We start from the raw sequence: 56,715 nt of genomic DNA, 5'->3' as shown, positions 1-56,715 counted from the left end.
AAGGTCGACGGCGCGCTTGTTGCCGAGGCCGATATCGGCGCGATGATCGTTCGTAAGGATCAGGCATGAGCACTATCGCCGAAAGCGCCCGCATTCATCCGATGGCTGTCGTTGAAGACGGCGCGACCATCGGTGAGGGCGTCAAGATCGGTCCCTTCTGCCATGTCGGCTCGCACGTCATCCTGCATGCGAACGTCGAGCTTTTGTCGCATGCGGTCGTGACCGGCCGCACCGTGATCGGCAAGGGCACGCGCATCTTTCCGATGGCGGTCGTCGGCGGCGATCCGCAGAGCGTGCATCATGGCGGCGAGGAGACGACGCTGACGGTGGGCGCCAACTGCACGATCCGCGAAGGCGTGACGATGAACACCGGCACGGCCGATTTTGGTGGCCAGACAATCGTCGGCGACAATAACCTCTTCCTTGCCAATTCGCATGTCGCGCACGACTGCCGGGTCGGCAATCATGTGATCATGTCGAACAACGTCATGCTCGCCGGCCATGTCGTCATCGAGGATCGCGTCATCCTGGGCGGCGGTTCGGCCGTTCACCAGTTCACCCGCGTAGGCCGTCAGGCCTTCGTCGGCGGGCTCTCGGCAGTGAGTTACGACGTCATTCCCTATGGCATGCTGAACGGCAATCCCGGGCTGCTGAGCGGCCTCAACGTCGTCGGCATGACGCGCGCCGGCGTCGACCGCGCCGTCATTCACAGGGTACGTCGCGCCTACAAGTCGATCTTCGAAGGAACGGGCTCCGTTCGTGAAAACGCCGCCGCCATCCGCGAAGAATATGCCGATTGCGAGCCGGTGGTCCACATCCTCGACTTCATTGCCGCCGACAGCGACCGTGCCTTGTCCTCGCCGACCCGGGGGCAGAAGGGTTAGTCCGTGGCTTTATCAGGCGACACCGCTGCGGGCCGGCTGGCGATCATCGCCGGCGGCGGCCTTCTGCCTTCCTATGTCGCCGAAGCCGCGCGCGCGGCGGGCGAAAATCCCGTCATCGTCGCGCTGAAGGATGAAAGCGACCGGCGTTGGGAAGCGTATGACCATGCCGTCATCGGCATCGGCGATTTTGCAGCTCTCGAGGGCCTCTTGAACCGCTACGGCATCGGCCGTGTGGTCATGTCCGGCAGCGTGCGGCGCCGGCCGGAATGGCGCGAGGTGCGCCCGACGCTGCGCACTCTGATGAAGATGCCGGCCGTGATCCGCACCTTGTTGTCAGGCGGCGACGATAAGGTGCTGCAGATGGTGATCCGGCTGATCGAGGGAAACGGCAGGCGTGTCGTCGGTGCCCATGAGATCGCCCCCGACCTTCTTGCCGCCGTCGGCCCGCTCGGCACGGCGATACCGGGCGAAGAAGACCGGCGCGATATCAACCGTGCAGCGGAAGCCGCCGAAATGCTCGGCCGGCTCGATGTCGGCCAAGGCGCCGTCGCCATCGGCGGGCGTATCGTCGCGCTGGAGGGTCTTGAGGGCACGGACGAGATGTTGGAGCGCGTCGCCGGTCTCAGAGCCGCCGGGCGCATCTCGCCGCGCCGCCGCGGCGCGCTTGTCAAGCTCTGCAAGCCGCAACAGGACATCCGTGCCGACCTGCCGGCGATCGGCGTTTCCACGGTCTTGAACGCGAAGCAAGCCGGCCTTGCCGGCGTGGCCGTCGAGGCCGGCCGCGCGCTGGTGCTCGATCGCGCCGCCGTCATCAAGGCCGCCGATGAGGCCGGGCTTTTCGTCTGCGGCATCGATCGCGGCCTGCCGGCATGGGGGCTCGAATGAACGGGGCGCCACTGAAGATCGCCGTCATTGCCGGCGAGGTGTCGGGCGACCTGCTCGGCGCCGATCTGGTTGCGGCTCTGAAGCGGATCCATGCCGGACCGATCGAACTCGTCGGCGTTGGCGGCGAGGGGCTTCAGGCCCAAGGTTTGAAATCGCTGTTCGATTTTTCCGAGCTGTCGATCATGGGCATCACCCAGGTGCTGAGCCGGCTGCCAAGGCTCTATACGCTGATCCGGAAGACAACGGCTGCCGTCGTCGCCGCAAGGCCGGACATACTTCTCATTATCGATAGCCCAGACTTCACCCACCGAGTCGCTAAGCGTGTCCGGACCGCACTGCCTGATCTGCCTGTCGTCAATTATGTCTGTCCGAGCGTCTGGGCCTGGAAGGAATATCGCGCCACGCGCATGCTGCCCTATGTCGATCATGTGCTCGCCGTCCTGCCCTTCGAGCCGGCGACGATGCGTGCGCTCGGCGGGCCTGAGACCACCTATGTCGGCCATCGCCTGATCGCTGATCCGGCGCTGCTCGAAGCGCGGCGGCTGCGCGCCGGGAGGGCATCCGTCGGGGAAGCGGGCAAGACCATCCTGATGCTTCCGGGGTCAAGATCCTCCGAAATCGCCAAACTCCTGCCGTTCTTCGAGGATGCGGCCAATGAACTCGTCGCCCGCAACGGCCCGATGCGATTCCTGCTGCCGACCGTGCCGCACAACGAAGCGCTGGTGAAGGGTCTGGTTGCCGGTTGGGCTACACCGCCGGAGGTGGCGGTCGGGCCGGCGCAGAAATGGAAGGCCTTTGCCGAAGCGGATGCGGCGATGGCAGCCTCCGGCACGGTGATCCTCGAACTCGCCCTTGCCGGCGTGCCGACGGTGTCCGTCTACAAGACGGATTGGATCATCCGCCTGCTCGCTCCGCGCATCAAGGTGTGGACGGGCGCATTGCCCAATATCATCGCCGATTATGCCGTCGTGCCGGAATATCTGAACGAGATCGTCCGCGGCGCCAGCCTGGCGCGCTGGATGGAGCGGCTGTCGGCCGACACGTTCCAACTGAAGGCGATGAACGAGGGTTATGATCTCGTCTGGCAACGCATGCAGACCGAAAAGCCGCCCGGCGAGCACGCTGCCGAGATCCTTCTCGACGTCTTGAAAAAGAAAAAACCCGGTCGTTTCTGACCGGGTTTTCTTTTGGGTTCCTTTGAAGCGATCAGCGCTTTGAAACCGGGATGTAATCGCGCTTCGGTTCGCCGACATAGAGCTGGCGCGGACGGCCGATGCGCTGTTCCGGATCCTCGATCATCTCGTTCCACTGCGCAATCCAGCCGACGGTGCGGGCGAGCGCGAAGAGCACGGTGAACATGGTCGTGGGGAAGCCCAGCGCCTTCAGCGTGATTCCGGAATAGAAGTCGATGTTCGGATAGAGCTTCTTCTCGATGAAATATTCGTCGGTGAGCGCGATGCGCTCCAACTCCATGGCCACTTCGAGCAATGGATCGTCCTTGATGCCGAGTTCGCCGAGCACTTCATGCGTCGTTTTCTGCATGATCTTGGCGCGCGGATCATAGTTCTTGTAGACACGGTGACCGAAGCCCATCAGGCGGAACGGATCGTTCTTGTCCTTGGCGCGAGCGACATATTCCGGAATGTGGTCGACCGTGCCGATTTCCGTCAGCATGTTGAGGGCTGCTTCGTTGGCGCCGCCGTGGGCGGGGCCCCAGAGGCAGGCGATGCCGGCGGCGATGCAGGCGAACGGGTTGGCGCCCGACGAACCGGCGAGACGGACGGTCGAGGTCGAGGCGTTTTGCTCGTGATCGGCATGCAGGATGAAGATGCGGTCCATGGCGCGGGCAAGCACCGGATTGACCACATATTCCTCGCAAGGCACGGCAAAGCACATGCGCAGGAAGTTCGAGGCATAGTCGAGGTCGTTCTTCGGATAAACGAAGGGCTGGCCGATATGGTACTTGTAGGCCATGGCGGCAAGCGTCGGCATCTTGGCGATCATGCGCAGGCTGGCGACCATGCGCTGGTGCGGATCGGTGATGTCGGTGGAGTCGTGATAGAAGGCCGACAGCGCGCCGACGCAGCCGCACATGACGGCCATCGGATGCGCATCGCGGCGGAAGCCGGTGAAGAAGCGGCTCATCTGCTCGTGCACCATGGTGTGGTGCGTGACGCGATAATCGAAATCCTTCTTCTGCACGGTGGTCGGCAGTTCGCCGTAAAGCAGCAGGTAGCAGACCTCGAGGAAGTCGCCATGCTCGGCGAGCTGCTCGATCGGATAGCCGCGGTGCAACAGGACACCTTCGTCGCCGTCGATGTAAGTGATTTTCGATTCACAGGATGCCGTCGAGGTGAAACCCGGATCGTAGGTGAAGGAAGCCGTATTCTTGTAGAGGGCACCGATATCGATGACGCTCGGGCCGATCGTGCCGCTTTTGACAGCAAGGTCGACAGACTTGTCACCGATTTTTATTGTAGCGCTTTGATCCGTCATGCTGATCCTCCGAAATGGCGGTGGCGCCATAAAAGCGCCATAGGGGTTAAGCGTCCTCACCGATAGCTATATGATCGCGAAGCTAATGCCAAGTTACCGTGACGGCATTTTGTGCATTGCGGTATCACCTTTTAGGCACTGCAGCGATGAGCCGCACGCATATCGGAAGCCGATGATTCAACTCGTCTTTTGGCGCTTGCGATTTTCCCTCGTATTTCAATCGATTATGCTTGCCGGATTTGATCGGAGGTTGCATTCTGGCCGCCTTCGCAGCTGGGCTTGGGCGGCACATGCAGGAGTTGACCACAGTCGAATTGCGGCCGGAAGCAGGCGAAGGCCTCGCCGACTCCGCCGGTTTTTCTCCACCTGTCATGGTGACGCGCCCGACAAGAACGCAGTCGACGAGCCCCTTGCGGCACCGGCTGCCGGCAGCAGCCTCGCAATCGCTGCGTATCGGCATGCGGATGCTGAGCGAAGAGGCGGACCACGGCCGTCTGCTGCTTGTCTCGCCTGTCTTCCTCGGTGCCGGGTCAGCCTTCTGGTTTCTCGCGGCATCGGACTTTCCGCTCGTTGCATCGCTGCTCTGCCTGTTGCTGCTGATCGTCGCCGTTCTCATCGCCAGCCGCAGCCGGGCGGCATTGCGGGCAACGCTGCTGGCGCTTGCACTTGTGGCCTGCGGCATGGCCTCCGCGCAGCTCGAGAGCTGGCGGGCTTCGACCGTGATCCTCGATTCCGCCGTCACGACGACGGTGACCGGCCGTGTGGAACGGCGCGAAGGCGACGGTCGCGGCCGGTGGCGCTACATTCTTGCCGTCACCGGTACGGAGGCGCCGGAAGTGAAGCGGTCGCCCGAACGCATAACTGCGATCACCCGCGGCGCAGACGCGCCCATCGAGATCGGTGATATCATAACCGGCAGGGCGCGGCTGACGCCGCCGGCAGGTCCAGCACTTCCTGAGCTCAACGACTTCTCCTTCGGTGCCTATTTCGATGGAATCGGCGCGAACGGCTTCTTCTACGGCGCGCCGTCGAAGGTCGACTGGCAGGCAGGTCCGCAGGCGGCAAGATCGACGTGGGAAGCTCTGCTCGAAGGGCTCTACCGGCTGCGCAGCGGCATTGGCGACCGCATAAGGTCGATCTTGCCTGGCGACACCGGCGCTTTCGCCGCTGCTCTGGTGACGGACGAGCGGCGCGCCATCTCGAATGAGACGACGGAAGCGCTGCGCCAGTCCGGCCTGGCTCATATCGTCGCCATCTCCGGCCTCAACATGGCGCTGTCGGCCGGTATCTTCTTCGTTGGGTTCCGGATGTTGCTCAGCCTCTTTCCCGGCGTCGCTGAGGCCTATCCGACGAAGAAGATCGCTGCCGCCGGCGCGCTCATCGCCGTGACCGCCTATTTCCTGATCTCGGGCTTTGGGGTCTCTGCCGAACGCGCCTTCATCATGATGGCCATCATGTTGATTGCCGTCTTCTTCGACCGGCCGTCGATCAGCCTGCGCAATGTCGCGCTCTCCGCGCTCGTCATCATCGCCATTTCGCCGTCCGAGGTCTTGGGTCCGAGCTTCCAGATGTCCTTTGCCGCGACATTGGCGCTGGTCTCGGGCTATCAGCTGTGGAAGGACCGGCGCGTCCGCGAAAACGCCTTCCTCAAGCTGCCGATCATCAGGCCGGTCGTTACGGTTGCGGGTTTCTTCGGCGGCGTCTTCCTGACGTCGCTGATCGGCGGCTTTTCAACCGCGCTGTTTTCGATCGAGCATTTTCATCGCCTGACCGCCTATGGCCTGCCGGCAAACCTCGCGACGATGCCGATCATCTCCTTTATCGTCATGCCGGCCGGGCTGCTGGCGATGCTGCTCATGCCTTTCGGTCTGGATGTTTGGGCCTGGAAGGTCGTCGGATTCGGCCTCGATCTGGTGATCGCGGTCGCAAAGACGGTATCCGGCTGGGGCGGCAATATCGACGTTGGCCGTTTGCCCGGCTGGTATTTCGCGGTCGCCGTGGCAGGCTTTCTTCTGCTGACGCTGCTCCGGACGCGACTGCGCCATTCCGGCACATCGATCATCGCAGTCTCGACGCTCATCCTGTTCCTTCTACCGGTTCCCCGGCCGCCGGATCTGGTGATTTCGGAGGATGGCAATCTCGTCGCGGTCGTCGAGGCGGCAGCAATGGCGTCCAACCGTGAACGACCGCCGGATTTCATCTTCGACCAATGGCAGAGAGCGCTGGTCCTGCCGACGCATGATCCGCCGAAGATGCTGGATGGTCCTGCTATCCCGCCGGAGGGAGAAGACCGCCGCGTCAGGCTTTCCCGCGATCAGCAGACCGAAGCGAGGACCGCGATGCGTGCAGCCGCAGCGGCCGGTGAAGCAAACCGCTTTTCCTGCGTCAAAAAGGCCTGGTGCACATCAAGGCTTGGCAATGGCCAGGTCGTGGCCGTCATCGACAATGCCGCCTATCTCGGCCCCGCATGCGACGCCGCCGATATCGTCGTGACGTCGGTCCGCCTGCGCTTCAACAGCTGCCGCTCAGGTGCGACGCTCTTCACCGGTGAAACGCTGCGCAGGACCGGTTCCGTCGAGTTGCGCTTCACGAACGCCGGCCTGGAGGTGGCAACCGCATTCGATGCATTGTCGCGGCCATGGATGCGCCATCGCGCCTATGACTGGCGCAGCAATAGTTTTACCGAGCCCGGTCTAGCCAAGGTCAGTGATAGCGGCGAATAAGACCGACGAGCTTGCCCTGAACCTTGACACGGTCCGGCCCGAAAATCCGGGTCTCGTAAGCCGGGTTGGCGGCTTCGAGCGCAATCGAGGCGCCCTTGCGGCGGAAGCGTTTGAGTGTCGCTTCCTCGTCGTCGACGAGAGCAACGACGATGTCGCCAGGACTTGCGGTGCTGCCGTTGCGGATGATCACGGTGTCGCCGTCAAAGATGCCGGCGTCGATCATCGAATCGCCCTTGACCTCCAGCGCATAATGTTCACCGGAACCGAGCATGTCGGCCGGAACGACGATGTCGTGGGTGTTGTTCTGGATCGCCGAGATCGGAACACCGGCGGCGATGCGGCCCATGACCGGCACGGAGACCGAGTTGCCGTTGTCGGCGACGGGTTTTGCAGGGGCAGGAGCGGCGACCGGCTGTGGCTTGCCGAGGCTGCCCTCGATGACGCTCGGCGAAAAGCCACGCCGCGGCTGGATGCTGGGGCTGTAGGCCTCCGGAAGCTTGATGACCTCGATCGCGCGGGCCCGGTTCGGTAGGCGGCGAATGAAGCCACGTTCCTCGAGCGCTGTAATCAAGCGATGAATCCCGGACTTCGAAGCGAGGTCCAGGGCATCCTTCATTTCGTCGAAAGATGGCGGAACGCCGGATTCCTTCATGCGCTCATGAATGAAAAGGAGAAGCTCCTGTTGTTTGCGCGTGAGCATCGACGTTGTGACCTCGTGATTGAAACAAATCCAGAACAGACACTATATGTTCCATATGTGTTCCGCAAGTAGCTAAATTTCCGTAAAACTTGGCACCAACTCGTCGAGATTCTTATTTTCATTCGCCGGATTGGACACATGTCTTGCATTGAGGGTGGCGCTGTCGCACATCTCTTGCCGATTTGAGGAGGGATATGATGAACACGCATTCCACCAAACCGTACCCGCTGGATCATGTCGTGCTGCCGGTCGTCGACATCGATCTGGCGCGCGAAAGGCTCGGCAAGCTCGGCTTCACCGTTGCCGCCGATGCGCGCCATCCCTTCGGAACGGAGAATGCCTGCGTCTTCTTTGCCGACAAGACCTATCTGGAGCCGCTCGGGATCGCGAGCGTCGAGGAGAGCGAGGCATCGGCGCGACGAGGCAATGTCTTCACCGCTCGCAACCGGGCTTTCCGCTTCCGTTGCGGCGCGGAGGGGCTTTCGGCGGTGGCCTTCGGCAGCAAGGATGCCGGCATCGATCATCAGGATTTCGTCGGCAACGGGTCGAGCGCCGGGGAGATGCTGCAGTTCAACCGGCCGATGACGATGCCGGACGGCTCCGAGACGATTGCCGGCTTCAAGCTGGCTTTTGCCGGCGACCTGCGCGCGCCTGATCTCTTGCTCTTCACCGTCGAGCGTATCAATCCGCTGCCGGCCGACCGCGCCGCGCTGGAGACGCATGCCAATGGCGTGACCGGCATAACGGAGATCGCGCTTTGCGCGCCGGAACCGGCCGCATTCGCTGCCTTCGTCGGCCTTGCAGCGGCGCAATCGGCAGTCGAGAAAACCGGTTTCGGCGTCAATGTCGCGGCGTCAAATGCGAAAATCGGTCTGATGACGCCGGAAGGGCTGGAGGCCTATTTCGACATCGCCGGCTCATCCGCAGATCGCGGCCTGCGCGGCCGGGCAATCCTCTTTGCTGTTGCCGATCTTGCCGTGACAGAAGCGCATTTGGCTGCTAACGGGGTGACATACACGCGCAAGAACAATCGCATTCTGGTGAAGCCCGCGCCCGGGCAGGGCACGCTCTTCGCCTTCGAGGAAACACGATGAGCACTGATACGAATTCCGACGTCAGGGTCGGCGAAGGCCAAGGCCAGGTCACCTTTTCCAATACCGGCCGCCTGTCGCTAATTGCCGGTCCCTGCCAGATGGAGAGCCGCGACCACGCCTTCATGGTCGCCGGCACGCTGAAGGAGCTTTGCGGAAGGCTCGGCATCGGCCTCGTCTACAAGAGTTCCTTCGACAAGGCGAACCGGACCTCGCTCTCGGCCGAACGCGGTATCGGGATCGAAAAGGGCATGGAGGTCTTTGCCGACCTCAAGAAGGAATTCGGCTTTCCCGTCCTGACCGACGTTCATACCGCCGAACAATGCGCCGAGGTGGCAAAGATCGTCGACGTCCTGCAGATCCCGGCCTTCCTTTGCCGCCAGACCGACCTTCTTATTGCCGCGGCCAAGACCGGCCGCGTCGTCAACGTCAAGAAGGGCCAGTTCCTCGCTCCCTGGGATATGAAGAACGTTCTGAAGAAGCTCAATGCCAGTGGCAATCCGAACGTGCTGCTGTGCGAGCGCGGCGCCTCTTTCGGTTACAACACGCTGGTTTCCGACATGCGTTCGCTGCCGATCATGGCGGCGATGGGCGCCCCCGTTATCTTCGATGCGACCCATTCCGTGGCGCAGCCGGGCGGGCAGGGCGAATCCTCCGGCGGTCAGCGGGAATTCGTGGAAACGCTGGCGCGCGCAGCGGTGGCTACCGGTATCGCCGGCGTGTTCGTCGAAACCCACCAGGACCCCGACAATGCACCTTCCGACGGCCCCAACATGGTCTATCTCAAGGACATGCCGCGGCTGCTTGAAAAGCTACTCGCCTTCGATGCGGTCGCCAAGGCTTGACGTTCAACAGCCTGACATGATCGTGCTATAGGCGAGATCCGAACACGGTCCGAAGGCTGGAAATTGCAGCATTGTAATTTGCACGCCTTCGACTAAGACAGGTTTCGAACCGACTTATCACCCACCGAGCAGGAAGAACCCATGACTGCAATCACCGATATCATCGCCCGCGAGATTCTCGATAGCCGTGGCAACCCCACCGTCGAAGTCGATGTCTATCTCGAAGATGGCAGCATGGGCCGCGCGGCCGTTCCCTCGGGTGCCTCGACGGGCGCGCATGAGGCGGTCGAACTGCGCGACGGCGGCAAGCGCTACTTGGGCAAGGGCGTCGAAAAGGCGGTCGAAGCCGCCAACACCGAGATCTTCGACGCGATCGGCGGCATCGACGCCGAAAACCAGATCCAGATCGACAACATCATGATCGAGCTGGACGGCACGCCGAACAAGTCGCGCCTCGGCGCCAACGCCATCCTCGGCGTGTCGCTCGCCGTCGCCAAGGCTGCCGCCCAGGCGTCCGGCCTGCCGCTCTACCGCTACGTCGGCGGTGCTTCCGCCAGCCTGCTGCCGGTGCCGATGATGAACATCATCAACGGCGGCGCCCACGCGGACAACCCGATCGATTTCCAGGAGTTCATGATCCTGCCGGTCGGCGCCGATTCGATCGCCGAAGCCGTGCGCATGGGTTCGGAAGTCTTCCATACGCTGCGCAAGGAACTTGCTAGCCAGGGCCACAACACCAATGTCGGCGACGAAGGCGGTTTCGCACCGGGTCTGAAGAGCGCGCCGGAAGCCCTCGACTTCATCATGAAGTCGATCGAGAAAGCCGGCTACAAGCCGGGCGACGACATGTGCCTCGGCCTAGACTGCGCCTCGACCGAATTCTTCAAGGATGGCAAATACGTTCTCGAGGGTGAAGGCCGCACGCTGGAATCGGGCGCCATGGCCGAATATCTGGCCGAGCTCGCCGGCAAGTATCCGATCATCTCGATCGAGGACGGCATGGCCGAAGACGATTGGGACGGCTGGAAGACGCTGACCGACCTGGCTGGCAAAAAGACCCAGCTCGTCGGCGACGATCTCTTCGTCACCAACTCCGCCCGTCTTCGCGACGGCATCCGCATGGGTGTTGCCAACTCGATCCTCGTCAAGGTCAACCAGATCGGCACGCTGACGGAGACGCTCGATGCCGTCAACACGGCGCACAAGGCGGCCTATACCGCCGTCATGTCGCACCGCTCCGGCGAAACCGAAGATCCGACCATCGCCGATCTCGCGGTCGCCACCAACTGCGGTCAGATCAAGACCGGCTCGCTGTCGCGCTCCGACCGTCTTGCCAAGTACAACCAGCTGATCCGCATCGAAGAGGGCCTCGGCCCGCAGGCCCAGTATGCCGGCCGCTCGATCATTCGCGGCTGATCGGATCTGATTTCCAATGGCTTGACCCGCGCCTTCCCGTGAACTGACCCCCGAAGGTTGGATGTCCAACTTTCGGGGGTCAGTTCACCGGCGCGGGTTTTTTATTGCCCGATTTTTTGAGTCAACGAACGGTTAATCTCTGCGCGCTAGATTGAACGAATTGGTAATGCGTTCAAGAGCATGCGTGTATGTGGACAAAGCATCATAAGAAGAGAAAGATCGGTCGCTTCGTCATTCCGGCCATGACGGTCGCCTTCCTTTCCTATTTCGGTTATCATTGCATCCATGGCGATTACGGCCTGCGCGCGACGGAGACGTTCGAGCATCAGCGTGTTGCGCGTGAAAAAGAGCTTGCAGTCTTGAAGGCGAAGCGCGAACATCTGGAAAATCAGGTCGCGCTGCTGAGTGACGGTTCGCTCGACAAGGATATGCTGGACGAAAAAGCGCGTTATCAGCTCAACATGTCGCGTGCGGACGAGATCGTCGTCTTCAACCATTATTCCAATTAACCGAAAACAGGTTAATTGGAATTTTCATACTTTTTCCAGTAGCTTAGCACCGAATACGAGCCATGCAATTATGGCATTGCTGTGGTCATGTTTCTTCCCTATGGTACGCGCCACCAAGAAACGACAAACCCATAGGGAGGGTTGAATGGCGCCGCGAAAGACCGCGACCGTTTCCAGCCGCAAAACTGCAGCAAAACCGGCAGCCAAAGCATCGAATGGCGGCCCGGTAGCCGACTTCGATCGCAATGAAGAGCTGAAGGCCTATCGCGAGATGCTGCTGATCCGCCGCTTCGAGGAGAAGGCCGGTCAGCTTTACGGCATGGGCTTCATCGGCGGCTTTTGTCACCTCTACATCGGTCAGGAAGCTGTCGTCGTCGGCATGCAGATGGCGCAGAAGGAAGGCGACCAGGTCATCACCGCCTATCGCGACCACGGCCATATGCTGGCAACCGGCATGGAAGCGCGCGGCGTCATGGCGGAACTGACCGGGCGTCGCAGCGGCTATTCCCACGGCAAGGGCGGCTCGATGCACATGTTCTCGAAAGAGAAGCATTTCTACGGCGGTCACGGCATCGTCGGCGCCCAGGTCTCGCTCGGAACGGGTCTTGCCTTCGCAAACCGCTACCGCGGCAACGACAATGTTTCCATTGCCTATTTCGGCGACGGCGCTGCCAACCAGGGCCAGGTCTACGAGAGCTTCAACATGGCGGCTCTGTGGAAGCTGCCGATCGTCTATATCGTCGAGAACAACCGTTACGCCATGGGCACCTCGACCGCCCGCGCCACCGCGCAGTCGAACTATTCGCTTCGCGGATCCGGCTTCGGCATCCCCGGCATTCAGGTCGACGGCATGGACGTCCGCGCCGTCAAGGCGGCCGCCGACGAAGCGCTCGAACATTGCCGTTCCGGCAAGGGCCCGATCATTCTCGAAATGCTGACCTATCGTTATCGCGGTCACTCCATGTCCGACCCGGCGAAGTATCGCTCCAAGGACGAGGTGCAGAAGATGCGCTCCGAGCATGACCCGATCGAACAGGTGAAGGCACGCCTCGTCGAAAAGGGCTGGGCTTCCGAAGACGATCTGAAGGCGATCGACAAGGATGTCCGCGACATCGTCGCCGACAGCGCCGACTTCGCCCAGGCCGATCCGGAGCCGGATGTATCCGAGCTCTATACCGACATTCTGCTCTAATCGGGGAGGGAACCCATGCCTATCGATATCCTCATGCCCGCCCTCTCTCCGACCATGGAAGAAGGCACACTGTCCAAATGGCTGAAGCAGGAAGGTGACAAGGTCACCTCAGGCGACGTGATCGCCGAAATCGAAACCGACAAGGCGACGATGGAAGTCGAAGCCGTCGACGAAGGCGTCATCGGCAAGCTTCTGGTTCCTGCCGGAACCGAAGGCGTCAAGGTGAACGCCAAGATCGCCGTTCTCCTGCAGGACGGTGAATCCGCATCCGACATGTCTGCGTCCGCTCCGGCAGCAGCGCCGGCTGCTGCACCGCAGGCCGCGCAAGAGGAAAAGCCGGCTGCCGCAACTCCGGCATCCGCACCCGTTCCGGCCGAGCCGAAAGCCCAGGTGCAGAACGATCCGGAAATCCCGGCCGGCACCGAAATGGTGTCGACGACCGTGCGCGAAGCGCTGCGCGACGCCATGGCCGAGGAAATGCGCGCCGACGAAAGCGTCTTCGTCATGGGCGAGGAAGTCGCCGAATACCAGGGCGCTTACAAGGTCACGCAGGGGCTGCTGCAGGAATTTGGACCCCGCCGCGTCGTCGATACGCCGATCACCGAGCATGGCTTTGCCGGCGTCGGCGTCGGTGCAGCCATGGCCGGCCTTCGGCCGATCGTCGAGTTCATGACCTTCAACTTCGCCATGCAGGCGATCGACCAGATCATCAACTCCGCCGCCAAGACGCTTTATATGTCCGGCGGCCAGATGGGCGCTCCGATCGTCTTCCGCGGTCCGAATGGTGCAGCCGCTCGCGTCGGCGCCCAGCACAGCCAGGATTATGCTGCCTGGTATAGCGCCATCCCCGGCCTGAAGGTCGTCATGCCCTATACGGCATCCGACGCCAAGGGCCTGCTGAAGGCTGCGATCCGCGATCCGAACCCGGTCATCTTCCTCGAAAACGAAATTCTCTACGGTCAGCACTTCGACGTGCCGAAGCTCGACAATTTCGTGCTGCCGATCGGCAAGGCCCGCGTCCATCGTCCGGGCAAGGACGTCACGGTCGTCTCCTTCGGCATCGGCATGAGCTATGCCACCAAGGCTGTCGCCGAACTCGAGAAGATCGGCATCGACGTCGAGCTGATCGACCTTCGCACCATCCGCCCGATGGACCTGCCGACTGTCATCGAATCGGTGAAGAAGACCGGCCGTCTGGTCACCGTCGAGGAGGGTTATCCCCAGTCCTCCGTCGGCACCGAAATCGCCACCCGCGTCATGCAGCAGGCCTTCGACTATCTCGATGCGCCGATCCTGACGATCGCAGGCAAGGACGTTCCGATGCCTTACGCCGCCAATCTCGAAAAACTCGCCCTTCCGAACGTCGTCGAAGTGGTCGATGCGGTGAAGGCTGTTTGCTACAAATAAGGGGAGGGTGTTTCGATGCCGATCAATATCACGATGCCCGCCCTCTCTCCGACCATGGAGGAAGGCAATCTTTCCAAATGGCTGGTCAAGGAAGGCGACAAGGTCAAGTCTGGCGATGTGATCGCCGAGATCGAGACCGACAAGGCGACGATGGAAGTCGAAGCCGTCGATGAAGGCACGGTCGCCAAGCTCGTCGTTGCCGCCGGCACCGAAGGCGTCAAGGTCAATGCGCTGATCGCGGTTCTCGCCGCCGATGGCGAGGATGTCTCCGCTGCCGCAAGCAGTGCGGGTTCCGCCGCTCCGGCACCGAAAACTGACGGTGCAGCCGCACCGAAAGCCGAGGCTGCACCGGCTCCGGCCCAGTCTGCTCCGGCTGCGGCACCTGTAACCACCGCCGCACCCGCCTCGGTTTCGTCCGATGGCAACCGCACCTTCTCTTCGCCGCTCGCTCGCAGGCTGGCCAAGGAAGCCGGTATCGACCTTTCGGCAGTCGCGGGCTCCGGCCCGCATGGCCGCGTCGTCAAGAGCGACATCGAAGCCGCCGTCGCCGGCGGTGGCGCCAAGGCTGCTGCTGCGCCCGTATCCGCGCCCGCCGCGCCGGCTCCGGCCGCCGCTGCACCGAAAGGCGCGTCCGAAGAAGGCGTGCTCAAGCTCTTCGAACCAGGCTCCTACGAGCTCGTGCCGCATGACGGCATGCGCAAGACGATCGCCAGGCGCCTGGTCGAATCCAAGCAGACGATCCCGCATTTCTACGTCAGCCTCGATTGCGAGCTCGATGCGTTGCTGGCGCTACGCGCCCAGCTGAACGATGCGGCTCCGCGCAAGGACAACGCTCCGGCCTACAAGCTCTCGGTCAACGACATGGTCATCAAGGCCATGGCGCTGGCGCTGCGCGACGTTCCGGATGCCAACGTCTCCTGGACCGACAGCAACATGGTCAAGCACAAGCACGCCGATGTCGGCGTTGCTGTCTCGATCCCCGGCGGCCTGATCACGCCGATCATCCGCAAGGCCGAGGAAAAGACCCTGTCGACGATCTCCAACGAGATGCGCGATCTCGGCAAGCGGGCCAAGGACCGCAAGCTGAAGCCTGAGGAATATCAGGGCGGCACCAGCTCCGTCTCCAACATGGGCATGATGGGCGTGAAGAACTTCGCAGCCGTCGTCAACCCGCCGCATGCGACGATCCTCGCGGTCGGTGCCGGCGAACAGCGGGTTGTCGTCAAGAAGGGCGAAATGGCGATCGCCACCGTGATGTCAGTCACGCTCTCGACCGACCATCGCTGTGTCGACGGCGCGCTCGGCGCCGAGCTGCTCCAAGCCTTCAAGGGCTACATCGAGAACCCGATGGGCATGCTTGTCTGATAGCGACGCGGAGACGGAAATGACCAAGACCGTTCTTTGCTATGGTGACTCGCTGACCTGGGGTTATGACGCCGAGACGATCGGCCGTCATGACTACAAGAATCGCTGGCCGAGCGTGCTTCAGGCAGCGCTCGGCGGTGAGGCCCGCGTCATCGCCGAAGGCCTGAACGGTCGCACCACCGCTTTCGACGACCATCTCGCCGATTGCGACCGCAACGGTGCGCGCATCCTGCCGACGATCCTGCAGTCGCATGCGCCGCTCGACCTCGTTGTCCTTCTGCTCGGCACCAACGACATGAAGCCGGTTGTGGCGGGTTCGGCCTTTGCCGCATGCCAGGGCATCAGCCGGCTCGTGCGGCTGATCCGCAATCACGCCTGGCCCTTCGAATTCGATGGGCCGGAGATTCTGATCGTGGCGCCGCCGGCGATCCGCGCGACGGGCAATGTGCCTTTCGCCGCGTCGTTCCCCGGCGGCATCGAGGAATCGGCAAAACTTGCAACGCTTTATCGTGATCTTGCCGACGAACTCGGTTGTGGTTTCTTCGACGGCAATTCCGTCGCCAAGACCACACCGATCGATGGCATCCATCTCGATGCGGAGAATACGCGTGCGCTCGGCCGTGGGCTGGAATCGATCGTGCGGATGATGCTGGGGATCTGAGCATGACCTCCTTCATCGCCCTCCGGCAGGCCTCACGGCGGGATGCCTCGGAGCTGGCGATTCTGGCGGATATCGCGTCGCGCGGTTTTGCCTCCTGGCTTTGGTTTGCCGGTGTGGAAAACGGCGTGAGCGACACGCCGCTGGAGCGGGGCCGGCTGAAGATGGGCGAGGAGGAAGCTGTCGGCGGCTGGCGGGATGCCGTCATTGCCGAGGCCTATGGCGAGGTCGCTGGTGTGGCGATCGGCCATGCGCTGAGTGAGGGGATAGGTGATATCGAGGCGACGATTCCGGCGACCGCACCGATGCTCGCCTTGCAGAAAACGGTTGTGGGAAGCTGGTTCATCGGCAGTCTCGGCGTCTATCGCCATCTGCGTGGCATCGGCATCGGACGCAGGCTGCTGGACGACCAGATCGAAAGGGCCGATCGGCGGCCCGTCAGCCTGATCACCGCCAGCGACAACGAAGCGGCTTTGTCGCTTTATGAAAGAAACGGATTCCTGGAGGCTGCGCGCGCCGATGCCGTGCCGCTCTTCGAAAACAGCAAGAGACACGCGTGGGTGCTCATGACCCGCAGCGCAGCGTAACAAAGGCAGGAAATACATGGCTGAATCCTACGACGTCATCATCATCGGCTCGGGTCCCGGCGGCTATGTCGCCGCCATCCGTTCCAGCCAGCTCGGCCTCAAGACCGCGATCGTCGAGCGCGAGCATATGGGCGGCATCTGCCTGAACTGGGGCTGCATACCCACAAAGGCGCTGCTGCGCTCGGCCGAGGTGCTCGACCATGCCAATCATTTCAAGGATTACGGCCTCGTTCTCGAAGGCACGGTCAAGCCGGATGCCAAGGCCGTCGTCGGCCGCTCGCGCGCAGTCTCCGCCCGTCTGAATGCCGGCGTCGGCTTCCTGATGAAGAAGAACAAGATCGACATCATCTGGGGCGAGGCGAAAATCACCAAGGCTTCGACCGGGACCCAGGCGGGCGAGGTGGTCGTCGGCAAGTCGTCGAAGCCGGTTGTCGAGCCGCAGCATCCGTTGCCGAAGAACGTCAAGGGCGGCGAGGGAACCTATAGCGCAAAGCACATCATCATCGCCACCGGCGCCCGTCCCCGCGCGTTGCCCGGCATCGAGCCGGATGGCAAGTTGATCTGGACCTATTTCGAGGCTCTGAAGCCGGATGTTCTGCCGAAGTCGCTGATCGTCATGGGCTCTGGCGCGATCGGCATCGAATTCGCCAGCTTCTATCGCTCGATGGGCGTCGACGTCACGGTCGTCGAAGTCATGCCGACCATCATGCCGGTCGAGGATGCCGAGATCACCGCGATCGCCCGCAAGCAGCTTGAAAAGCGCGGGCTCAAGATCTTCACCAGCGCCAAGGTCACCAAGGTCGAGAAGGCCGCCGACAGCGTCACCGCTCACGTCGAGACGGCTGATGGCAAGGTGCAGCAGATCACCGCGGACCGGTTGATTTCGGCCGTCGGCGTTCAGGGCAATATCGAAAACCTCGGTCTCGAGGCGCTCGGCGTCAAGACCGACCGCGGCTGCGTCGTCATCGATGGCTATGGCAAGACCAATGTCGCCGGCATCTATGCGATCGGCGATGTCGCCGGCCCACCGATGCTGGCCCACAAGGCAGAGCATGAGGGCGTCGTCTGCGTCGAAAAGATCGCCGGCCTCCCGAACGTTCATCCCACAGACAAGGGCAAGGTGCCGGGCTGCACCTATTGCCAGCCGCAGGTCGCCTCCGTCGGTGTCACCGAAGCAAAAGCCAAGGAACTGGGCCGCGACATCCGCGTCGGCCGCTTCCCCTTCTCTGCAAACGGCAAGGCGATCGCGCTCGGCGAGGATCAGGGCCTCTGCAAGGTGATCTTCGACAAGAAGACCGGCGAGCTGCTCGGCGCCCACATGGTCGGCGCCGAAGTCACCGAGCTCATCCAAGGCTTCGTCGTCGCGATGAATCTCGAGACGACCGAGGAAGAACTGATGCACACGATCTTCCCTCATCCGACCGTGTCGGAATCGATGAAGGAAGCGGTGCTCGATGCTTACGGTCGCGTCCTGAACGCTTGATAATTTCCCATCCCGCCCTCAATGTCCGGAGTGGAAAGCCACGCTGAGGATGGAAAAAACGAAAGGAAATCATCATGTCTATGGAGACGCAGGCGTTGCTGGTGTTTTTGCTGATCGGCCTGGTTGCAGGCTTCCTCGCAAGCCTGGTCGTCGGTGGCGGCGGGCTGATAAGATGCCTGCTGAGCGGCATCATTGGCGCCTTCGTCGGCGGCTATCTGTTCAGCGCGCTCGGCATTTCGCTGGGCATTGAAAACGCGCTGGTGGTGCAGATCATCCACGCCACGGTCGGCGCCATCATCGTGGTTCTGATCGCGAGGGCGGTCGCTTGAAGCGCAACTGAGGGGCAGAGTAAGAATGGAAAGCGTCGGCTGGATTTCGGCAATCATCATCGGCGGACTTGCGGGCTGGCTCGCCGGCAAGCTGATGGAAGCGCGATACGGGATTTTCCTGAATATCGTGCTCGGCATTGTCGGCTCGGTCGTCGCAAGCGCCGTCCTTGCACAGTTCCACGTTGAGGTGGTCGGCGGACGGCTCGGCTATTTCGTGACGGGTTTCCTCGGCGCCTGCTTGTTGATATTCCTTGCGCGGCTGGTGCGGCGCTAGATCTGGATTTGCCGCATAGGGGCGGTAGAAAGCTGAAACTGCAATGGTGACCATCCTCGATACGATCAATCCCGACGCCAAGCGCGTCCGGCATCCGGAGAAGGCGCATCGGCCGGACACGGAAGTCATGCGCAAGCCGGACTGGATTCGCGTCAAGGCGCCGACCTCCAAGGGTTATGCCGAGACGCGCGCGATCGTGAAGGAGCATAAGCTTGTCACCGTCTGCGAGGAGGCCGGCTGCCCGAATATCGGCGAGTGCTGGGACAAGAAGCACGCGACGTTCATGATCATGGGCGAGATCTGTACCCGCGCCTGTGCCTTCTGCAACGTCGCCACCGGCAAGCCGAATGCGCTCGATATGGCCGAGCCCGAGAATGTCGCCAAGGCGGTCAAGCAGATGGGCCTCAGCCACGTCGTCATCACCTCGGTCGACCGTGACGACCTGGAGGACGGCGGCGCCGAACACTTCGAAAAGGTGATCTGGGCAATCCGTGCCGCCTCGCCGATGACGACGATCGAGATCCTGACGCCCGATTTCCTGAAAAAGCCGGGTGCGCTGGAACGCGTCGTCGCTGCCAAACCCGACGTCTTCAACCACAATATGGAAACGGTGCCCGGCAACTATCTGACGGTTCGTCCTGGCGCCCGCTACTTCCATTCCGTCCGCCTGCTGCAGCGGGTGAAGGAACTCGATCCCACCATGTTCACCAAATCGGGCATCATGGTTGGTCTCGGCGAAGAGCGAAACGAAGTCCTGCAGCTGATGGACGATCTACGCACCGCCGATGTCGACTTTCTGACGATCGGCCAGTACCTGCAGCCGACCCGCAAGCACCACAAAGTCGAAAGCTTCGTCACTCCCGACGAGTTCAAGTCGTACGAGACGGTCGCCTACAGCAAGGGCTTCCTGATGGTCGCCTCCAGCCCGCTGACCCGCTCTTCCCACCATGCCGGCGACGACTTCGCCCGGCTGCGGGCGGCGCGCGAAAAGAAGCTGCTGATCGCCGCTGAGTGAGATTTGGCGCTTGCTTTATCAGACTGCTGATAAAGTCGACCAACCATGCTTCGGCTGCTCGAGCTGGTGCCGCGGTTGCCCTGTTCGCGCCAATGGCTGCCCCTCACCCTAACCCTCTCCCCGTAAACGGGGCGAGGGGACGTGCCCTGCGAGAAGTGGGCGAGGGACGGAGAGGTCGCGGCATAATCCCTTCGCCCCGCAAGCGGGGAGAAGGTGCCGGCAGGCGGATGAGGGGCCGGCCTCGCCGTTCTCCTCGGCCGAGGTGTCGTATCTTGAGGGCGATGATGAAGGTCAAATTCGGTTTGAAGTCGACGCTGATCGAAGCCGACCGCATCCTGGTGATTGGCTGCCCCGGTAGCGGCAAGAGCACGCTCGCAAAGCGGCTTTCGCGAGCGCTCGGCCTTGGCTATATCTCCATGGACCGCGACTTTTACTGGCTGCCGGGCTGGAGAAAGAGGCCGCGCGACGAGATCGACCGCCTGATCGCCAAGGCCGTGGCGGAAGAGCGCTGGATCATGGATGGAACCGGGCTGAACTCCTTCGATCTTCGCCTGCCACGCGCCGACGCCGTCATTTGGCTTCGGCTACCGAGATATGCATGCCTTTACGGCGCCATATCGAGAGCGTTCCGTTATTTCGGGCGCAACCGCCCCGAACTGCCTGTCGGGTGTCCCGAACGCCTCTCGCTGGAGGCGCTCGCCTATATCTGGAATTTCGAGCGGGATGCCGCCCCCTTGATCGAAGCAGCGCTTCTGGATCATGTCGCCGGCATCGCCGAGCACGGCCCCGACGTGCCGGTTCTTCAGCTAAAATCCCGCCGCCAGATGCGCGAACTTCTTGATCTTCTCGACCGGCCCGCTTAATTGCCGACTATGCCGCAATTCGAAACACACCGTCCCGTCCCGCATTCGCCCGAGCAGATGTTCGACCTCGTCGCCGACGTCGAGCGCTATCCGGAATTCCTGCCGCTTTGCGAAGCGCTCGCCATCAGGAGCCGCAAGGAGCGCGACGGCAAGATCCTGCTCGTCGCCGACATGACGGTCGGCTATAAGGCGATCCGCGAGACCTTCACGACCCAGGTGCTGCTGAACCGGGCCGAGCACGTCATTGAGGTCAAATATATCGATGGCCCGTTCAAATATCTCGACAATCGCTGGCATTTCGCCGAGACGCCGTCCGGCGGCTGCACCGTCGATTTCTTCATCGATTACGAGTTCAAGAGCCGTATTCTCGGCGCGTTGATGGGCTCAATGTTCGACCGCGCCTTCCGCATGTTCACCGAAGCCTTCGAGACCAGGGCAAACAGGATCTACACACCGGCTTGATGAGCGAACCGGCCTCAGGCAGCAAGAAGCGAGCGCACCATCTCCAGCGCCGTCCTGATCGTCGCTAGTCGAATCTCGCTGCGGCCGATATCGCCATAGTGCATTTTCCGATGGATGAGCGCGCCGGCGCGCGATTTGGCGGCGAGGTGCACGAGGCCGACCGGCTTTTCGGCGGATCCGCCGCCGGGGCCGGCAATGCCTGTGACGGCGACGGCGATCTCGGCGCGTGAGCGGAAGAGGGCGCCATGCACCATCTGTCGCGCCGTTTCCTCCGAGACCGCGCCGAAGCGCGAGAGCGTTTCCGCCTGCACGCCGAGCATCTCGATCTTTGCGCTATTCGTATAGGTGACGAAGCCGCGGTCGACGACGGCGGACGAACCCGAAATCTCCGTCAGCGCCCCGGCGATCAGCCCGCCGGTGCAGGATTCGGCGGTCGAGATCATCAGGCCTGCAGCCGTGAAGTCACGGATGATCGCCTCCGCCGTCGAAATAATATCTTGAGGAAAAAGGTTCATCATTTCCTTCCGCGATAGACGACGGTGGCAGTCGCGATCGCCGCGATGCCTTCGCGCCGGCCGACGAAGCCGATCGTCTCGTTGGTTGTCGCCTTGACCGAGCAACGCTCGATATCGATGCCGAGATAGTCCGACAGTTTCGCCCGCATGGCGTCGCGATGCGGGCCGACCTTCGGCGCCTCGGCGATCAGCGAGACGTCGGCATTCATGATCGTGCCGCCGCGCTCTCGCACGATCCGGGCGGCATGCTCGATGAAGATCCGCGAAGCTGCTCCCTTCCATTGCGGGTCGGACGGCGGGAAATGATCGCCGATATCGCCGGCGCCGCACGTGGCGAGCAGCGCGTCCGTCAGCGCATGCAGTGCGACGTCGGCATCCGAGTGCCCTTTGAGCTTCTGGTCATGCGGAATGAACACGCCGCAAAGTGTCACGCCATCGCCGGCTACGAGCTGGTGCACGTCGTAGCCGTTGCCGGTGCGCACGTCTGGAAGCAGCGACGTCGACAGCTTGTCGTCGGCCATGGCAATATCGTTCCTGACCGTTAGCTTGACGTTGTCGGCCGTGCCCTCGACGATCGTCACCGGAATGCCCATCCATTCGGCGATCGAGGCGTCGTCGGTGAAATCGCTTCGTCCGCCTGCGGCCGCCTTCTCATGCGCCTCGAGGATCTTGTCGAAGGCGAAGGATTGCGGCGTCTGCGCCGCGTAAAGATGCTCGCGGGAAACCGTTGTCAGCACGATGCCGGCGTTGTCGGTGCGTTTCAGCGTATCGGTGACCGGGATCGCCGGCAGCACCGCCTGCGCGCCGGCGCCAAGGCTCTCGGCAATGCGATCGAGAAGCACATGGTCGAAGAACGGGCGCACGGCATCGTGGATCAGCACATGACTGATTTGCTTGTCCTTGAGATATCTGAGGCCGGCAAGCACGGATTGCTGCCTGGTCGCGCCCCCATGCACCGTTTCGATCGGCGTTGCCGAGATGATGTTGCGGAAGGCTCTCGCAAACAGCGCCTCGTCATCGGGATGAATGACGACGACGATCTCAGTTGCCGCTTCCCATGTCATGAAGTTTTCAAGCGTATGCGCGATAACCGGCTTGCCGCCGATCATGCGATACTGCTTGGGTCCTTCCTTGGATGATCCCGCGCGCTCGCCGCGGCCGGCGGCCACGATGACAATTCCAGCCGATATCGGTTGCTTAGAAGGCATTTGCAGCATAAATCCCCTAAAATATGCGGAATTGACCGGAGTGCTCTAACGTCTTGCTTGGGCCTTTTCCAGCATCTGCCCGAAAAATATCAATTCCGGTGCCAGCCCCCTTGGCAAGCCAGGGAATAGTGGCTAAAAATAATGCAGTTCTATTGTATGCCCGAAAGATAATCATTTGATTTCCCAGGACCTCGCAGCGCCTTTCCGAATCGGACCCGTGTCCGTGCGGAACCGCGTTGTGCTGGCGCCGATGTCCGGCGTCACCGATATGCCCTTCCGCGAGTTGGCGTGGCGCTTCGGTGCCGGCCTCGTCGTCACCGAAATGGTGGCGAGCCGCGAACTGGTCAACGACACGGCCGAATCCTGGTCGCGGCTCAGCGCTGCCGGCTTCCGGCCGCATATGGTGCAGCTTGCCGGCCGTGAGGCGCACTGGATGGCGGAGGCGGCAAAGATCGCCGCCGATCATGGCGCCGATATCATCGACATCAACATGGGCTGCCCGGCAAAGAAGGTGATCGGCGGTTATTCCGGCTCGGCGCTGATGCGCGATCCCGATCACGCGCTCGGCCTCATCGAGGCGACGGTCAAGGCTGTCGACATTCCAGTGACGCTGAAGATGCGCCTCGGCTGGGACGAGAATTCGATCAATGCGCCAGACATCGCGCGCCGCGCCGAAGCCGCCGGCATCCAGCTTGTGACCATTCATGGGCGCACCCGCATGCAATTCTATGAAGGCCGCGCCGATTGGGATGCTATCCGCGCCGTCCGCGAGGTGATCTCCATTCCGCTGATCGCCAATGGCGATGTCGAAACCGCTGGCGACGCGCAGGAAATATTGCGTCGCTCCGGCGCCGATGCCGTGATGATTGGCAGGGGCTGTCAGGGCAGACCGTGGCATGCCGGCGTCCTTGCCGGTGCGCCCGAGCCGCGACGCCAGGAGATCGCCGATATCGCCGTCGAACATTACCGGATGATGCTGGATTTCTACGGCGAAGCGGTGGCGATCCGCCACGCCCGCAAGCATCTTGGCTGGTATCTCCAGCGTTTCGCCCCAGCTCTGTCAGGCGCTGAAAAGGCGGAGATCATGACCTCGCGCGATCCGCGCGAGGTGGCCGCGCGCCTTTATGATGCGCTGGCTGTGAATATTGTCGACAGCCGGGAGGCGGCATGACGAAGGATATGATATCTCCGTCCGATCACGCCGGCGGGACCGTCGCCATGGCCGTACTGAACGCCATCCAGAACCCGGTCATCATGGTCGACGAATCCGGTTTCGTCGTTTTCGCCAATTGGGAGGCGGAGGCCTTCTTCGGTGCCAGCGCCTCGCATCTGGCGCGTTACCGCATCTCGACCTTCATCCCTTTCGGCAGCCCGCTGCTTGCCCTCATCGACCAGGTGCGCGAGCGCAAGGCGCCGGTCAACGAATATCGCGTCGACCTGAGTTCGCCCCGCCTCGGACAGGACAAGCTCGTCGATCTCTACGTCGCCCCGGTGCTCAGCGAGCCCGGCGCCGTCGTCATCGTCTTCCAGGAACGCTCGATGGCCGACAAGATCGACCGGCAGCTGACGCATCGCGCCGCCGCCCGCTCGGTGACCGGTCTTGCCTCGATGCTGGCGCATGAGATCAAGAACCCGCTCTCCGGCATACGCGGTGCTGCCCAGCTGCTTGAACAGTCTGCGGTCGACGACGATCGGGCGCTGACCCGGCTGATCTGCGACGAGACCGACCGCATCGTCTCGCTGGTCGACCGCATGGAAGTCTTTTCCGACGAACGCCCTGTCGACCGCATGCCGGTCAACATCCATTCCGTGCTCGATCATGTGAAGGCGGTCGCCAAGGCGGGGTTTGCCCGCAACATCCGGGTCACGGAGAGTTACGACCCGTCGCTGCCGGCCGTCTATGCCAATCGCGACCAGCTCGTCCAGGTCTTCCTCAATCTGGTGAAGAACGCCGCTGAAGCGGTCGGCGATCGGCCGGACGGCGAGATCATGCTGACGACGGCCTATCGCCCCGGCATCCGTCTTTCGGTCGCCGGCACGCGTGAAAAGATCTCGCTGCCGCTGGAATTCTGCGTCCACGACAACGGCCCCGGCGTTCCCCTCGATCTGTTGCCGCATCTCTTCGATCCCTTCATCACCACCAAGCCGAACGGCAGCGGCCTCGGCCTGGCCCTGGTCGCCAAGATCATCGGCGATCACGGCGGCATCATCGAATGCGACAGCCAGAACAACCGCACGACATTCCGCGTTCTCATGCCGGCGTCGAAGGACGCCTCGCTTGAAGACGCCTCTATTGCAAGCTCGACAGGACCTTCTCGATGACAGCCACGATCCTCGTTGCAGATGATGATGCGGCCATCCGGACCGTGCTCAACCAGGCTTTGAGCCGCGCCGGTTATGACGTCCGCATTACCTCCAACGCCGCTACCCTCTGGCGCTGGATTTCCGCGGGCGAGGGCGATCTGGTCGTCACCGATGTGGTGATGCCCGACGAGAACGCCTTCGATCTGCTGCCGCGTATAAAGAAGGCGCGTCCCGACCTGCCGGTCCTCGTCATGAGCGCACAGAACACCTTCATGACCGCCATCAAAGCCTCGGAGAAGGGCGCCTACGACTATCTGCCGAAGCCCTTCGACCTCACCGAGCTGATCGGCATCATCGGCCGGGCGCTGGCGGAACCGAAGCGCAAGCCCGCCAAACTTGAAGACGACATGCAGGACGGCATGCCGCTCGTCGGCCGGTCGGCGGCGATGCAGGAAATCTATCGCGTGCTCGCCCGCCTGATGCAGACGGACCTGACGCTGATGATCACCGGCGAATCCGGCACGGGCAAGGAACTCGTCGCCCGCGCGCTGCATGATTATGGCAAGCGCCGCAACGGCCCGTTCGTCGCAATCAACATGGCGGCGATCCCGCGCGACCTGATCGAATCCGAACTTTTCGGCCATGAGAAGGGCGCCTTTACCGGCGCGCAGACCCGCTCGACCGGCCGTTTCGAACAGGCCGAAGGCGGCACGCTCTTCCTCGACGAGATCGGCGACATGCCGATGGACGCCCAGACACGGCTCTTACGCGTCCTGCAGCAGGGCGAATATACCACCGTCGGCGGTCGCACGCCGATCCGCACCGACGTGCGCATCGTTGCCGCCACCAACAAGGACCTGAAGCAGGCGATCAACCAGGGTCTCTTCCGCGAGGACCTCTATTACCGCCTCAATGTCGTGCCGCTGCGCCTGCCGCCGCTGCGCGATCGCGCCGAGGACATTCCCGATCTGGTGCGCCATTTCATCCAGCAGGCCGAAAAGGAAGGCCTCGGCTCCAAGCGCTTCGATCAGGAAGCGCTCGAACTGATGAAGGCCTATGCCTGGCCGGGCAACGTCCGCGAACTGGAAAACCTCATCCGCCGTCTGATGGCGCTCTATCCGCAGGATGTCATCACCCGCGAGATCATCGACGCCGAACTGCGTTCCGATGTGCCCGACAGCCCGATCGACAAGGGACCGATCCGCAGCGGCTCGATGACGATCGCGCAAGCCGTCGAGGAGAACATGCGCAGCTACTTCGCCGGGTTCGGGGACAATCTGCCGCCGCCCGGCCTCTATGACCGCGTGCTGACGGAAATGGAGTATCCGCTGATCCTCGCAGCCCTGACGGCGACGCGCGGCAACCAGATCAAGGCCGCCGATCTTCTCGGTCTCAACCGCAACACCTTGCGCAAAAAGATCAGGGAACTTGGCGTTTCGGTCTACAGAAGTTCCCGCACTGCCTGAGTGTGTTCGCGCTCGCATCGGGCCGGCATGCGGCCTGATGCCAGAATTGGCGCCGCGGCGGGCTATATGAGTCGAGAAGTCGTGGGTTTCATGGACGACTTCATCGTTCAAACCCAGTCTGCTGTTCCAGACGTCGTACTCAGAAGTGGATAACGACGCCGAGGATCGGACCCTGCTGGACGACGTCGAAGACAAAGCCGTCATTGTCGTAGTCGACGCCGAGTGCGCGGTATCCCGCAACGGCCGAGATCGTATCGGTGAACTTTTACCCGACCGCGAGCGCCACATCCCAGTCGAGATCCGCGCCGCCGGCACCGACGTTTGTCGAATGCGTTCGTCGGGTTTCTGTGGCAGTTATCCTGACGGTAGCGCTACCGCGGCTGAAGGGCCTTGGAGTCGTCGATCGGCAGCGACATGGTCGCCAGCACCTCGTCCCTCACAAGCAGCTCGGCCGTTTGCAGATCGGCAATCATCCGCGACCGGTCCTGTGGCTGGAAATTGCGCACCTTGAGTTCGGCCACGATGTTCGGAATGAAGTCGGGTCTCATTTCGTTGAACCGCGCGGCCTCTCTGCGGGCGTCCTCGATCATTCCAGCGTCGACGTAGATGACGGCAGCCACCGCATGGAATAGCGGGAACTTCTGCAGGTCCGCCTGCCTGATCTCGGTGACTGCGGTCTTGTCGTCGTGCAACATGTAGGCTGCGAGTGCGCGCGTTCCGCGATAGTAGCCGCCGCCGGCAGGGTTGAGATCAATGGCACGATCCAGCAGCGCTGCCCCGCGCTGCCACTCCCCGCTCATCGCCACCCGGGTACCAAATTCTGCCAGCAATTCGGTGTCGTTCGGATTGGTCGCCAGTGCCCGTTCGCCGATCTGAAGTGCCTCCGAAACCCGCTGGCTGAAAAACAACGCCGTCATCAGCGCCTGAAGGGCGCGGGTGTTGCCGGGATCCAGTTGAACGGCACGGCGGGCGGCTTGAAAGCTGCGATCTATCGGCGTGGACGAAATGGGCTTCCGGTTGAACCTGAAATGATCCTCGTCAAGATAGATTATCGACAACATCGCCCAGGCGGTCGCAAAGGATGGATAGCGGGCGACAGCACTTTCGAGGCAGTTTCGAACCTCTCCGTGCCGCTCGCTGCTTAACTCGGCACGGTAAGCATAAAAGCTAAGCGTGCAGCCGTAGATGCCGAGATCATCGGGCGGCGGATTGGAAACATCGGCCTGGGCCATGATGCCATAGGGCTGCGCCACAGCGGTCGCAACCTTGTTTGCAACGTCGGACTGGATGGTGAACAGGTCGCGGACGCCGATGTCGTCGTCGTAGGTCTGCGACCAGAGGATCTCATCGGTCTGCGTGTCGAGCAGACGTGCCGTCACACGCACTCGGCTTCCGGAGACGCGAACCCCGCCTGCCAGCAGGAAGCGTGCGCCAAGTTCCCCGCAGATCCTCGATGTCTCCACTTCTGGCGGCAACGATTTGGACGTCTCGCGACCGAAGACCTTGATCTCCTTGAAGCGGGGAAGGGCAGTGAGGAGTTCCTCGGTCAGGCCCGTCGTGTAGAGTTCAGCCTGAGGACCATCACCGAGATTGGCAAATGGAGCGATCACCAATGTCGGTCCGTCAGATCGCGTTATGTGGGCAGTCGCAAACGGCCAGATCGAGCCAAATCCAACGGAGGTCAAGCCAGCCAGCGCTGCAGCGCCGCCCGCGATCACGATCAATCCAAGGACCACTGCCCATCTATATCCTCGTAAGCCGGGAAAGAGGGAATAGGCGCGCTCCGGTGGCAGACTTTGGTCTTCAGCATCGGGATTGTCATCGCTCGGGCAAGTCCAGGCAAAGGTCGGCACGTAACCGCCTTTCGGAATGTCTATTCGGATCGGATCGTGTTGACCTCCTGTAAAATAATAGCGCTCGAGCACCCGCCTGAGCCTTCCGGCCTCGATCCGCACAACCGGATCATCCTGTGTGAAGCCGTTGGAGCGCTTGAAGACTTCGACGGCGATGGAGTAACCCTTGATCCGGTCTGCGCGGCCTGCAAGCGTCTCCTCCACGGCATAGGTGAGAAATGCCGCACTCCGGCCGACATGCGGAAATTGCGGGCTGGTGATGATTCGCTCAAGCTGAGCCCGAACATCATCGTGGGTCGGTAGTGGTCGCGTCGAAACCGGCGCGATATCGCGCCTTGATGGCAATGAATCCTGCACGACTTGCTCCTCACCCGCTCTTGAGGGACGTGACTACCGGAGATTTTATTAACTATCCCTTTTGTAACCTACCGCAGAAACCGATCCTCGTCCATCAAAGGCGGCGCATCGAGCCTGTTCGACGACTACGCAGATCGAGGGAAGGAGACTCCAGGCGCGTGAACCGCGGAAGCGGACATCGCCTCTTCGCCGCCTCTTAGCAGCCCGCGACCCGAAGCGGCCAAAGCCGTTAGTGACCACGCAAGGGGCCACGACGACTCGGTCTAACGCGCCCGCCAGATAGCGAGCAAGCACCACAGGGAAGTCGCCGCGTGATAGAGGATCGCGGGCCACAACAGGATGCCGATCATCTCCGGAACGAGAGCGGAATAGGTCAGGACCGCCGTGGTCAGGAAATTATAGAGCGCCACGCCGACGAGGAGTCCCAGCGTGCCTCGCCTGTCTTCGGCGTCACGCCCGCCCCAGCTTGCTGCGGCAAGAGCGAGCAGCGCCGCACCGCAGATCCGCGCAATCAGTGGTGCCTCCGAAGCGACCGGCCTTGCCTCAAACAGCAGAACGAAGAGGATCGATGGCGCCACGACAAGCCCCAGTCCCGTTGCACCTTCGGCGATTGCGAACAGGGTCAGAAGCGTGTGTCGGTGAGCTGTGTTCATGGCGCAGGACCCCCGTGCCCAGGTCAACGTCACTTTCGGCACGGGCCGCCTTGGCGACGGGCCGCTCTGCGCAGAACCTCTTGCATCAAGGTTGCGGCTGAAGTTCTATCTTCAAGCTGCTCAGCTTGCCGTCGAAGGCGAACGGTGCCTGGTAGTCGTTATCGTCGACACCGGTTCCCGTGTCGGAGCCGATATCAAAGGTTTCACTCGCCTCGAGAGCAAATGGAATGGTGTTTGGGAAGGTCCCGCTTGCCGCCTCGGCGCCGTCGATCGTGATTGTCCCCTTGCCACCTTTGCCGAGGCCGGGCCCATCGGACTTGAAGGAGAAGCCGAGATTGTGCTTTCCAGGCGTCAATGCCGCTGCGCCCTCCACCCTCGGCCGGGCGAGATCCAATAGGTCATAGACAAAGATTGGCTTCCCTTTGAGCAGGTAGAAGCCCCATCCCCCGAAGCGCCCGCCTGCAGTCACAAGCATGCCGTTGCCGCCGCCCGCGGGCACATCGATATCGGCCGTGATCGTGAAGGACTTGTTGAGGATGCTCGGTGCCGTCCCAAGGGGCACGCCGACGATGGGTTTCGTGTAGATGAAATCATTACGTCCGGCGACGATGCTCGGTCGCGGGAGAATGAAGCGCGTCAAGGCCGAGGCGTCCAACGGCAGAACCTGGTACTTCGCAGCCTCGATCCAGAACAAATCCTGCAACTCCTTCAGCTTGCCGGGATTGGCGGCCGCCAGATCGTTGTTTTGCGTCCAGTCCTTGGACAGGTCGAACAGCTCCCAGGTCACGCCGTTGACGATGTCTTTCGGGATCGGAGCCGTTCCGTTCCAAGGTTCCCGATAGGGCAACGTGGAGGCGATCCACCCATCGTGATAGATCGCGCGATTGCCGAACATCTCGAAATATTGGGTCGAATGTTTCGATGGCGCATCGGCGTTTGCCTTGTCGAATGTGTAGGCCAGGCTCACGCCTTCGATCGGCGTCTGGGTGATCCCGTTAACTGCATCAGGAGCACGGATGCCCGTCACTTCCAAGATCGTCGGGACGATGTCGATGACATGGTGGAACTGGTTACGCACCCCACCCGGATCTTTGATGTGGCCTGGCCACGCAATGGCCATACCGTTACGAATGCCCCCAAAATAGGAAGCGACCTGCTTGGTCCACTTGAAGGGCGTATCGAAAGCCCAAGCCCAGCCGACCGAATAGTGCGGATAGGTCAACGCCGACCCCCAGGCGTCGTAGAATTTGAGCTGGTCCTGGACGGGCACGTCGACGCCGTTGAAGAAAGTCATCTCGTTTGGCGTTCCAGCCGGGGAGCCTTCCGCGCTCGCGCCATTGTCGCCGCTGATAAAGATAATCAGCGTGTCGTCGAGCTTGCCCATGTCCTCGACCGCTTTGACGACCCGGCCGATTTCATTGTCGGTATAGGCGAGGTAGGCTCCGTAGACATCGGCCTGGTGGATGAAGAGCTTCTTCTCATCAGCCGAAAGGACGTCCCACGGCTTGATGAGCTTATCTGGCCAGGCTGTCAGTTGCGCATCCTGAGGGATAACCCCCAGCCTCTTCTGGTTGGCGAAGATTTGCTCGCGCAGCGCATTCCATCCCTTGTCGAACAGATGCAAGTCGCTGATCTTCTTGATCCATTCGGGGGTCGGGTGATGAGGCGCATGAGTCCCGCCCGGTGCATAGTAGAGGAAGAATGGCTTCTTGGGATCGAGCTGATTGAGTTGGTTGAGATAGTTGATGGCGTCGTCCGCCATATCCGTCGTCAGGTTGTAGGTAGGATTGTTCAGATAGGGATAGACACGCGTGGTATTGCGGTAGAGGTCCGGTTGCCACTGGTTGGTCTCGCCGCTGACAAAGCCATAGAAATATTCAAATCCCATTCCGATGGGCCATTGATCGAAGGGGCCGGCCTGACTGGTTTGGAAAGATGGCGTGTTGTGATTCTTGCCGAACCACGATGTTGCATAACCATTCGCCTTGAGGATCGTGCCGATCGTATCCTTGTCCGCGGTAATGACGCTGTCGTAGCCCGGATAACCGGTCGACGCCTCGCTGATCACACCGAAGCCGACTGAATGATGATTGCGGCCCGTGATCAGAGCGGCGCGTGTCGGGGAACACAGCGATGTCGTTTGGAAGTTCGTGTAGCGCAGGCCTATGTTGGCAATCCGGTCGAGCGTTGGCGTCGGAATGACCCCGCCGAACGTGCTCGGGGCCGCAAATCCGACGTCATCGGTCAAGATCAGCAAGACGTTTGGCGCACCCTTGGGCGGCACAACTTGCGGCTGCCAGTATGGCGTCGACTGAAGCGCGTCGAGATTTGTCGTGCCGCCAAACTGCCCTGGCGGCGGCGGGATCTGTCGGCCGTCGATTGTGATCGTCGCACTCGGCGTGCCGGGTGTTCCATTGATGACTTGAGCTGACGCACTCGTCCCGCCAATGGAAAAAAATGTAAGCGCAGTGCCGCCTAATAGGGCAGCCAAAGTCAGGATACTGCTTTTCATCTCGATTCCCCCCCGGCAATCGATCCCGCGTGATGTGGACCGTTTTATTCGGGGAGGGTATGGCGAGTACCGCGAGCGCGCCAGTAACATACAGTATGCACTGTTGATCCGCGTTCGCTCCGACAGTCACACTCGAGAACACGTTGCGGACCTTATTTCCGGGCAACGGCCGAAGGAGTGATCGTCCCGCTGCAGCTGCGCCGGATTGACAGATACTACCGTATGATACGGGCAAACCTCTCTTCGAGCGAATATTGTTGCGGACGGGCGCTGGTCACACCGAAGCCGAGCGCGAATTTGCTTATGAAGGAAGTTCAGCATCGGCCAGCTCGACCAGGGCTTGGAAGAAGCACAGGCTCACGCGTGGACTATTGTCGGCACAGAGTTCGCGGAAGTTATCGTCACGGGCGGCGAGTGAATCGATGGTTTTGGCGCTGGCTGGAAAGACGCGCTTGGCGAACCGTGTGTCGTAATCCATCCATCCAACCTCCAGGCGGCCTCTGCAGGTGCGGCTGCCGCATCGGATTATAAGTTGTGCATTATGATCCGGAATAGGGTGGAAGCAACGTAGTTTACAGTAAGGAACGGGAACGAAATCGGAAACCGCAATCCACGGGAGTACGCCCATAACCTGCGGATCACGAAGGACACGTCATGAAAGGTCTTGTCACCACCGGTGGCTTATTCCGCCGACGCGACATGTGGCCATGACGCCGCCTCACGCGCGCTTGACACATCTGAAGCCGACATGACTTGTGGACGTGTCCTCAGGCTCGGCATGTCTGGCGGCCGGACGATAGCGCCTGCAGTAGTTCGGCGCGCAAAGGTGGGACCCGCCCTTGAGGACGCGCCGCGGGATCCTGATGTCAGGCAGCCGCGGATCGTAGCTGGCGTCGGCGTCGCCTCCGCGGGGATTGCTGGGGATGCAGCATGAATGGCTGGCAGGCTCGGGATGGCGTGTCGACCAGAAGTCGGAGGTCCATTCCCAGACATTGCCGATCATGTCAAAGATGCCGTAGCCGTTTGATGGAAAGGATCCGACCGGCGACGTTCTGTCCGCACTGGCTGGCTTTGTGCTCAGCGTAGGGAAGGTACCCTGCCAGATATTGGCCATGAGCTTTCCTTCCGGGTGCAACGCGTCGCCCCAGGCAAATTCCGCTTCATCAAGGCCGCCGCGCGCAGCCAGCTCCCACTCTGCCTCGGTCGGCAGATCTTTTCCCGCCCAAGCAGCATAGGCCTTGGCGTCGCTATGGGCGATATGAACGACGGGATGATCGAGCTTACCGCGGATGTCGGTGCGACCGCCGTAAGGGTGTCGCCAGTCCGCGCCGAACTTGAACGACCACCACTGGGTAATGTCGGGGCCGACGACGGCTTTCGGCGGCGTGAACACCAGAGATCCGGCTCGCAGCATTTTGGGAAGCGCTCCGGGATAGTCCTCGGCACGGGGAGCCCTTTCGGCGACGGTTATATATCCGGTGGCGTTGACGAATGAGGCGAACTGTCGGTTGGTGACAGGGGTGGCGTCGATCCAGAAGCCGTCGACCGTCACCGGATGGGCAGGGGCCTCCTCCACATAATGCTCGTTCGATCCCATGGTGAAGGTACGGCCGGCTACCCGGACCAGACCCTGAAATCCCGCGTCGTCCACCGCGCGCCGGCCAGGCATCATTTTCATCACCCTCGCAGCTTATCGCTGTTTATCCAACAGTGCATGTTCCCGATCTTCCATCAAGATGACTATCCCTCAGAGCCGCGTTCTTGAAGTAGGTTACAGTAAAATACGCGACCCCGCCGAATTCTATCGAGCGAAATAGAAGTCGCGGAGATGATATCGCGTCAGCACGGATGTCGCCTTTCACGCTATGGGCGGTTTTGCCCATAGGTTGCAGTAAGATACCTGCTCTCCTTATATTCGCATGTCTTATGTACGCGTCCAGGCAAGCCGAGAGGCGGATATCCCAGAGAATTCGAGAACCTCATCGGACCGTATCCAGCAGTCGATTGCAGCGTTGAGCTTTGCACTGCCAAGCTCGCCCCCCGATCAGGAACAAGCCGGCGTCTGCCAAATGAAATACCCGCCGCGGGAACGCCGAAGAAGCTTGGAATTGCGATAGAGGATGGGCATCGGACTCAAAGCTTAAGGGCAGGGCGTTATCCTTTCTAGCGCCAAATTCGCCCGAAGATCACCCCCAAAGCGCCCACGACCGCGACTTACGATCGGAGCGCGACGAAATCGACGCGCGGTATTGACGTCTGCTTGGAGGCGACGGCTAGATGTTGCACCACTCGCCCGGAAGGCAGCCCAAAATAGTCTGCGTTGCGGGCGTTCCGGGAGTGCGATGAACAGCCGATCCTGCCAGCTTCATCGCCGGACCAAGGGCTTGCCGAACCGGCCTTCGAACTGAAGGCGCTCATTGTGGCGGACGAGGTCAGCGCAGCTTGACAATGTCCGAGATGCGTTGCATTTTCGCCACAATGCGTTGCTTAAAGGTCACGCAAGGGTTTAGACATTCGCTCCCGATCGAGTCGTTGCAACGCTGGCTTCTTTAAGCCGGCGTTTCCTTGGTTTCGATCGGATGGCGAGGGCGGCAAGTGCCGTCTGAAGAGAGGCCGAATGACGCAGGATGGGGTATCGCCGGCGGCGGCGGGCGAGACGGTGACGACGGTGACCGATCGCCGCGCCCTTTTTGCCGTGCCCGGCCTCGTGCTCGCCGGCGGCGCGCTTCTCTGCGCCACGGCCACACTTTTCGTGCTGCTCGGTCTGACGCCGATCGCGCCGACGTCACATGTCGTCATCACCTCGGTGATCGTCAATTCCTTCTTTGTCCTGACGCTGCTGGCCTTGATCGCTCGCGAGGTGGCAAGGCTGCTGAAAGCCCGCACCCGCGGCCGTGCGGCAGCCCGCCTGCATATCCGCATCGTCGTGCTTTTTTCGATCGTCGCCATTACGCCGGCGATCCTCGTCGCCATCTTCGCCAGCATCACGCTGAATGCCGGTCTCGATCGCTGGTTTGCCCTGCGCACCCAGTCGATCGTCAGCTCGTCGCGGAATATCGGTCAGGCCTACATGATGGAGAATGCCAGCTATCTGCAGGGGCAGACGGTCTCCATGGCCAACGACCTGGAGCGCAACCGCGCGCTCTACAGTCTCGACAGGACGGGTTTTGCCGACCTGATGACCCGCCAGGCGAGGGGCCGCGGCCTGCTCGGCGCCTTCCTCGTCGAGCGCGACGGCTCGGTGATCGTCCAGGCCGATATCGCCACTGAAAAGCCGCTGCCGGCCATTCCACAGGACGCGCTGGAAAAGGCGGCTGCCGGCCAGCCGACACTGATCCCGCCCGGCGTCACCAATCTCGTCGGCGCCATTATCAAGCTCGATGCCATCCAGGGCACCTTCCTTTACACGGTGCGCGCCGTCGATCCCAAGGTCATGGGCGCCATGCGCATGATGGAGGAGAACGCCACCGAATACCGCTCGATGGAGGCCAACCGCTTCTCGCTGCAGGTCGCCTTCGCCGTGCTCTATATTGGCTTCGCGCTGATCGTGCTCTTGGCGGCGATCTGGACCGCGATCGCCGTCGCCGACCGCATCGTCCGGCCGATCCGCCTGCTGATCACGGCGGCCGACAGTGTCGCATCGGGCAATATGGACATCGTCGTGCCGGTGCATGCCGTTGACGGCGATGTCGCCAATCTCTCGCGCACCTTCAACAAGATGATCTCGGAAATCCGCACCCAGCGCGACGAGATCCTGGAGGCCAAGGACGAGGTCGACGACCGCCGCCGCTTCATCGAAGCGGTGCTGTCGGGCGTCACCGCCGCCGTCATCGGCGTCGAGCAGGACCGCCGCATCGCCATCGTCAACAGTTCGGCCGAGACGCTGATGTCGCTATCGGCGGGCGAGATGCTCGGAAAGCAGCTGGTCGACATTGCGCCCGAGGTCGATCACGTGCTGACCGAGGCGGCGGTGCGTTATCGCGGCGATTTCCGCAAGCAGATCGCGCTGGTACGCGGCGGCACCGTGAGGACATTGAGTGTGCAGGTCACTCGCGAAGAAGTGCGCGACATGAGCGAATCCTACGTGATTACGCTCGACGACATCACCGACCTCGTCATCGCCCAGCGCTCGACCGCCTGGGGCGACGTGGCCAGGCGCATCGCCCATGAGATCAAGAACCCGCTGACGCCGATCCAGCTGTCCGCCGAGCGCATCCAGCGCCGCTACGGCAAGCAGATCGACCAGGGCGACCGAACCGTCTTCGACCAGTGCACGGATACGATCATCCGCCAGGTCGGCGATATCGGTCGCATGGTCGACGAATTCTCCGCCTTTGCCCGCATGCCGAAGCCGACCAAGGAGCCGAGCGATCTGCGCAATATCCTGCGCGACGCGATCTTCCTGCGTGAGATGGGCAACCATCACGTCACCTTCGAGCAGGATTTCGGCGACCAGCCTCTGGAGGGCCTGTTCGACAGTCGCATGCTCGGCCAGGCTTTTGGAAATCTCATCAAGAATGCCGTCGAATCGATCGAGGCCGTTCCGAGCGACGAGCGGGACGAACGCAAGGTTCTCGTCCGCGCTGCCCTCGATACCGGCCGCGACCGCTTCACCGTCGACGTGATCGACAATGGCCGCGGCCTGCCGGTGGAGAACCGCCACAGCATTCTGGAACCCTATATGACGATGCGTGAGAAGGGCACCGGCCTCGGCCTCGCCATCGTCAAGAAGATCATCGAGGAACATGGCGGGCAGCTGGAGCTGCATGATGCGCCCGCCGATTTTGACCGGGGAAGAGGGGCCATGATCCGCGTGCATCTGCCACGCCTGGATCCGACGCCTGCTGCCCCGCAGCCAATGACAAGGAAAGCGTTTATGGCCTCTGATATTCTCGTCGTCGACGATGAGCACGATATTCGCGAGATCGTTTCCGGCATTCTCTCCGACGAGGGACACGAGACGCGCACGGCCCATGACAGCGACAGCGCGCTGGCGGCGATTTCCGATCGCGTACCGCGGCTGATCTTCCTCGATATATGGATGCAGGGCAGCAAGCTCGATGGCCTGTCGCTGCTTGACGAGATCAAGACGCGCCATCCGGAACTGCCGATTGTGATGATCTCCGGCCACGGCAACATCGAGACCGCTGTCTCGGCGATCAAGCGCGGCGCCTTCGATTTCATCGAGAAACCCTTCAAGGCCGACCGGCTGATCCTGATCGCCGAACGGGCGCTGGAGAATTCCAAACTGAAGCGCGAGGTTTCCGACCTGAAGCGCCGCACTGGCGATGCGCTGGAGTTGATCGGCACCTCGGTTGCCGTTTCGCAGCTGCGCCAGACGATCGAGAAGGTTGCACCGACCAACAGCCGCATCATGATCCTCGGCGCCTCCGGCTCCGGCAAGGAACTGGTGGCGCGGATGATCCACAAGAAGTCGGCCCGCGCCAACGGCCCCTTCGTCGCGATCAACGCCGCCAACATCACGCCCGAACGCATGGAAGTGGCGCTGTTCGGCACCGAGGGCACGCCCGGCCAGGCGCGAAAGATCGGCGCGCTCGAAGAAGCCCATCGTGGCATCCTCTATCTCGACGAAGTCGGCGAAATGCCGCGCGAGACGCAGAACAAGATCCTGCGCGTGCTGGTCGATCAGCAGTTCGAGCGGGTTGGTGGTTCCAAGCGAGTCAAGGTCGATGTCCGCATCATCTCCTCGACCGCCTATAATCTTGAGAGCCGCATCGCTGAAGGATGGTTCCGCGAGGATCTCTATCATCGCCTCGCTGTCGTGCCGGTGCGTGTGCCGGCCCTTGCCGAGCGACGCGAGGACATTCCCTTCCTCGTCGACCAACTGATGCGCCAGATATCCGAGCAGGCCGGCATCCGTCCGCGCCGCATCGGCGACGACGCCATGGCCGTGCTGCAGGCGCATGATTGGCCCGGCAACATCCGCCAGCTGCGCAACAACATCGAGCGGCTGATGATCCTTGCCCGCACCGACGGCCCGGATGCGCCGATTACCGCCGACATGCTGCCGACCGATCTCGGCGACATGCTGCCGAAGGTTTCCGCCAAGAACGACTATCACATCATGACGCTGCCGCTGCGCGAAGCCCGCGAGATGTTCGAGAAGGATTACCTGATCGCCCAGATCAACCGCTTCGGCGGCAATATCTCGCGCACCGCGGAATTCGTCGGCATGGAGCGTTCGGCGCTGCATCGCAAGCTGAAGTCGCTCGGCGTCTGATCCTTTCCGGCGCGGCCGACGCTGCGCCGCGCCCATATTGCTTTCCGGAAGACCAGGTTTCCCATGCCGAGAATTGCCTATGTGAATGGCCGTTACGTCAAGCATTCCGATGCGAGCGTGCATATCGAGGATCGCGGCTACCAGTTCGCCGATGGCGTCTACGAGGTCTGCGAAGTGCGCCACGGCTATATCGTCGATCTCACACGCCATCTGAACCGTCTCGACCGTTCGCTCGGTGAGTTGCGCATCGCCTGGCCGATGGGCCGGGCGGCGCTGACGCAGGTCATTCGCGAGACGCTGCGCCGCAACCATGTCCGCAACGGGCTTTTCTACATGCAGGTGACACGCGGCGTCGCCCGCCGCGATCATGTTTTTCCGGCCGAGGGAACGCCGCCATCGCTTGTCATCACCGCCAAGAGCACCGATGCCAAGATCATCGCCGCCAAGAACGCCAACGGCATCAAGGCGATCACCCTTATCGACAACCGCTGGGACCGTGTCGACATCAAGTCCGTCGGTCTGCTGCCGAATGCCATGGCCCGCCAGCAGGCCAAGGAGGCCGGCGCCCAGGAAGCGATCTATGTCGATGGCGACGGCATGGTGAAGGAAGGGGCGGCGACCAATGTCTGGATCGTCGATCCGGACGGAACGCTGGTGACGCGCCCGGCCGAACACGGAATCCTGCGCGGCATTACCCGCACCACCTTGATGGATGTCGGTGCCAGGCTGGGGTTGACGATCACTGAGCGGAACTTCTCCATTTCGGAGATGCTCGCGGCCCGCGAGGTCTTCCTCACTGCAGCCACAAGCATTTGTTTTCCGGTCGTTTCCGTCGATGGCCAGGCCATTGCCAACGGTCATCCAGGCAGCGTTTCGCAGAAAGTCCGCGAGGCCTTTTTCGACGTTGCGGAAAAGATTGCGATTTGATACCAAGATTTGCTGGACAGGCGGAATGAGGATGCCGCCGGTCTTCGTATGGTGAGGTTGATTGATATTCTACCGGCCAGATCAGGTCGGCAATAAAGAAAGAAGCGGCGCGATGGCGGAACGTTCTCAGAATCTTCAGGACTTATTTCTCAATACTGTTCGCAAGCAAAAGATTTCCCTGACAATCTTTCTGATCAACGGCGTGAAACTCACGGGCGTTGTTACGTCTTTTGACAATTTCTGTGTTCTTCTTCGCCGTGACGGCCACTCGCAGCTCGTGTATAAGCATGCGATATCGACGATCATGCCGGGCCAGCCCATGCAGATGTTCGAGAGCGAAGAAGCCGCGTCCTAACAGGATCAGCCGTCATTTCGACACGCGATACCAAGAACGATTCGATCATCCCTGAGGCCGCCAAGCACAGGGACGACATGCGCGCGACTGTCGTCGTGCCGGTTCTGAAATCGCGCAGTCGCGGCGGCCAGAGCGAATCGGCATCGACCCGCACGCCGGAAAGCCGGCTCGAAGAGGCGACCGGTCTTGCCCAGGCGATCGATCTCGATGTCGTCAACGGCTCGATCGTCCCGGTCAACGATCCGAGACCGGCCACACTGCTCGGCACCGGCAAGATCGAGGAGATCAAGGCGCTGCTCGATGAGCGCGATTCTGGTCTCGTCATCGTCGATCATCCGTTGACGCCGGTGCAGCAGCGCAATCTCGAAAAGGAATGGAACGCCAAGGTCATCGACCGGACGGGCCTCATCCTCGAAATCTTCGGCCGCCGCGCCTCCACCAAGGAAGGCACGCTGCAGGTCGATCTCGCCCATCTGAATTATCAGAAGGGCCGACTGGTCCGAAGCTGGACCCACCTTGAACGCCAGCGCGGCGGCGGCGGCTTCATGGGCGGCCCCGGCGAAACCCAGATCGAAGCCGACCGGCGGATGCTGCAGGACCGCATCATCAAGCTCGAGCGCGAGCTGGAGCAGGTCGTGCGCACCCGCCAGCTCCACCGCGCCAAGCGCCGCAAGGTGCCGCACCCGATCGTAGCACTCGTCGGCTACACCAATGCCGGCAAATCGACGCTGTTCAACCGTATCACCGGCGCCGGTGTGCTGGCCGAAGACATGCTGTTTGCCACGCTCGACCCGACCCTTCGGCGCATGAAGCTGCCGCACGGCCGCACCGTCATCCTGTCCGACACCGTCGGCTTCATCTCCGACCTGCCGACCCATCTGGTCGCCGCCTTCCGGGCGACGCTGGAAGAGGTGCTGGAAGCCGATCTCATCCTGCATGTCCGCGACATGTCCGATGCCGACAACCAGGCGCAGAGCTCCGACGTGATGCGCATCCTGAACGATCTCGGCATCGACGAGGCCGAAGCCGACAAGCGGCTGATCGAAGTATGGAACAAGATCGACCGGCTGGAACCCGAGGTGCACGATGCCATGGTGCAGAAATCGGCCAGCGCCAGCAACGTGGTGGCGGTTTCGGCCGTCAGCGGCGAGGGCGTCGGCACGCTGATGGAAGAGATCAGCCGCAGACTGTCCGGCGTGATGACTGTGGCGACGATCCGCCTTCCGGTCGACAAGCTGGCACTGCTGCCCTGGCTTTACGACCACGCGATCGTTGACGGCCGCGAGGATAATGAAGATGGCTCGATCACGCTGGATCTGCGCCTCTCCGAAACCGAAGCGACTGAACTCGAACGCCGCATCGGCAATGGAGCGAAGTCTTCAAAGGAAGATTGGGAGCGGTAAGGCGCGCGCCTGGCGTAGCGCCACTGCTGTCGGGTTCGCGCTAATGGCTGCCCCTCACCCTAACCCTCTCCCCGTAAAAACGGGGCGAGGGGACGTGCCCTGCGAAAGGTTGGTGGGGCACGGTGAGGCTGCGGCATAACCCGTTCTCCCCGCAGGCGGGGAGAAGGTGGCGGCAGCCGGATGAGGGGCTGGCTTCGACGATCAATAGAAATCGCCGGCGATAACTCACTCCGCCACGATCGCTCTTTCAATCGCCTTCGCCGCCTGCCAGATTTCCTCCATCCGCTCCAGCGTCGCTGCTTCCAGCGTCTCGCCTTCTGCTTCAAGAACCTGTTCTATATGGCTGAAACGGCGCCGGAATTTCGTATTCGTTCCGCGCACTGCCTGCTCCGGATCGGCCTTGACATGCCGGCCGATATTGACGACCGCGAAGATCAGGTCGCCGAGTTCGTCGCTGACCTTTGCCTGATCGCCCTCCCGAAGGGCTGCCCGCAATTCACCGATCTCTTCCTCGATCTTGTCGAGGATCGGCTCGGGTGCCGCCCAGTCGAAGCCGACCTTGGCGGCGCGTTCCTGCAGCTTCAGGGCTTCCGTCAAAGCTGGAAAACTGCGCTGCACGGAGCCGAGGAAGCCGCTGTTGAAATCCTCGGTGATGCCGCGCCGTGACCGCCGCTCAGTGCGCTCGCGTTTCTCCGCCTGCTTGATCTCGTCCCATTGTCTCTTCACCGCGTCCGGCGTATCTGCCGGCGAGCGGGCAAAGACGTGCGGATGGCGGCGGATCATCTTGGCGGTGATGGCGTTGACCACGTCGCCGAAGGAAAATTCGCCGGCCTCCTCGGCCATGCGGGCGTGGAAGACCACCTGCAGCAGCAGGTCGCCCAACTCGTCACAGAGATCGTCCATATCGCCGCGCTCGATCGCGTCGGAGACCTCATAGGCTTCCTCGATGGTATAGGGCTTGATCGTCTCGAAGTTCTGCACGATGTCCCAGGGGCAGCCGGTTTCGGGATGGCGCAGCGCCGCCATGATCTCGATCAGCCGCGAAATGTCTTTAGAAGGTTGCATGTTGCCTCGGTTCAGCGGGCTTTAGTTCAGAGCCCCTCAGTTCAATGGAATGTCGTTGGCGCTCTTCGACGACTGGTAGCTGGTCGACAGGGCGTCGTAGCGCGCCTTGATGCGGGCGGTCTGCGCCTTCAGCGCGTTTTTCAGCGTAGCCTCTTCGGTCTCGATGAGATCGGCGATAGCAAAGCTGTTCCAGAAGGCGTTTTGCCTGCGGTAGCCGCCGGGTTCAAGCCCGAAGACTTCCTTGAGGATCTTCAAATCGTGCGGAATGGCGAAGGCGTCGCGGGAATCCTCATGGCTGAAGAAATAGTAGAAATTGTCGAAGCCCGCCCAGGTGATCGCCGACATGCACATGGTGCAGGGCTCGTGCGTCGACAGGAAGATCAGATCCTTGGTCGGCGGCTTGTCGCCAAGCTCGTAGAAGCGCTTCAGCGTATGGACCTCGCCGTGCCAGAGCGGATTGTCCAGCTCGTTATTGGTCTCGGCGACGACAAGCGAAAGATCGGATTTCCTTAAGATCGCCGCACCGAACAGCTTGTTGCCAAGCGAAACGCCACGCTCCGTCAGCGGCAGGATATTGTCTTCGATGACCGAAAGCAGGCGGGAGGCAATGGTCTTATCAGGCATGAGGGCCCTCCGGTTTTCCTCAGTCTATCGCCTTGGCGGCGCCAGTGAAATGCGTCAAGCGCCGGTGGACGTCTTTTGTCACAGGCTTTATACTGCACCGCAGCAAGCGGGCTGGGAATATGCGGCTTTTCGGCAGCACGGGTGACTTTTCTCAAATCACTGACGGCGCGAGCAAAAGAATACCCGCTTGCCTGGGCTTTCGAATTTCTGTTCCTTCAATCCCTTGTCGATCAAGGGCATATTCCGGCAACCTCGAAGTGGATTGATGATGCCTCCCAAGACTGAACAGCTTTCGGTATTTCCCGCCTTCTTTCGCGTGGAAGGCCAGAAGACGGCTGTCTTCGGCAATGGCGACGAGGCTTTCGCCAAGGTGCGGCTGCTGCTGAACACGAGGGCGCGGATTGTCGCCTATGCCGACCGGCCGGAAGCCGATTACCACGCTTTCCTGATCGCCAGCCGGATCGAGACCGTGCGCGCTGCCTTCTCAGCCGAACAGGTCGAGGGTTCGGCGCTCGTCTTCGCCGCAACCGGCAATGAAGCTGATGACCGCAGCATCGTCGATGCCGCCCGCGCTGCCAGAATTCCGGCCAATGCCGTCGATCAGCCCGATTACTGCGATTTCTTTACGCCGGCGCTGGTCAACCGCGCGCCCGTTGCCGTTGCGATCGGCACCGAAGGGGCAGGGCCGGTTCTGGCGCAGATGATCCGCGCGCAGATCGACCAGCTTCTTTCGCCCTCGCTCGGCCGCCTTGCCGGTCTGGCGACGAGCTACCGCAAGGCAGTCGAACAACTGATTCCGAAAGGCGTCTCGCGCCGGGTCTTCTGGCGCCGTTTCTTCTCCGGCGCCGTTGCCGATGCGGTCGCCAACGGCAACCTGCCGCAGGCCCGCCATGCCGCCGACCGGCTGCTGCATGCGATGGACAAGGTTGCCGGTCACGTCTGGCTGGTCGGCGCCGGTCCCGGTGCCGAGGATCTGCTGACGCTGCGCGCCCAGCGCGTGATGATGGAAGCCGATGTCATCGTCTATGACGCGCTGGTGCCGCAGGCGATCGTCGATATGGGCCGCCGCGATGCAGAACGGCTTTCCGTCGGCAAACGCAAGGGCTGCCATTCGAAATCCCAGGAAGAGATCAATGAACTGCTGGTCGAACTCGGCCGCCAGGGCAAGCGTGTCGTCCGCCTGAAATCCGGCGATCCCCTGGTCTATGGCCGGGCAGGGGAAGAGATGGCGGCACTGCGCGCTGCCGGAATCACCTATGAGGTCGTGCCCGGTATCACCTCGGCTTTCGCCGCCGCTGCCGATTTCGAGCTGCCGCTGACGCTGCGCGGCGTCGCCTCGTCGCTGGTGTTCACGACAGGCCATGATCTCACCGGCGACGTGCTGCCCGATTGGGCAAGCCTCGCCGTTTCCGGCGCCACGATCGCCGTCTATATGGGCCGCACGGTTGCCGCCTCCGTCGCCGAGCGGCTGATGCAGGCGGGCATTCCGCCTGAGACCACCGTCGCCGTCATCGAAAATGCCAGCCGCGCTGAGCGCCGCCTGCTGCATGGCACGCTTGCCGATCTGCCCGATCTGCAGCACCGCGACGAATTGACCGGGCCTGTCATGGTCATCATCGGCGATGCGGTCGCCGGCGCCAATTTCGAACTGTCCGAGCCCCTGGTGCGCGCAAACGCCCGGCTCGAGGAACTTGCAAGGAGCTGAATATGGGTGACAAGGTTCTGACCGCCAACCGGCTGACGGACGGCATTGCCGTCTGGCTGGATGCGAATGGGAAGTGGTCGACCTCGCTGCAGGAGGCGCTCGTTGCCCGTCATGCCGAGGCCGTTGCGGCGCTTGAGGCGATCGGCAAGAAATCCTATGCCGACAACGAGGTCGTTGACGTCGCCGTCGTTGACGTTCAGGAAACCAACGGCATTCTCTGGCCGCTTCGCCTTCGCGAGCGCATCCGCGCACAAGGCCCGACCATGGAATATGCCCCGGGCTACGCTCCTGCCGATCCCGAATTCATTGCAGTCTGAGGAAGACGATGTACCGTTACGACGAATTTGACCATGCCTTTGTTACCGAGCGCGTCGAGCAGTTTCGCGATCAGGTTCAGCGCCGCCTTTCCGGCGAGCTCGCCGAGGACGCGTTCAAGCCGCTGCGCCTGATGAACGGCGTCTACCTGCAGCTCCACGCCTACATGCTGCGCATTGCCATTCCCTATGGCACGCTGAGCGCCCGCCAGCTACGTATGCTCGCTCATATCGCTCGCACCTATGACCGCGGCTATGGCCACTTCACCACGCGCCAGAACCTGCAGTTCAACTGGCCGAAACTGTCCGACATTCCTGATGCGCTGGCCGACCTCGCGAGCGTCGAAATGCATGCCCTGCAGACCTCGGGCAATTGCATCAGAAACGTCACGGCCGATCACTTCGCCGGTGCCGCCGCCGATGAGATCGCCGATCCGCGTCCTTACGCCGAAATCCTGCGCCAGTGGTCGTCGGTACACCCGGAATTTTCCTTCCTGCCGCGCAAGTTCAAGATCGCCGTCACCGGCGCCGAGCGCGACCGCGCGGCAATCCAGGTCCATGATATCGGCCTGCACGTGAAGAAGAACGACAAGGGCGAAATCGGCTTTGCCGTCTATGTCGGCGGCGGCCAGGGCCGTACGCCGATGATCGCCAAGCTGATCCGCGACTTCCTGCCCGAGGAAGACCTGCTCTCCTACACCACGGCCATCGTGCGCGTGTACAATCTGCACGGCCGCCGCGACAACAAATACAAGGCCCGCATCAAGATCCTCGTGCACGAAACCGGCACCGAGGAGCTGACGCGCCAGGTGGAAACCGAATTCGCCGCGCTGAAGGATACCGAGCTCAGGCTGCCGGAAAAGGACGTCCAGGCGATCGCTGCCTATTTCGCGCCGCCGGATCTGCCCGAACGCGCCGAAGGCTGGGAAAACCTTGCCCGCTGGAAGAAAGCTGATTCCGGTTTTTCCCGCTGGGTCCAGCAGAACGTGCAGCCGCACAAGAACCCCGATTACGGCATGGTGACGATCTCGCTGAAGCCGATCGGCGGCATTCCGGGCGACGCCTCGGATGCGCAGATGGATGCGATCGCCGATCTTGCCGAGGAATATGCCTTCGACGAAATCCGCGTCAGCCATGAGCAGAACCTGATCCTGCCGCATGTGGCGCTTGCCGATCTCGAAGCCGTCTATCGCGGCCTCGTCGCCATAAATCTGGCGGAAGCCAATGCCGGCCTGATCACCGATATCATTGCCTGTCCCGGGTTGGACTACTGCGCGCTCGCCAATGCGCGCTCGATTCCGCTGGCGCAGGAAATCTCCCGGCGTTTCGGCAATGCCGAACGCCAGGCAGAGATCGGCGAGCTGAAGATCAAGATCTCCGGCTGCATCAATGCCTGCGGCCATCACCATGTCGGCCATATCGGCTTGCTCGGTGTGGAAAAGAAGGGTGCCGAACTCTACCAGATCACGCTCGGCGGCTCCGGCGACGAACATACCTCGATCGGCGAGATCATCGGCCGCGGCTTCGAGCCGGACCGGGTGACGGACGCAATCGAGACGATCGTCGACACCTATCTCGGCCTGCGCCTCGATCAGTCCGAGAACTTCCTCGCCGCCTATCGCCGTGTCGGACCTCAGCCGTTCAAGACTGCGCTCTACGGCTCGGCCGCCGAAGCGGCATAAGGAGGGGATGATGACGAAGATCTGGAAAGAAACCGGTTTTGTCGAAAACGATCCCTGGGTGATTGAAACCGAGGAGGTCAAGGCGACCGGGGAGCAGAAGCCGCTGCTCGGCCTCGACGAATTGATCGCCAAGGCCGACCAAAGCAACGATGTCGGCTTCGGCGTGCTGATCAAGCCGGCCGACGATGTGCGCCGGCTGGCGCCCTATCTCGATCGCCTGGAAATCGTCGCCGTCGCCTTTCCCGCTTTCAACGACGGCCGCGCCTTCAGCCATGCTTCGCTGCTGCGCCAGCGGCTCGGCTACACCAATGAACTGCGCGCCGTCGGCGATGTACTGATCGACCAGGTTCCGCTTATGCTGCGCGTCGGCATCGACAGCTTTTCCGTCAGCAACGCCACGGCGCTGAAGCGGCTGAGCGAAAACCGTCTTCCCGCCATTCCCCATCATTATCAGCCGGCGGTGCGTGACGCCGAAGCCGGCAAGGGCTATAGTTGGCGCCGACAGGCGAAGCCGGCCGCATAAGCGGTCGCTCCGTCCTTATTACTATGGCGGAACGATAGCATGAAGACATTCGAAGTGGCTGTGATCGGTGGCGGTCTCACCGGCATGATCGCCGCAATCGCGCTGGCGCGCGGCGGTCGCAACGTCGCGTTGGTAGCGCCTCTCGCTCCGAAAGAAGACCGGCGCACCACGGCGCTGATGGATCAGTCGATCCGCTTCCTCGACCGCCTGGCGCTCTGGGAAAAGCTCCGCCCCGCAGCCGCCCCTCTCTCCAGCATGCGCATAGTCGACGGCACGGACAGGCTGCTGCGCGCGCCTACCACCACCTTCCGCGCGGCCGATGTCGGCCTGGATGCCTTTGGCTACAATTTCCCTAATAGGGCGCTGATCGATATCCTCGAAGAGGCCGCTGCCGGCGAGGGCAATATCACCCGCTTCACCGATATGGCCGAATCGATCGACATATCAGCCGAAGTGGTCTCGATCACACTTGCCGGCGGCGAGATGCTGTCGTCCGATTTTGCCGTCGGCGCCGATGGCCGCGGCTCGAAGCTGCGCGAAACATCAGGCATTACCGTGCGCAACTGGTCCTATCCGCAATCGGCCATGGTGCTGAATTTCGCCCATTCGCTGCCGCACCAGAACATCTCGACCGAGTTCCACACCAAACACGGTCCCTTCACCCAGGTGCCGCTGCCGGGAAGCCGCTCCAGCCTCGTCTGGGTGCAGGATCCCGCTGAGGCGACGAGCCGGATGGAATTGCCGCTTGCCGAGCTCGGCGCTCTTGTCGAGGCACGCATGCAGTCCATGCTCGGTAAGGTAAGCGTCGAGGAGGGTGTCCAGGTCTGGCCGCTCTCCGGCATGATGGCGCATCGTTTCGGCAAGGGGCGCGTCGCGCTGATCGGCGAGGCCGCCCATGTCTTCCCGCCGATCGGCGCGCAGGGGCTGAACCTCAGCCTGCGCGATATCATGGCGCTTGCCGATATCCTTTGCGACAGGGCGGAATTGCCGGTGTCGGCCGATGCCGGCGAAAGCTTCGACCGCAGGCGCCGCGCCGACATCATGACGCGCACGGCCAGTGTCGATCTTCTCAACCGCTCGCTGCTCTCGGATTTCCTGCCCGTGCAGATGCTGCGCGCTACCGGCCTGCATATCCTCTCGGCGATACCGCCGCTGCGCAACATCGTCATGCGCGAGGGCATCGAGCCCGGCCGCGGTTTCCGCGATATTCCGGATGCGCTACGGGAAAAGCTGAAGCGGAAGAAGGCCTGATCGGATCACGATCAGCCAGAGCGGAACCGTCACCACCGAAAGCAGCATCGTGATCAGGATCGTCGCTGAGGCGCGCTCCTGCCAGACGCCGTATTGCTGGCCGATGACGAAGACATTAGTCGCTGACGATTTCGGCCAAGAGATCTTCCAGGAAGCGAGAATGATCGGTGGGTCAGGATCTGACTTAAGCAATTCCAGCAAAAGTGTGTCGCGGTTTTGCGTCCGGAATTGCGCAGAAACAAGAGCAATTCCAGCAAAAGTGTGTAGCGGTTTTTGCGTTCGGAATTGCTCAAAAAACAAACCAGTAGAGCGTGGACTCATTCACGCGATGAGTACCCGCTCCAAGATCCCAACCCGACAATCGATCAGTAGTCCCAGAAGGCCGCTACCCAGCGAAAGGCGTCGCCGTCGACAGCTACCCGGCCGACGGACGGGAACGGCAGGTGAGTGGCCACCAGCTGCTCGCCGGTCTCCGCCAGTTCCCGCAGTAGACGGACCCGAACGCGCGCCGCCTCCTCGGGGTCGTGTTCGAAGCCGTTGAACCAGTCGGGGTGTTCGAACCCGACCGCGAACACGGCGTCACCGGCAAACATCAGCCGGTCGCCGCCGGACGCTACGCGGATCACGCTGTGCCCGGGGGTGTGGCCGCCGGTGCGATGGACGACCACGCCCGGCGCGACCTCATACTCATCATCGAACAGCCTGAAATGGCTGCGATACTCTTTGGCGAACCGCTCGGCGGTCGCCCGAAGCGCGTCCGGGAAGCCCGGCGGCATGGAGACACGGGAAAAATCAGGCGCCTCCCAGAACTTGACCTCGGCCGCCGCCACGTGGATCCGCAGGTCCGGACGCAACTGGTCCTTCACCCCATCGACCAGCAGCCCGCCAATGTGGTCCATGTGCATGTGGGTCAGGACCACATCGGTCACCGACGCAAGATCGATACCGGCGGCTTCCAGCCGCTTGATCAGCTGCCCGGCCCGCGGCAGGTGCAGGTCCGGGTCGATCCCCAGCCCGGCGTCGAGGAGTATGGTCTGGTCGCCGCTGCGCACCACGACCACGTTCAGCGCCCAGTCGAAAGCGTCCGGCGGCAGGAACATCTCTTTCAGCCAGGCCGCTCGGACGGACGGATCGGCGTTGTGTCCCAGCATCGCGGTTGGGAGCGGTAGCACTCCATCGCTGACCACCAGCACCTCGATCTCGCCGACCTGCACCGCGTAGCGCGACGGAACCAATTCGTCGAGCCGAGGTCTGCCGGGGTGTACGGTGTTTTCCAGGCTCATCTTTGTCTCAAGGTTCATGTTCGTCTCCTTCTGACCGCCGCCTTAAACACGGCACGGACGACGCTACAGGGAGCTGAGTTTGCGATCGATTGGTCGAGGGATAAGGACGAGTGGGGCCGAGGGACAGGACAAGCCATACCAGGGCATAGGTGCAGGCCTCGCTTTGTGCTGCCGGCGGCGTGCTGATGGGGCGGCGTCGATCAGATCGGCGAATGCGGCAAGCCTGCTACCGCCATTTCTCGATGAGAAATCCCGATGGTCCTTGAACGGGATCGGTGTGGGGTAGGGGAACTGACGAGATTTTCGTCAGCGTCTCACTTGAAGCAGCCGAAGTCTGAATGTCGGCATGCTGTCCCTTAGGATAAGCGCCGATAACCTGGAAGTCCGACGTGCAACCGAGATTTCGGTGCCCTGTCCCGGCTGGAAGCACCAGACAGTCTCCGGCCGCAACCGCGATTGCTTGACCGCCGGGACCACCAATCAGCAGCGTGGCGCTACCACGTGCAATTCCCAGCACTTCATGGGCACCGGAATGGTAGTGCTGGTAATCGAAGACACCGTTTGTCCAGATGCCTGTCCAACCGTTTGCCGCGAAGCGACGCTCGAAATCGATCGGTCCGCCGTCGGCAAACAGCCCTCTGTAAAGCAATACAGGAAGATGCGGGTTGTTTGGGACCCAGTCGCTCGGCCCGAAAATGATCGTCTCGGTGTTCATGCTGAATTCCCAAGCTAGTCGTCGATTGCCTCGACGCGTCGGCCATCGAGCCGTCGACGTTGTTCGCCCAAGTCTTTCGCCGCGTTCTACATTGAACTCATCTGCGCTGATGTTCTTGAAGCTAAACCTTGGCGGTCGCCAACGGTTCCTTGACGTGCCGTGTTTTCGATAAGCGACTGGTCTGCGAAAGGGTGAGAATTGGACGGCTTTGGAAAGGCCGCCCAATGCCCGCCACCGCAGCGCATCGCGGAGACAACTTCCGGCGAGACGGTGCAGTGGACGGTCGGTGGCGTCCGTCAGAGCGTGTCGATCAGGCCTCCGTCCACGCGCATCGAAGCCCCAGTCGTTGCGGACGCCAAAGGGGAGGCCAGATAGGTGACGAGATTGGCAATTTCCTCGACGCTCGCGGCGCGTTGGATGATCGAACCGGCGCGGTACTTCTTGACGAAGTCCGCCGCCACCTCCTCGATCGGTTTCCCCGTCTTCGCACGTTCCTCTGCGAGCATCGCCTCGACACCCTCGGACAGCGTGGGGCCGGGAAGGACGGAGTTCACGGTGACGCCGGTGCCAGCCATGCGCTTGGCAAGGCCGCGGGCAACCGCGATGTCTGCGGTCTTGCTGACACCGTAGTGGATCATCTCGACCGGTATGTTAAAGCCGGATTCCGACGCGATGAAGATGACGCGGCCCCAGTCGAGCTTCTGCATGCCCGGAAGATATGCGCGCGAAAGCCTGACGGCGGACATGACGTTCACCTGCCAGTGGCGGTCCCATACCTCGTCGTTCGCATCGAAGAAGTCTAGCGGCTGGAAGATGCCCGCGTTGTTGATGAGGATGTCGACGTGGGGAACTTGGGCGACAAGAGCGTCACATCCGCCAGCGGTTGCGAGATCCGCTGCCGCCGCGGCCACGCTTCCCTTGGCGCCTTCGCCTTTCAGGCGGTCGGCGGCCTTCGCGGTCTTTTCCTTGGACCGGCCGTTGACAACCACGTCCGCACCCGCCCTCGCGAGCTGGCGGGCGATTGCGTATCCAATGCCTTCAGTGGATCCGGTAACCAGAGCGGTCTTGCCTGTGAGGTCGATCTGCATCTTCTGCTCCTGTGAGGTTGGATGAGAGAACGTATGAACTGGCGACCGATCGCGCAACAGCCTATGATGCGGATAATCCTTCCCCTTCCATTGGGGCGGCCGCGGGGCCTAGAACCGAAGTAGCTCTCGCCAGGTTTATCGAAGTCGCCGATCCGGCCCGCCTGGAAGACAATGATCGCACCTTCTTCACTACGGCGGGCTTTTTTGGCGCTTCACGACGAGAATGCCAGCCAACCCCTGGTCACAAACACCGCGCAGATCATCGCGGGTGGTGGCGGGCAAAAAGCTACGATGGTCGCCAGAACAGCGGTATTCTGACCTGCGTCGTGGATGCGTCGATCGCATCCACGACGTTCTGTTGCCCGAGGCTAAACGCGCTTAGAATGGTTTGAGCGGCTCGGGAAGCAGATCTATCGGAAAGTCCTGATAGGAGACCGGGCGTAGGAAGCGATAGATCGCCAAGGTCCCGACCGAGGTCGATCGTCCGTCCGATGTGGCTGGATAGGGTCCGCCATGGACCATCGCCGGGGATACCTCGACCCCCGTTCCGAAGCCGTTGACGAGAAGTCGGCCGGCCAGAAGCTCCAACTGCGAGATCATCGGCGAGGCGGCCCCGAAATCTCCGGCGTCCACGTGCAGGGCGATGGTCAACTGACCTTCCAGGGATCCCACAACCCTTCGCAACTCCTCATCGTCACGGCAGCGGACGATCAGTCCTGAGGCGCCGAAAACCTCTTCTTGAAATTCCGGATTCGCGAGGAACGCAGCCGCGGTCGTCTCAAAGAGCGCCGCCGCGGCCTGATGGGGCGTCCCCTCCTTCCCAACGGCCACTTGCGAAACGGAAGACGATGACGACAGCCTTGCGACGCCATTGCGATATGCATCACAGATGCCACCAGTGAGCATTGTTTGAGCCTGCGATTCCGAAAGCGCTGCGGCGGCACTCCCGATGAAGGCATCGAGGCCCGCACCCTCGACGGCGATGATCAGGCCAGGATTGGTGCAGAACTGGCCAGCGCCGAGGATCAGAGAGGAGACGAACGATTTTCCGATCTCCGCTCCTCTGCTGCGAAGTGCATTGGGATAGAGGATGACAGGGTTGATGCTGCTCATTTCGGCGTAGACAGGTATCGGCTGCTTCCGCTCCGAGGCAATCTTCATCAGCGCGGTGCCGCCACGGCGCGAGCCCGTGAAGCCGACGGCGCGTATGCGGTGGTCGGCGACCAGGGTCTGGCCGACCTCGAATCCCGAGTCGAACAAAAGCCCAAACGTCCCCGGCGGGAGGCCGCATGCTGCGACCGCGTCCGCGACGGCTCTGCCGACCAGCTCGGACGTGCCGGGATGGGCGGAGTGCGCCTTGACGACAACCGGGCAGCCGGCGGCGAGGGCGGAGGCGGTGTCACCGCCAGCCACAGAGAAAGCGAGGGGAAAATTCGATGCCCCGAACACCGCGACAGGGCCGAGAGCAACGTTTCGCAGCCGAAGGTCCGGCTTTGCAACTGGCCTGCGCTCCGTATCAGCCGGATCGAAGCGAAGTTCCTGAAACCTTCCGTCGCGAACCTCCTTGGCGAACAGGCGAAGCTGCCCGACGGTCCTGGCGCGCTCTCCTTCGATGCGGCCGCGTGGCAGGCCAGTCTCGTCAACCGCTCGCAGGACGAGATCGTCGCCGATTGCGTCGATGCCTTCGGCGATCGCTTCCAGGAACCGAGCTCGATCGTCGAGCGACGTCTCCTTGTAGATCGGGAAGGCGTCCCACGCCAAACTCGTGGCCGCTTCCACCTGCTCCTTCGTCGCGCCGGCAAAGCGCGGTTCCATCGGGTTGCCGTTGGCGGGATTGATTGCGGAGAATGCCGCGGCCGCGCCGCGCACGTTTGCGCCGCCGATAATCAGGTCGCCGGAGAGTGTCATCGTGGGTCCTTTCAAAATGAGAAGCCATGGCCGCCCTCGCATGCTGAATGGAGGCTTTGCGTAACCGTGGGAGTATGGCTGTCGAACTCACATAGGCATGCATGGCCGGTATGCCAAGCCTTCGCTCATCAAAAGTATTACTTTTTAAGTCGTGCTAGTTCGGCGCGCGCATTTGCGACCGCGGAATGCTGATGATCCTTGATCACGGTTTTGAGCACGCTCCTGCCTGCCTCCGTTTAGGCGGGTAGCCCTTGTTCGCCTTGCGGCGCGCGCTCCCTTCGGTTTCCGATTGATGCGTTGGCTCGGCTCGTGCGCGAGCTCGGGCCCATCTCGGAAGGCGTTCCTGCATTTCCAACTCGCTCCTATCAGAGCGAGGGCGGAGGCGGCTTCGCGCGACGATTTCACGAACCTGTGGCCGGGACGGGCCGTGAAATTCGCTTCGAGGACCGGCGAGGAAACGCTGACTCGTGAGCTAGCCGAGACGGTGTCCGCGAATGATCGGTGCGACATCGGTGCCAAGGAGTTCGATCGACCGGCGCATTGCCTCGGTCTCCAAGGCGGCGGTGCTCATCTGGAAGGTGAAGCGAGAAACTCCACCCAATGTCCTGTTAACGTGCTCAATCTTCGCCGCAACTGTCTGCGGGCTGCCAACCAGAAACGCCCCGTTCGGGCCGCACATGAAGTCGAATTGCGCCTGCGTTGGCGGTGGCCAGCCCCGTTCCCGTCCAGCGTCCGTGAACATCTGGAACCAGCCGGGGAAGAACGCTTCCCTGGCCGCTTTGTCAGTCTCCCCGACAAAGCCGAGAGCGTGCACGCCGACCCTCTGCTCCTCTCTGGGATGGCCCGCGGCAAGCCATGCACGTCGATAGAGTTCGACCAACGGCAGAAAACGCTCGAAACTGCCGCCGATGATCGCGACCATCAAAGGCAAGCCAAGCGTTCCGGCGCGGATGAAGGATTCAGGCGTCCCGCCGACACCCAGCCAGATTGGCAAGGTTGGCTGGTGCGGACGGGGAAAGACACCCTGGCCGCCGATGGGCGGTCGAAAGCGCCCTTGCCACTCGATCCTGGGCTTTTCCCTGATCTTGAGCAACAGGTCCAGCTTCTCCGCGAAGAGGGCATCGTAGTCCCGAAGGTCGAATCCGAACAGGGGATAGGCCTCAACGGACGAGCCGCGGCCAACTACGATTTCCGCTCGTCCGCGCGATATCAGATCCAATGTGGCGAATTCCTGAAAGAGCCGCACGGGGTCGGCGGCGCTGAGGACAGCGACAGCGCTTGTCAGCCTGATCGACTTCGTGCGCGCCGTAGCGGCCGCAAGGATCACGGCTGGCGCTGAATCAAGCGCGTTCTCTCGATGATGTTCGCCCATGCCAAAGACATCGAGGCCGACTTGATCGGCCAGCTCGACCTCTGCAAGTACGCTCTCCATGCGATCGATGGCTGACTGCAGTCGTCCCGTAGCGGGGTCGTTCAGCAGCATCGCAAAACTATCGATACCGATTTCCAACGAAGGATCCTTTCGAGGCACTGTTGCCACCCAACCACGGTGGTCGCTGTTTCGGCGCTTCCAGCTTCTCATGACTCGCCCCGGATGGAGCGGACACGTCTATCTGGCAGACGCGCCTTCCGCTTCATCACACGATGACAGGCGTCCTACTACCCGTCATTTTCTGATGAATACTATCCAAATATCCGATAGGGGCGTTCGCTTGCCCTCCGTCAGTCCGAGCCGATGAGATAATCGTAGACGGAGACCAAGCCCTTGCATCGTTCCGGCCAGAGCGCGGCGACAATGTCAGCGGTCCGCGCGCCGGTCGAAAGCCGCGACAGTGGTTTGCTCGATGTTCAGAGAGTCCATCAGTTTGATGGCATCGACTGCCAGCGCCGATTGTTGGCCGTTGCGCATCTACCGCTGGCGGCATGCTGATGAGCGGATGATCGAGCAATCGATCAGATGCAGCGCATGCGACGAGCCGCTGCCATCGCCTCGAAAATCTGCGACCGGTAGCTGGGTGGGGAATCTAGCCGATCTGCATCAGGATCGGAAAGGTCTGCTGGAACCAGATCGCCACATTGCTGACCCATCCGAACAGGAAGGCGAGGCCGGTCAGCACGAGGAAGAGACCCATCACCTTTTCAACCGTGCCGAGATGGCGGCGGAAGCGCGACAGGAAGCGCATGAAGGCGCCGGAAAAGCCGGCGGCGATCCAGAAGGGGATGGCAAGGCCAAGCGAATAGACGGCGAGCAGTTCGGCGCCGGAGCCGACCGTCTCGCGCGAGGCGGCAACGCCGAGGATGGCGCCGAGCACGGGACCTATGCAGGGCGTCCAGCCGAAGGCGAAGGCAAGCCCCATGACATAGGCGCCCGTCAGCGTCCCCGGCTTGCCGCCGTCCTGGAAGCGAGCCTCGCGGGTCAGCAGTCCGATTCGGAAGAGGCCGAGGAAATTCAGCCCCATGACGATGATGATCAGCCCGCCGATCTTCGACAGGAGGTCGAGATGCTGGCGAAGCGCCATGCCGATGCTGGAAGCACCGGCGCCGAGCGCCACAAAGACGGTGGCAAAGCCGAGCGTGAAGAAGAGGGCAGAGAGGAAGACGCCGCGCCTGATACCGGGCGCGACCGCAATCGCACCGCCGCCGCGGAACTGCTCGACTGAGATTCCGGCCATATAGCAGAGATAGGGCGGGACGAGGGGAAGCACGCAGGGCGACAGAAACGAAAGCGCTCCGGCAATCAGCGCGCTCCACAGGGAAATATCGGCAATCGACACGCATTCTCTCCGGCTGCAATTTGCGTGATGTTCCTAGCTTTGCAGGCAAGCGATTGCCAATCACCTTTTTGCGCGCGCAGGAAATCTGTCTTTGCACGCGAGACATCTGTCTTGCGCTTGGCAAGAAAGGTGCCGACCGCTGGAAAAAGGCAAATTTTTCGGTTGACCGCAATGAGTCGCCTGCCTATGTTCCGCCCACTTCCAGCCGGGGTGGTCACACCCGCGGAGAGGGAGAGCGTAGCTCAGCTGGTAGAGCAACTGACTTTTAATCAGTAGGTCTCGGGTTCGAACCCCGACGCTCTCACCAACTGTCATCCGGGAGGCAGGCGTAGGTTTGTAGGCACCCGCGCGACGGATACTTGAAGAAGTTCACTGGACAGACGTTGCCCTTGCCCCGCCGATGGCGCCGCGGCAAGCGTTCGCGCCAACGGGGCGGCATGTTTCCTGCGTCGATGCTGCCATTGTCATCTTCTGAAATGCGCCCAGACGCCTGTTCATCAAGCGGAACAGGATGTCGTCGGTTTCAGACCGGCAGCCCGAGTTGTTTTCGGAGGCTCTTGTCGAATGCAAATGCAGGGACGAAACGGCGCAGAAAACTGACCTGGCGTGCCATTTTTCCGGCCGCATAACGCCTTTTTGGAGCGGGGTCAGTCGCAGCGGCAATAATTGCCTTTGCCACCACGTCGGGCGCGTCGCCTATTTTCATTGCTTTCTGCACGACTACATTCATGCCAGCGCGCGCAGAGTTATCTATATCGAGCACCTGATCCGGCTTGGCGAGATTGTCTTCGAACGACGTCCGGGT

50 protein-coding genes, 1 tRNA gene and 4 pseudogenes (2 of these 55 cut by a window edge) are annotated in these 56,715 nt (G+C 61.8%); 34 read left to right on the top strand and 21 right to left on the bottom strand.

All coding sequences use genetic code 11. From position 1 onward, the window contains the following. The 4 genes in view from fabZ to lpxB are tightly spaced (at most 3 nt apart) and all read left to right on the top strand, a layout consistent with a single transcriptional unit that may run on beyond the window. Positions 1-69, top strand: partial view of a 3-hydroxyacyl-ACP dehydratase FabZ gene (fabZ, locus tag ACS4RR_RS15350; RefSeq protein ID WP_017964149.1) — the 3' portion only. 399 nt of this gene lie to the left of the window's left edge; 69 of the gene's 468 nt are visible here — the last part of the coding sequence; its start codon lies off the left edge, out of view; the stop codon is at positions 67-69. Further along, positions 66-884 carry an acyl-ACP--UDP-N-acetylglucosamine O-acyltransferase gene (gene lpxA / locus ACS4RR_RS15345; protein ID WP_064250064.1) on the top strand — a complete coding sequence of 273 codons (819 nt, stop codon included), beginning with the start codon at positions 66-68 and terminating at the stop codon, positions 882-884. Before fabZ ends, lpxA begins: the two co-directional genes overlap by 4 nt. A gap of 3 nt (positions 885-887) precedes the next feature. Further along, positions 888-1,769 (top strand): LpxI family protein, encoded by an 882-nt coding sequence (locus ACS4RR_RS15340; RefSeq protein ID WP_170258305.1) that lies wholly within the window; start codon positions 888-890, stop codon positions 1,767-1,769. After that, a complete protein-coding gene (gene lpxB, locus ACS4RR_RS15335; protein ID WP_260110773.1) occupies positions 1,766-2,944 on the top strand; it encodes a lipid-A-disaccharide synthase in 1,179 nt (392 codons plus the stop codon). Before ACS4RR_RS15340 ends, lpxB begins: the two co-directional genes overlap by 4 nt. A 31-nt stretch (positions 2,945-2,975) precedes the next feature. Here lpxB and gltA read toward each other — a convergent pair whose 3' ends face one another. Next, positions 2,976-4,265: a citrate synthase gene (gltA, locus tag ACS4RR_RS15330; RefSeq protein ID WP_017964153.1), complete on the bottom strand. Its 1,290-nt coding sequence runs from the start codon at positions 4,263-4,265 to the stop codon at positions 2,976-2,978. 290 nt (positions 4,266-4,555) lie between these two features. On the opposite strand from gltA, the gene ACS4RR_RS15325 reads away from it, so the two are divergent. Further along, complete coding sequence (locus ACS4RR_RS15325; RefSeq protein ID WP_260110774.1) at positions 4,556-6,988, top strand: ComEC/Rec2 family competence protein; 2,433 nt, start codon at positions 4,556-4,558, stop codon at positions 6,986-6,988. Here ACS4RR_RS15325 and lexA read toward each other — a convergent pair. Next, the gene (gene lexA, locus ACS4RR_RS15320; RefSeq protein WP_017964154.1) at positions 6,969-7,688 is read right to left on the bottom strand and encodes a transcriptional repressor LexA; all 720 of its coding nucleotides are present in this window, start codon (positions 7,686-7,688) and stop codon (positions 6,969-6,971) included. The genes ACS4RR_RS15325 and lexA overlap by 20 nt on opposite strands. Positions 7,689-7,885: 197 nt before the next feature. Here lexA and ACS4RR_RS15315 point away from each other — a divergent pair, with 197 nt between their 5' ends. The 15 genes from ACS4RR_RS15315 (at position 7,886) to ACS4RR_RS15245 (ending at position 21,184) form a co-directional block, all read left to right on the top strand. Next, a complete protein-coding gene (locus tag ACS4RR_RS15315; RefSeq protein ID WP_026154134.1) occupies positions 7,886-8,782 on the top strand; it encodes a VOC family protein in 897 nt (298 codons plus the stop codon). Then, positions 8,779-9,624 (top strand): 3-deoxy-8-phosphooctulonate synthase, encoded by an 846-nt coding sequence (gene kdsA / locus ACS4RR_RS15310; protein WP_017964156.1) that lies wholly within the window; start codon positions 8,779-8,781, stop codon positions 9,622-9,624. The genes ACS4RR_RS15315 and kdsA overlap by 4 nt, the downstream gene beginning before the upstream one ends. Before the next feature lie 141 nt (positions 9,625-9,765). Continuing rightward, entirely contained in the window at positions 9,766-11,040 is a 1,275-nt protein-coding gene (eno, locus tag ACS4RR_RS15305; RefSeq protein ID WP_456188989.1) for a phosphopyruvate hydratase, read from the top strand. Positions 11,041-11,228: 188 nt separating this feature from the next. Next, positions 11,229-11,549 (top strand): FtsB family cell division protein, encoded by a 321-nt coding sequence (locus tag ACS4RR_RS15300; RefSeq protein WP_017964158.1) that lies wholly within the window; start codon positions 11,229-11,231, stop codon positions 11,547-11,549. A 145-nt stretch (positions 11,550-11,694) separates the two neighbouring features. Continuing rightward, positions 11,695-12,741, top strand: a complete 1,047-nt coding sequence (pdhA, locus tag ACS4RR_RS15295) for a pyruvate dehydrogenase (acetyl-transferring) E1 component subunit alpha (protein ID WP_024320711.1) — start codon at positions 11,695-11,697, stop codon at positions 12,739-12,741. 15 nt (positions 12,742-12,756) lie between these two features. Then, the gene (locus ACS4RR_RS15290; protein ID WP_456188988.1) at positions 12,757-14,148 is read left to right on the top strand and encodes a pyruvate dehydrogenase complex E1 component subunit beta; all 1,392 of its coding nucleotides are present in this window, start codon (positions 12,757-12,759) and stop codon (positions 14,146-14,148) included. A gap of 15 nt (positions 14,149-14,163) precedes the next feature. Further along, positions 14,164-15,513, top strand: coding sequence for a pyruvate dehydrogenase complex dihydrolipoamide acetyltransferase (locus ACS4RR_RS15285; RefSeq protein WP_456188987.1), 1,350 nt, complete (start codon positions 14,164-14,166; stop codon positions 15,511-15,513). Positions 15,514-15,532: 19 nt separating this feature from the next. Then, the gene (locus tag ACS4RR_RS15280; RefSeq protein ID WP_017964162.1) at positions 15,533-16,174 is read left to right on the top strand and encodes an SGNH/GDSL hydrolase family protein; all 642 of its coding nucleotides are present in this window, start codon (positions 15,533-15,535) and stop codon (positions 16,172-16,174) included. A 2-nt stretch (positions 16,175-16,176) separates the two neighbouring features. Then, positions 16,177-16,758: a GNAT family N-acetyltransferase gene (locus ACS4RR_RS15275; protein WP_017964163.1), complete on the top strand. Its 582-nt coding sequence runs from the start codon at positions 16,177-16,179 to the stop codon at positions 16,756-16,758. Between the two features lie 16 nt (positions 16,759-16,774). Continuing rightward, positions 16,775-18,241 carry a dihydrolipoyl dehydrogenase gene (gene lpdA / locus ACS4RR_RS15270; protein WP_017964164.1) on the top strand — a complete coding sequence of 489 codons (1,467 nt, stop codon included), beginning with the start codon at positions 16,775-16,777 and terminating at the stop codon, positions 18,239-18,241. A 74-nt stretch (positions 18,242-18,315) separates the two neighbouring features. After that, positions 18,316-18,570, top strand: coding sequence for a GlsB/YeaQ/YmgE family stress response membrane protein (locus tag ACS4RR_RS15265; protein WP_003539329.1), 255 nt, complete (start codon positions 18,316-18,318; stop codon positions 18,568-18,570). A gap of 25 nt (positions 18,571-18,595) precedes the next feature. Continuing rightward, positions 18,596-18,844, top strand: coding sequence for a GlsB/YeaQ/YmgE family stress response membrane protein (locus ACS4RR_RS15260; protein ID WP_012757333.1), 249 nt, complete (start codon positions 18,596-18,598; stop codon positions 18,842-18,844). A 43-nt stretch (positions 18,845-18,887) separates the two neighbouring features. Continuing rightward, positions 18,888-19,859 carry a lipoyl synthase gene (gene lipA / locus ACS4RR_RS15255; protein WP_017964165.1) on the top strand — a complete coding sequence of 324 codons (972 nt, stop codon included), beginning with the start codon at positions 18,888-18,890 and terminating at the stop codon, positions 19,857-19,859. Positions 19,860-20,143: 284 nt separating this feature from the next. Beyond that, a complete protein-coding gene (locus tag ACS4RR_RS15250) occupies positions 20,144-20,722 on the top strand; it encodes an AAA family ATPase (RefSeq protein WP_222281160.1) in 579 nt (192 codons plus the stop codon). A 9-nt stretch (positions 20,723-20,731) separates the two neighbouring features. Then, positions 20,732-21,184, top strand: coding sequence for a type II toxin-antitoxin system RatA family toxin (locus tag ACS4RR_RS15245; protein ID WP_017964167.1), 453 nt, complete (start codon positions 20,732-20,734; stop codon positions 21,182-21,184). 14 nt (positions 21,185-21,198) lie between these two features. Here ACS4RR_RS15245 and ACS4RR_RS15240 read toward each other — a convergent pair whose 3' ends face one another. Further along, positions 21,199-21,702 (bottom strand): CinA family protein, encoded by a 504-nt coding sequence (locus ACS4RR_RS15240; protein ID WP_456188986.1) that lies wholly within the window; start codon positions 21,700-21,702, stop codon positions 21,199-21,201. Then, on the bottom strand, positions 21,699-22,916 hold the full coding sequence (locus ACS4RR_RS15235; protein ID WP_456188985.1) for a bifunctional 2-C-methyl-D-erythritol 4-phosphate cytidylyltransferase/2-C-methyl-D-erythritol 2,4-cyclodiphosphate synthase: 1,218 nt from the start codon (positions 22,914-22,916) through the stop codon (positions 21,699-21,701). Before ACS4RR_RS15235 ends, ACS4RR_RS15240 begins: the two co-directional genes overlap by 4 nt. Before the next feature lie 142 nt (positions 22,917-23,058). On the opposite strand from ACS4RR_RS15235, the gene dusB reads away from it, so the two are divergent. Genes dusB through ntrC form a run of 3 tightly spaced genes read left to right on the top strand, consistent with a single transcriptional unit; the run spans position 23,059 to position 26,677 of the window. Further along, positions 23,059-24,078, top strand: a complete 1,020-nt coding sequence (gene dusB, locus ACS4RR_RS15230; protein ID WP_170262093.1) for a tRNA dihydrouridine synthase DusB — start codon at positions 23,059-23,061, stop codon at positions 24,076-24,078. Further along, positions 24,075-25,229, top strand: a complete 1,155-nt coding sequence (locus tag ACS4RR_RS15225; RefSeq protein WP_456188984.1) for a two-component system sensor histidine kinase NtrB — start codon at positions 24,075-24,077, stop codon at positions 25,227-25,229. Before dusB ends, ACS4RR_RS15225 begins: the two co-directional genes overlap by 4 nt. Then, positions 25,226-26,677 (top strand): nitrogen regulation protein NR(I), encoded by a 1,452-nt coding sequence (gene ntrC / locus ACS4RR_RS15220; protein ID WP_017964172.1) that lies wholly within the window; start codon positions 25,226-25,228, stop codon positions 26,675-26,677. Before ACS4RR_RS15225 ends, ntrC begins: the two co-directional genes overlap by 4 nt. A gap of 139 nt (positions 26,678-26,816) precedes the next feature. Here the strand turns inward: ntrC and ACS4RR_RS15215 are convergent. From ACS4RR_RS15215 to ACS4RR_RS15190, 6 genes and pseudogenes are all read right to left on the bottom strand, one after another. Continuing rightward, a pseudogene (locus tag ACS4RR_RS15215) lies at positions 26,817-26,996 on the bottom strand (hypothetical protein); the annotation flags it as partial. A 52-nt stretch (positions 26,997-27,048) separates the two neighbouring features. Continuing rightward, positions 27,049-28,887, bottom strand: coding sequence for an adenylate cyclase (locus tag ACS4RR_RS15210; RefSeq protein ID WP_456188983.1), 1,839 nt, complete (start codon positions 28,885-28,887; stop codon positions 27,049-27,051). Between the two features lie 263 nt (positions 28,888-29,150). After that, positions 29,151-29,540 carry a hypothetical protein gene (locus tag ACS4RR_RS15205; RefSeq protein WP_260058405.1) on the bottom strand — a complete coding sequence of 130 codons (390 nt, stop codon included), beginning with the start codon at positions 29,538-29,540 and terminating at the stop codon, positions 29,151-29,153. An 85-nt stretch (positions 29,541-29,625) separates the two neighbouring features. Continuing rightward, positions 29,626-32,052: an arylsulfatase gene (locus ACS4RR_RS15200; RefSeq protein ID WP_456188982.1), complete on the bottom strand. Its 2,427-nt coding sequence runs from the start codon at positions 32,050-32,052 to the stop codon at positions 29,626-29,628. Positions 32,053-32,353: 301 nt separating this feature from the next. Continuing rightward, entirely contained in the window at positions 32,354-32,530 is a 177-nt protein-coding gene (locus ACS4RR_RS15195) for a hypothetical protein (protein ID WP_456188981.1), read from the bottom strand. 240 nt (positions 32,531-32,770) lie between these two features. After that, positions 32,771-33,724: a formylglycine-generating enzyme family protein gene (locus ACS4RR_RS15190; RefSeq protein ID WP_260110780.1), complete on the bottom strand. Its 954-nt coding sequence runs from the start codon at positions 33,722-33,724 to the stop codon at positions 32,771-32,773. A 945-nt stretch (positions 33,725-34,669) separates the two neighbouring features. Here ACS4RR_RS15190 and ACS4RR_RS15185 point away from each other — a divergent pair. The 5 genes and pseudogenes from ACS4RR_RS15185 (at position 34,670) to hflX (ending at position 40,978) form a co-directional block, all read left to right on the top strand. Next, positions 34,670-36,939: pseudogene (locus ACS4RR_RS15185) on the top strand (sensor histidine kinase NtrY-like). Next, positions 36,929-38,293, top strand: a complete 1,365-nt coding sequence (gene ntrX, locus ACS4RR_RS15180; protein ID WP_017964179.1) for a nitrogen assimilation response regulator NtrX — start codon at positions 36,929-36,931, stop codon at positions 38,291-38,293. The pseudogene ACS4RR_RS15185 and the gene ntrX overlap by 11 nt, the downstream one beginning before the upstream one ends. 63 nt (positions 38,294-38,356) lie before the next feature. Next, positions 38,357-39,220, top strand: coding sequence for a D-amino-acid transaminase (locus ACS4RR_RS15175; RefSeq protein ID WP_456188980.1), 864 nt, complete (start codon positions 38,357-38,359; stop codon positions 39,218-39,220). 112 nt (positions 39,221-39,332) lie between these two features. Further along, on the top strand, positions 39,333-39,575 hold the full coding sequence (gene hfq / locus ACS4RR_RS15170; protein WP_003539403.1) for an RNA chaperone Hfq: 243 nt from the start codon (positions 39,333-39,335) through the stop codon (positions 39,573-39,575). 77 nt (positions 39,576-39,652) lie between these two features. After that, the gene (gene hflX, locus ACS4RR_RS15165) at positions 39,653-40,978 is read left to right on the top strand and encodes a GTPase HflX (RefSeq protein WP_456188979.1); all 1,326 of its coding nucleotides are present in this window, start codon (positions 39,653-39,655) and stop codon (positions 40,976-40,978) included. A 225-nt stretch (positions 40,979-41,203) separates the two neighbouring features. Here the strand turns inward: hflX and mazG are convergent, their stop codons facing one another. Together mazG and ACS4RR_RS15155 are read right to left on the bottom strand one after the other, a co-directional pair. Further along, positions 41,204-42,043: a nucleoside triphosphate pyrophosphohydrolase gene (gene mazG / locus ACS4RR_RS15160; protein WP_456188978.1), complete on the bottom strand. Its 840-nt coding sequence runs from the start codon at positions 42,041-42,043 to the stop codon at positions 41,204-41,206. A gap of 36 nt (positions 42,044-42,079) precedes the next feature. Further along, complete coding sequence (locus tag ACS4RR_RS15155; RefSeq protein WP_456188977.1) at positions 42,080-42,667, bottom strand: nucleoside deaminase; 588 nt, start codon at positions 42,665-42,667, stop codon at positions 42,080-42,082. A gap of 268 nt (positions 42,668-42,935) precedes the next feature. Here ACS4RR_RS15155 and cysG point away from each other — a divergent pair, with 268 nt between their 5' ends. From cysG to ACS4RR_RS15130, 5 genes are read left to right on the top strand one after another with little or no spacing between them, the layout of a single operon-like run. After that, a complete protein-coding gene (gene cysG / locus ACS4RR_RS15150; RefSeq protein WP_456190145.1) occupies positions 42,936-44,372 on the top strand; it encodes a siroheme synthase CysG in 1,437 nt (478 codons plus the stop codon). A gap of 2 nt (positions 44,373-44,374) precedes the next feature. After that, positions 44,375-44,689, top strand: coding sequence for a DUF2849 domain-containing protein (locus ACS4RR_RS15145; RefSeq protein ID WP_011651871.1), 315 nt, complete (start codon positions 44,375-44,377; stop codon positions 44,687-44,689). Between the two features lie 8 nt (positions 44,690-44,697). Next, complete coding sequence (locus ACS4RR_RS15140) at positions 44,698-46,368, top strand: nitrite/sulfite reductase (protein WP_222383903.1); 1,671 nt, start codon at positions 44,698-44,700, stop codon at positions 46,366-46,368. Positions 46,369-46,378: 10 nt separating this feature from the next. Continuing rightward, positions 46,379-46,891, top strand: a complete 513-nt coding sequence (locus ACS4RR_RS15135; RefSeq protein ID WP_222383904.1) for a DUF934 domain-containing protein — start codon at positions 46,379-46,381, stop codon at positions 46,889-46,891. A gap of 39 nt (positions 46,892-46,930) precedes the next feature. Further along, positions 46,931-48,142 (top strand): UbiH/UbiF family hydroxylase, encoded by a 1,212-nt coding sequence (locus ACS4RR_RS15130; RefSeq protein ID WP_456188976.1) that lies wholly within the window; start codon positions 46,931-46,933, stop codon positions 48,140-48,142. On the opposite strand, the pseudogene ACS4RR_RS15125 reads toward ACS4RR_RS15130, so the two are convergent. The 8 genes and pseudogenes from ACS4RR_RS15125 to ACS4RR_RS15090 form a co-directional block, all read right to left on the bottom strand. After that, positions 48,110-48,268 (bottom strand): annotated as a pseudogene (locus ACS4RR_RS15125) (AEC family transporter); the annotation flags it as partial. The gene ACS4RR_RS15130 and the pseudogene ACS4RR_RS15125 overlap by 33 nt on opposite strands. A 239-nt stretch (positions 48,269-48,507) precedes the next feature. After that, positions 48,508-49,443 carry an MBL fold metallo-hydrolase gene (locus ACS4RR_RS15120; RefSeq protein ID WP_260298667.1) on the bottom strand — a complete coding sequence of 312 codons (936 nt, stop codon included), beginning with the start codon at positions 49,441-49,443 and terminating at the stop codon, positions 48,508-48,510. Between the two features lie 208 nt (positions 49,444-49,651). After that, positions 49,652-50,140: a hypothetical protein gene (locus ACS4RR_RS15115; RefSeq protein WP_017964191.1), complete on the bottom strand. Its 489-nt coding sequence runs from the start codon at positions 50,138-50,140 to the stop codon at positions 49,652-49,654. 296 nt (positions 50,141-50,436) lie between these two features. Beyond that, positions 50,437-51,228, bottom strand: coding sequence for an SDR family NAD(P)-dependent oxidoreductase (locus ACS4RR_RS15110; RefSeq protein ID WP_017964192.1), 792 nt, complete (start codon positions 51,226-51,228; stop codon positions 50,437-50,439). A gap of 378 nt (positions 51,229-51,606) precedes the next feature. Next, on the bottom strand, positions 51,607-53,136 hold the full coding sequence (locus tag ACS4RR_RS15105) for an aldehyde dehydrogenase (NADP(+)) (RefSeq protein ID WP_017964194.1): 1,530 nt from the start codon (positions 53,134-53,136) through the stop codon (positions 51,607-51,609). Between the two features lie 472 nt (positions 53,137-53,608). Continuing rightward, positions 53,609-54,646: an LLM class flavin-dependent oxidoreductase gene (locus tag ACS4RR_RS15100; RefSeq protein WP_456188975.1), complete on the bottom strand. Its 1,038-nt coding sequence runs from the start codon at positions 54,644-54,646 to the stop codon at positions 53,609-53,611. Between the two features lie 218 nt (positions 54,647-54,864). After that, positions 54,865-55,045, bottom strand: a pseudogene (locus ACS4RR_RS15095) (alpha/beta fold hydrolase); the annotation flags it as partial. Positions 55,046-55,160: 115 nt separating this feature from the next. Next, complete coding sequence (locus ACS4RR_RS15090) at positions 55,161-55,910, bottom strand: cytochrome c biogenesis CcdA family protein (protein WP_162118667.1); 750 nt, start codon at positions 55,908-55,910, stop codon at positions 55,161-55,163. A 231-nt stretch (positions 55,911-56,141) separates the two neighbouring features. Between ACS4RR_RS15090 and ACS4RR_RS15085 the strand changes: the two genes are divergently transcribed. After that, positions 56,142-56,217, top strand: a tRNA-Lys gene (locus tag ACS4RR_RS15085). A gap of 216 nt (positions 56,218-56,433) precedes the next feature. Here the strand turns inward: ACS4RR_RS15085 and ACS4RR_RS15080 are convergent. Further along, on the bottom strand, positions 56,434-56,715 hold the final stretch of the coding sequence (locus ACS4RR_RS15080) for an oxidoreductase (protein WP_456188974.1). 534 nt of this gene lie beyond the right edge of the window; 282 of the gene's 816 nt are visible here — the last part of the coding sequence; the start codon falls outside the window, past its right edge; its stop codon occupies positions 56,434-56,436.

It is taken from the genome of Rhizobium zaerense, assembly GCF_051810725.1.
Lineage (GTDB): Bacteria > Pseudomonadota > Alphaproteobacteria > Rhizobiales > Rhizobiaceae > Rhizobium > Rhizobium leguminosarum_I.
Note: the sequence above shows the minus strand (reverse complement) of the source record. Positions and strands in the feature narration are given on the sequence as shown.

Excerpts from the sequence above, each read along its gene's own strand:
- lpxA (WP_064250064.1), top strand. The coding sequence starts at position 66 with ATGAGCACTATCGCCGAAAGCGCCCGCATTCATCCGATGGCTGTCGTT.
- lpxB (WP_260110773.1), top strand. The coding sequence starts at position 1,766 with ATGAACGGGGCGCCACTGAAGATCGCCGTCATTGCCGGCGAGGTGTCG.
- gltA (WP_017964153.1), bottom strand. The coding sequence starts at position 4,265 with ATGACGGATCAAAGCGCTACAATAAAAATCGGTGACAAGTCTGTCGAC.
- ACS4RR_RS15325 (WP_260110774.1), top strand. The coding sequence starts at position 4,556 with ATGCAGGAGTTGACCACAGTCGAATTGCGGCCGGAAGCAGGCGAAGGC.
- lexA (WP_017964154.1), bottom strand. The coding sequence starts at position 7,688 with ATGCTCACGCGCAAACAACAGGAGCTTCTCCTTTTCATTCATGAGCGC.
- ACS4RR_RS15315 (WP_026154134.1), top strand. The coding sequence starts at position 7,886 with ATGAACACGCATTCCACCAAACCGTACCCGCTGGATCATGTCGTGCTG.
- kdsA (WP_017964156.1), top strand. The coding sequence starts at position 8,779 with ATGAGCACTGATACGAATTCCGACGTCAGGGTCGGCGAAGGCCAAGGC.
- eno (WP_456188989.1), top strand. The coding sequence starts at position 9,766 with ATGACTGCAATCACCGATATCATCGCCCGCGAGATTCTCGATAGCCGT.
- ACS4RR_RS15300 (WP_017964158.1), top strand. The coding sequence starts at position 11,229 with ATGTGGACAAAGCATCATAAGAAGAGAAAGATCGGTCGCTTCGTCATT.
- pdhA (WP_024320711.1), top strand. The coding sequence starts at position 11,695 with ATGGCGCCGCGAAAGACCGCGACCGTTTCCAGCCGCAAAACTGCAGCA.
- ACS4RR_RS15290 (WP_456188988.1), top strand. The coding sequence starts at position 12,757 with ATGCCTATCGATATCCTCATGCCCGCCCTCTCTCCGACCATGGAAGAA.
- ACS4RR_RS15285 (WP_456188987.1), top strand. The coding sequence starts at position 14,164 with ATGCCGATCAATATCACGATGCCCGCCCTCTCTCCGACCATGGAGGAA.
- ACS4RR_RS15280 (WP_017964162.1), top strand. The coding sequence starts at position 15,533 with ATGACCAAGACCGTTCTTTGCTATGGTGACTCGCTGACCTGGGGTTAT.
- ACS4RR_RS15275 (WP_017964163.1), top strand. The coding sequence starts at position 16,177 with ATGACCTCCTTCATCGCCCTCCGGCAGGCCTCACGGCGGGATGCCTCG.
- lpdA (WP_017964164.1), top strand. The coding sequence starts at position 16,775 with ATGGCTGAATCCTACGACGTCATCATCATCGGCTCGGGTCCCGGCGGC.
- ACS4RR_RS15265 (WP_003539329.1), top strand. The coding sequence starts at position 18,316 with ATGTCTATGGAGACGCAGGCGTTGCTGGTGTTTTTGCTGATCGGCCTG.
- ACS4RR_RS15260 (WP_012757333.1), top strand. The coding sequence starts at position 18,596 with ATGGAAAGCGTCGGCTGGATTTCGGCAATCATCATCGGCGGACTTGCG.
- lipA (WP_017964165.1), top strand. The coding sequence starts at position 18,888 with ATGGTGACCATCCTCGATACGATCAATCCCGACGCCAAGCGCGTCCGG.
- ACS4RR_RS15250 (WP_222281160.1), top strand. The coding sequence starts at position 20,144 with ATGAAGGTCAAATTCGGTTTGAAGTCGACGCTGATCGAAGCCGACCGC.
- ACS4RR_RS15245 (WP_017964167.1), top strand. The coding sequence starts at position 20,732 with ATGCCGCAATTCGAAACACACCGTCCCGTCCCGCATTCGCCCGAGCAG.
- ACS4RR_RS15240 (WP_456188986.1), bottom strand. The coding sequence starts at position 21,702 with ATGATGAACCTTTTTCCTCAAGATATTATTTCGACGGCGGAGGCGATC.
- ACS4RR_RS15235 (WP_456188985.1), bottom strand. The coding sequence starts at position 22,916 with ATGCTGCAAATGCCTTCTAAGCAACCGATATCGGCTGGAATTGTCATC.
- ACS4RR_RS15225 (WP_456188984.1), top strand. The coding sequence starts at position 24,075 with ATGACGAAGGATATGATATCTCCGTCCGATCACGCCGGCGGGACCGTC.
- ntrC (WP_017964172.1), top strand. The coding sequence starts at position 25,226 with ATGACAGCCACGATCCTCGTTGCAGATGATGATGCGGCCATCCGGACC.
- ACS4RR_RS15205 (WP_260058405.1), bottom strand. The coding sequence starts at position 29,540 with ATGAACACAGCTCACCGACACACGCTTCTGACCCTGTTCGCAATCGCC.
- ACS4RR_RS15200 (WP_456188982.1), bottom strand. The coding sequence starts at position 32,052 with ATGAAAAGCAGTATCCTGACTTTGGCTGCCCTATTAGGCGGCACTGCG.
- ACS4RR_RS15195 (WP_456188981.1), bottom strand. The coding sequence starts at position 32,530 with ATGGATTACGACACACGGTTCGCCAAGCGCGTCTTTCCAGCCAGCGCC.
- ACS4RR_RS15190 (WP_260110780.1), bottom strand. The coding sequence starts at position 33,724 with ATGATGCCTGGCCGGCGCGCGGTGGACGACGCGGGATTTCAGGGTCTG.
- ntrX (WP_017964179.1), top strand. The coding sequence starts at position 36,929 with ATGGCCTCTGATATTCTCGTCGTCGACGATGAGCACGATATTCGCGAG.
- ACS4RR_RS15175 (WP_456188980.1), top strand. The coding sequence starts at position 38,357 with ATGCCGAGAATTGCCTATGTGAATGGCCGTTACGTCAAGCATTCCGAT.
- hfq (WP_003539403.1), top strand. The coding sequence starts at position 39,333 with ATGGCGGAACGTTCTCAGAATCTTCAGGACTTATTTCTCAATACTGTT.
- hflX (WP_456188979.1), top strand. The coding sequence starts at position 39,653 with ATGCGCGCGACTGTCGTCGTGCCGGTTCTGAAATCGCGCAGTCGCGGC.
- mazG (WP_456188978.1), bottom strand. The coding sequence starts at position 42,043 with ATGCAACCTTCTAAAGACATTTCGCGGCTGATCGAGATCATGGCGGCG.
- ACS4RR_RS15155 (WP_456188977.1), bottom strand. The coding sequence starts at position 42,667 with ATGCCTGATAAGACCATTGCCTCCCGCCTGCTTTCGGTCATCGAAGAC.
- cysG (WP_456190145.1), top strand. The coding sequence starts at position 42,936 with ATGCCTCCCAAGACTGAACAGCTTTCGGTATTTCCCGCCTTCTTTCGC.
- ACS4RR_RS15145 (WP_011651871.1), top strand. The coding sequence starts at position 44,375 with ATGGGTGACAAGGTTCTGACCGCCAACCGGCTGACGGACGGCATTGCC.
- ACS4RR_RS15140 (WP_222383903.1), top strand. The coding sequence starts at position 44,698 with ATGTACCGTTACGACGAATTTGACCATGCCTTTGTTACCGAGCGCGTC.
- ACS4RR_RS15135 (WP_222383904.1), top strand. The coding sequence starts at position 46,379 with ATGACGAAGATCTGGAAAGAAACCGGTTTTGTCGAAAACGATCCCTGG.
- ACS4RR_RS15130 (WP_456188976.1), top strand. The coding sequence starts at position 46,931 with ATGAAGACATTCGAAGTGGCTGTGATCGGTGGCGGTCTCACCGGCATG.
- ACS4RR_RS15120 (WP_260298667.1), bottom strand. The coding sequence starts at position 49,443 with ATGAACCTTGAGACAAAGATGAGCCTGGAAAACACCGTACACCCCGGC.
- ACS4RR_RS15115 (WP_017964191.1), bottom strand. The coding sequence starts at position 50,140 with ATGAACACCGAGACGATCATTTTCGGGCCGAGCGACTGGGTCCCAAAC.
- ACS4RR_RS15110 (WP_017964192.1), bottom strand. The coding sequence starts at position 51,228 with ATGCAGATCGACCTCACAGGCAAGACCGCTCTGGTTACCGGATCCACT.
- ACS4RR_RS15105 (WP_017964194.1), bottom strand. The coding sequence starts at position 53,136 with ATGACACTCTCCGGCGACCTGATTATCGGCGGCGCAAACGTGCGCGGC.